Consider the following 57,671-nt stretch of genomic DNA (forward strand, 5'->3'; position numbering starts at 1 on the left):
GTAATAGTTGCTTTACCAGTGTTATCAGCTGTAGCTTCACCAATCTTGTGGCCATCTTTATCGTAGAGGGCTACTGTAGATCCTGGTTCTGCTGTCACTTCAACTGGTGTCTTAGTGCCGGCTTTACCTGTAAGATCAGTATCGACAACTGGTTTGCTTGGTTTCGCTGGAGCTTTAGTTACAAAATCTAATAATGGTTTTTTATCTGTAGAACCGTCAGTGTATGTTACTACAAGATTTCCAGCGTTATCTTTTTCTACTGATTTAATCTTAGTCTTAGCATCTTCAGCATCTACAGTTTTACCTTTTTTGTCTGCAAAGTTGGCATCATCATTAGTTTTAGCATACTCAATTTGCAGTTTTTCTTTGATTTTATCTAACTCAGCGTCTGTTACTTTCGTTGGATCTGCTACTTCAACTTTATCAGCTGGGGCTGGAGTTGCAATATCGTACTTATCTGTTTGAGATTTAACGATGAATTGAACATATCCTGGAGTCTGAGTTGCATTTGGATTTTTATCTAATGCATTAAAATCTGTATTTGATGGTGCATTATCATTGTCATTAGCAACAACAAAGCTTGTCCATCTGTTTGGAGCTTTAAGTGTTGTAACACCTGTCATCTTGATAGTAGCTGTAGAACCTGATACAGTACCATCACCATGAGTGACTGCTGAATTCTCGATTTTTCCAGTTGTAAAGCCGTAATTTGCCGTATTATCTGTTCCAATACCACCAGGACCACGTACATACATATCTTTAACAGCAGTATTGTCTGATGCTTTAAATGTTAGATCAGTGTTTTCACCTGTATAAACATAGATTTGTTTATTAGCTTGATTTGAGTATGGAAGTTCAACTGTTGGTGCTACGTTTACAAATTCTGACAATGGTTTCTTATCTTGAGAACCATCTGCATATGTTACTACAAGATTTCCATTGTCATCTTTTGTGACTGATTGAATCTTATTAGTTTTATCAGCTGGTGTACCTTTTTTGTCTGCTAAGTTCGCATCATCGTTGTTTTTAGAGTACTCAAGTTGTACTTTCTCTTTGATTTTAGCTAGCTCAGCTTCGGTTACGTTAGCTGGATCTGCTACAGTAACTTTTTCGGTCGGAGTAGCAACATCATATTTTTGATTTTGTGGCTTAAGCACGACACGGAATGCACCTGGGTCAGTTGCAGTTGAGCCACCTGTGGCTTTATTTTCAATAAGGGCACCATCAGTATCAGTCGCAGTGGCATAACGCCAGCCTAAAACCAAACCAGCTGGATTTTCTCCCTTAGTTGCTGCAGTTAGTCTATCTTGTGTCAAACCATCTGTCGCTGCTGGTGTACCTCTATAAGTAATAACTGCTGGTGCATCTGCTGTTGCTGGTGTTTCACTAGAGATAACATTTGCTTTAAATCCATATTGAGTGTTGATGGTATCTGCTTCGCCAGCAACAGAACCAAAGTCCTTGTTACCTCCTTGTTTTACAGTAGCACTTGCAATTTTTCCGCTATCATCTTTGAACTTGATATCGAATGAGTTTTCTTCCCCACCATATACATAAACTTCTTTAGTATCTTTATTAGAGTAAGGAATCTCTACTGTTGGAGCTACATTTACAAATTCTGATAATGGTTTTTTATCTATAGAGCCATCTGTATAAGTTACAACCAGATTTCCATTGTCATCTTTTGTGACTGATTGAATCTTATTAGTTTTATCAGCTGGTGTACCTTTTTTGTCTGCTAAGTTCGCATCATCGTTGTTTTGAGAGTACTCAAGTTGTACTTTTTCTTTGATTTTAGCTAGCTCAGCTTCTGTTACGTTAGCTGGATCTGCTACGGTAACTTTTTCGGTTGGAGTAGCAATATCATATTTTTGATTTTGTGGCTTAAGCACGACACGGAATGCACCTGGGTCAGTTGCAGTTGAGCCACCTGTGGCTTTATTCTCAATAAGGGCACCATCTGTATCAGTTGCAGTGGCATAACGCCATCCTAAAACCAAACCAGCTGGATTTTCTCCTTTAGTTGCCGCAGTTAGTCTATCTTGTGTCAAACCATCTGTCGCTGCTGGTGTACCTCTATAAGTAATGACTGCTGGTGCATCTGCTGTTGCTGGTGTTTCAGTGGAGATAACATTTGCTTTAAATCCATATTGAGTATTGATGGTATCTGCTTCACCAGTAACAGGATCAAAGTCTCTGTTACCTCCTTGTTTTACAGTAGCGCTTGCAATCTTTCCGCTATCATCTTTGAATTTGATATCGAATGAGTTTTCTTCTCCACCATATACATAAACTTCTTTAGTATCTTTATCTGAGTAAGGAATCTCTACTGTTGGTGCTACTACTGGAGCTGCTGGAGTTGTAGCTGTAACTGGATCACTTGCTACTGATGTTTGACCATCTTTAGTAGCTTTAGCTGTTACATTACCTGCTGGAATGTCAACTGTTGGTGTGATTGTTGCTTTACCATTGTTATCAGCTGTTGCTTCACCAATCTTGTTGTTGTCTTTATCGAACAACTCAACTGTAGTTCCTGGATCAGCTGTAACTTCAACTGATGTCTTAGTACCTGCTTTACCTGTTAGATCTGTGTTCACAACTGGTTTGGCTGGTGCTTCTGTATCTGCTGCTGGTGTAACTAAGTATGCAGCAGCAATCTTATCTGTAGATTTATCAGCATAAGTAATGACAAGGTTTCCTTTTTCGTCAACACTATATGTTGCACTTGATGGTAAAGATTTATTTGCAGCCTTAACAGCATCAATAATCTTTTCTTTTTCTGCTCCACTAACGTTGTTAGGATCTGCAACATCTACTTTTGTACCTGCAACTGGTTCATACTTCTTAGCTGACTCAAGAACAGTAACTTTAAGAGAGCGTGTTACAGTGACGTTTTTCTTACTCTTAACAGCGAAAGTAACAACAGTATCACCTGCTGCTTGTGTCTCAGCAACAGTACCCTGATATGCAGCATCACGTTGTCTATAGGTACTTGAACCAGCCGTCGTCAAGAAAGCACCTACTGGAAGGACGCCCGAAACAGCTGTTGGATTTCCAGGAACCCAGAATTTTTCGATAGCTGTAGCGGCAGCTGTAACACCAACGTTAACTGGATCTCCTGGGTAGACTGTGATGTGTGAATTGTTAACGCGAAGTTGAGTGTTATCACTACCTCTTGAAATACCACCACCTTCATTAGTCAATGGTGTTTTCGTAACCGTAATCGGTGCACTCTTAGCTGACTCTGTTCCACCTGCTGGTGTCGAAGTAGCTGTAATTTCTCCTTCTGGAAGGCTGTTTGTTGGAGTGATTGTAGCGACACCTTGGTCGTTAGCCACAGCTTCACCAATCACAACGCCATCTTTATTGTAAAGTTTGACAGTTGAACCTGCTGGTGCTTTAACTGTCACATCAGCTGGTGTACTTGCTTTACCTGCCAAGTTTGAAGTAATTTCTGGTGCTGGTGTTGCTTCCTCTTGAACTTCAAATGTAATCGTCACTTCTTGTGGAGCTTGGTTATAATGAGCTGGGTAAGTAACCACTACGGTTTTAGTATAAGTACCAGCTTGTGTAGCAGTAGGAGCTTGACCGTCTTTCCATGCAAATGTTGTTGCACCACGATAGTTATTTGGAAATTCTGGAGTTCCAGCTTTATTGGTTACATAAGTAGCTGGATCAGCATCAAAACTTCCACCAACTTTAGCAGTGTACTTTTCTTTGACTGCAACTGCTTGGAATTTTGAACTTGCATTATCAATAAAGTTATCCGCATAACCAGCCATAATATTAGTTTTTCCACCAACACCTGCTGTCCCTTGTAATCCTGCAGTGTAGTCTAAAGGCTTAGACTTATCTAAAATTGGTGTATCAAAAGTAATAGTCCAACTTGGGTTCTTAAATATTCCACCTGCTACATCAGCCGTCAACATATACAGTGCTTGTGAACGTTCTGATGCTTGTTGCGCTGCTGCCGCTTCATTTCCCTTAATGGCTGGATTACCGATTTTTTTATATAAATCTGTTAATTCCTTAGTCATTTTAGAACCGGTATAAACATTCATTTTACCAGCTCCACCCATAGGATAGGTTCCATCATTATCTTTCCAATAACGACGATCACTCATGGTGTTTCCATTTTTATCCGTTTGCAACACTCTCCAGTTAGTCGGAGCCCCCACAGAATCCTTTGGAACAGTAAAATAAGAATAACCACTAGTCTGGTTTCCCACGCGGCCACCATTTACAACAACTGTCCAGTGGATTGTATTTTTGGCATTATCCACTTCATAAGTCGCCTTGACAAAGCCTTCAGGATTTGGTTTGTTAGAATAGTCAAGGTTTTGAGCACCTTCAGATGATCGTGTTGCTGTTGCTCGCGCTGCACGATTAGTACGTGGTTTAGCTACTAAAGAGCCATCCTTGATAGTTTGAGCTGCTGTCAAGTTTGCTCTTGAACCATCTGCAAAAGTCACAACTGCTGATCCGTCTGCTTGGACTTGAACATCAGTCGCTGTAGGGTTTGCCGCCTTAACAGCTGCTACAACTTTTGCTTTTTCTTCATCAGTAAGTGCTGATGGATCGTATACCACAGTCACTTCTGGAGCTTGGATGCTGTCTGCTTCCTTAGCTTTTTCAACTTTATCAGTTGTTGCTACTGCTTCGTCCTTAGAATTTTCAGTAGTTGTTGCTGGTTTTTCAGCTTTTTCCTCAGCCACTACTGTAGCTGGAGCTACTGGTGTTGATGGAACTACTTCGGCAGCTGGTGCTCCATAAGTACCATCTTCTCCACCTGTAGTTGACTTAGTTGCTTCCGTAGTAGAACCTGCTTCTGGCTTAGTTTCTACTGTGTCTGCTTTGACTGATGGAGCTACCAATGCTGCCCCAACCGCAAAGACAAGCGAACAACCAAACAAGAAATGTTTTCCTTTTTTGATCATTCGCCAGTTCTTCTGTTCTGCATTTTTACGATTAAAATACATGACATATCTCCTTTTTATAAATAAAAGCATGTTTTTTACATACAATTATATTATATAACGTCTTTGACAAATAGTCAAATAAAGTTTCTTAATTTTTTTAAGATATTTTTGGTGTATTGTTTACATATTTCTTCTATATACCTATTAATCTTTCGATTGTTCTTGTTGACATTATGCTAAACTTGCTACTCATCACAACGGTATAAAAACGAATTTTGTAAATCTTGAAACAGGATTCCACTAGTAGAGTCTTCAATCGGCATTGATGTAAAGAAGATATTTTTTTATAGTAGTTTTTTATGATGCAAGGATAATTTGTTCCTAAGCAATAATTTTTATGAATATTTTAAAGGAACATATCACATCAATTCTTAAAAGCAAATCCAAATGCAGTATTGTTTCTCTACATTGATAGTAGATAGTAATCTGTCTATAAATTCTTAGATCAAAATATCATAGTGCTTAGTCTATGTTACAAGACTTACATACCGCTAATCATATTGCAACTTAGGAACTCTTTCGAGTACTTTAAAACTACCTACTACGATTTTCAGAAGTTTAAAATTTATGACAAAGTTTTCATTGATAACATGACAAATAGTTACAATCGCAAAATAATAGCCCTGCTCCTTTTGAAAATAAGGAACAAGGCTATTGCTTAATCTTTTATGATCTACTTTTTACAGGAATGACTTCTGTTTTCACGATGTTAACTCTTTTTATTGGTCCAACTTTCCTCCACCATAGGAAGGAGATTTTTTAATACCTCTGGAACACCTTCCAGAGAAACATATCTAAACTTACCATCATCGGATTTAAAAACCCAGATAATTAAATATTTACCATTCTTAGCAATACAGTTTACTACGTAAGCCTCATAGCCACCGATAGTTGATTTTGATCCCCATACCTTGGAGAAGTCTTGACTTTTCTGTTTAGATTCATAAATGCTAGTTGAAATTTGAACAGTTTCAAGCGCGGCGTACTCACTTTCACTAATACCAAACTGCTCAGGTTTAAAGGTATTGAGAGTTACAATATTGACATCCGTCCCATCACAGTACTGAATGTCATCTCCACCTTCAATTTCTTTGAAATGAACCCATGATTTTGGAATTTTTACATAACCATAATCATCTGAACCTACTATCTGAGTTTCTTCTGTCTGTTTTTGCGATGAACTAGACTCTTGACTTGAAGCTTCCTGAACACTAGAAGATGCTTCTGTCTTTACCTCATTTGTCTTCTCTGAATTGCTACAAGCAATTAAACTAAGACTACAAAGTAAAAGTGTAGATAAAGTTATTATTTTTTTCATGATAACTCTCCTTTCACTTCTATTTTAAAGTATGAAGGGAAAAGTGTCAAAAAAATACTGTATTTTGACACTTTACAAAAGTAACCGTGTGATTCAAACCAAAGAAAAAGATTGAAGAAAATTGTCCAAAATGGACTTTTCTTCAATCTAAACCAACTGATCGATTTCTTAAAATCAATGCTATTTTCACATAGCGACTATTCTTCATCCATACTCAAGACACTGAGGAAGGCTTCTTGTGGTACTTCTACAGAACCGATAGCTTTCATACGTTTCTTACCAGCTTTTTGTTTTTCAAGGAGTTTACGTTTACGAGAAACGTCACCACCATAACACTTGGCAAGCACGTTCTTACGAAGGGCTTTAATATCTGTACGCGCGACAATCTTGTGCCCAATAGCTGCTTGGATGGGAACTTCAAATTGTTGACGAGGAATGATTTTCTTGAGCTTATCAACGATGAGTTTCCCACGTTCGTAGGCAAAGTCCTTGTGCACGATAAAGCTAAGAGCATCCACCTTATCACCATTAAGAAGGATATCCATTTTCACCAGCTTAGATGGACGATACTCTGACAATTCGTAATCAAAGCTTGCATAACCACGTGTCGAAGATTTTAGTTTATCGAAGAAGTCAAAGACAATCTCAGCTAGTGGAATTTGATAGATGACATTGACACGATTGTCATCTATATAATCCATGGTCACAAAGTCACCACGTTTGCGCTGAGCTAATTCCATTACTGCTCCGACGAATTCTTGCGGTACCATGATTTGTGCCTTAACATATGGTTCTTCGATAGTTGCAATCTTTGTAGGATCTGGGAACTCGGATGGATTAGACACATCCATAGACTCACCATCAGTCTGATTAACCTTGTAGATAACAGATGGTGCAGTCATAATAAGGTCGATGTTAAACTCACGTTCCAAACGTTCCTGAATAACATCCATATGAAGAAGTCCAAGGAAACCACAACGGAAACCAAATCCAAGAGCCTGGGATGTTTCTGGTTCAAACTGAAGACTAGCATCATTTAGTTGCAATTTTTCAAGAGCTTCACGAAGGTCGTTGTATTTATTTGACTCGATTGGATAGAGACCTGCGAAAACCATCGGATTCATCTGTTTGTATCCTGAAAGTGGTTCAGTCGCTGGATTTGTCGCCAAGGTTACTGTATCACCGACACGTGTGTCCTGAACAGTCTTGATAGAAGCCGCGATATAACCAACGTCACCTGTTGCAAGGAAGTCTCGTCCTACAGCTTTAGGTGTGAAGATTCCGACTTCAGTTACATCGAAGGTCTTACCATTGCTCATGAGCTGAATCTTATCACCAGGTTTGACTACTCCATCCATGACACGAACTTGGAGGATAACTCCACGATAGGCATCGTATACTGAGTCGAAAATCAAGGCTTTCAATGGTGCTGACACGTCACCAGTTGGGGCTGGTACTTTTTCGACAATTTGCTCGAGAATTTCTTCGATACCGATACCCGCCTTGGCTGAAGCCAGTACTGCTTCGCTAGCGTCTAGACCAATGACATCTTCGATTTCTGTACGCACGCGCTCTGGATCTGCTGCTGGTAGGTCAATTTTATTGATAACTGGGAGGATTTCCAAATCATTATCCAAAGCAAGATAGACGTTTGCCAGAGTTTGAGCCTCAATCCCTTGGGCAGCATCAACGACCAAAATAGCACCTTCACAGGCAGCTAGGGAACGTGAAACCTCATAGGTAAAGTCCACGTGTCCAGGTGTGTCAATCAAGTGGAAGATATAAGTCTCACCATCTTTAGCCGTATAATTAAGCTCGATAGCATTAAGCTTGATAGTAATTCCACGCTCACGCTCTAAATCCATACTATCAAGAAGTTGGGCCTGCATTTCACGACTGGAAACTGTCTCTGTCTTTTCCAAAATACGGTCTGCTAGTGTTGACTTTCCATGGTCAATATGGGCGATAATAGAGAAGTTACGAATCTTCTCCTGTCGTTTTTTCAATTCTTCTAAGTTCATCATTCTCTTCCTTTCAGGGTATCTATTAATTATAAATTGTTTTTAACATTTTGACAAGACCATACCCTGTTAGGAGTACTAATCTTCAGCAACAAAGCCGTCATTTTCGATGAAGTAATGTTCTGTCATACCTTGGTCGGTAAAGACAATACCGTGAAGGACACCGCCGTAAACAGCTCCTCCATCCATTCCAATCTTACCGTCTTCTGTCATCCAAAGTTCAGATGTACCAGGTTTTTGATCTAACAAACCATAGACTGGTGTATGTCCAAAGACAATGTTTTTTCCAGTATGATTGGCTGCTTCGTGAAATGGTTTTCTGAGCCATACCTTCTTATAATCGGTAGTATCATGCCAATCATCCAAAGTCAAATCAATACCGGCATGAACAAAAATATAGCGATCTGTTTCAATCACAAAAGGCATCTGACGGATAAACTCCACTAAGTCGGCTGCTTCCGTTTCAACACGCTTAGCATCTGCTACTCCATCTACTGGTGCATCTAGAGGACGGCCTAAAATAGAATTAATGGTTGTATCCCCACCATTACGACGATAGTGGTCATAGCTTTCTTCAGGGTTATCCAACCAAGTTAAAAACATATACTCATGGTTTCCTGATAAGCAGATAGCTCCCTGATTGTCGACCAAGTCTTTGACCATTTCTAGAACTCGGCGACTATCTTCTCCTCTGTCAATCAAATCTCCAAGAAAGAGTAATTGAGTCTTACCATCCCATGTTTTAAGTAAGTCTTCTAACATTCCAGCTTTTCCGTGGACATCACCAATTACATAATAGTCTGTCATTTATTTCTCCTTACTTTGTAATAATTCTCTCGCTTGAGTCAATGCTGCTTCTGTCACATTCTCTCCAGCCAACATCTTAGCGACTTCTTCAATCCTTTCTTCAACTGTTAACAAGCGAACTGTTGAAACGGTTGAATGTTCATTGCTAATCTTTTCGATGAAGAACTGATAATCTGCAATCGCGATGACTTGAGGAAGGTGAGAAATAGCTAATACTTGACCATGCTGCCCAATTTTATGAATTTTTTGTGCGATGGCTTGAGCTACACGCCCTGAGACTCCCGTATCCACCTCATCAAAGACGATACTGGTCTTGCCTTCCTTACGAGAAAAAGCGGACTTGATAGCCAACATCAAACGAGACAATTCTCCTCCAGAAGCTACTTTTACTAATGGTTTAAAATCTTCTCCAGGGTTGGTTGAAATGTAAAATTCAACACTCTCATTACCTTCGCGACTGAATTTTCCTTGACTAAAACGAACTTGAAATTGTGCTTTCTCCATATATAGGTCTTGCAATTCTTGCTTGATTTCAGCTTCTAAGTCCTGCGCTATTTTATGGCGAGCTTGAGCAACTTGACCTGCTAGATCCACAAGATTTTTTTCAAGTTTCTTGAGTTCGATTTCCATATCTTCAGAAGATAGATTATTTCCTGTTAGAAGATTGTATTCATCTGTAATCTTGGCAAAGTATTCAAGGACATCATCCACACTACCACCATACTTACGGGTAATGGTGTGAATTAAATCTAGTCGGCTTTCAACCTGCATCAGACGATTACCATCAAAATCTAAATCATCAATAATGGATTCCAAGCGCTTGGTTATATCTTCTAGAACATAATAGGATTCAGAAAGGGAGTTTGAAATCTCACGATACTCTGGATCGAACTCTTCAAGACTTTCCATATCATTCATGGCCGAACGAACATTTGCAAGGCTTGAAAATTCTTCATTATCAAGCATACTATAAGCATTTGTTAAAGTATCGGCGATATGTTTATGGTTAAGAAGTTTGTCTCTTTCTTGATTTAGAGCAATATCTTCACCAGCTTTCAAATTAGCTGCTTCAATCTCAGCCATCTGAAATTCCAACATTTCAATACGAGCCTTGTGTTCCTGCTGATTTTTTTTGATATCAAGCACTTGCTTACGCATACGGCGGTAGTTATCGAAGCTCGTCTGATAGGCTTCTTTTAATTCAAAGAAAGAGGCATCCCCAAACTCATCCAACATCTGGATATGTCGATGTGGGCGCATTAACTCCTCTTGGTCATGTTGACCATGGATATCAACTAGCTGTTGACCAATCGTCCTTAATACTGAAAGATTAACCATCTGTCCATTGACACGACTGATGCTCCGACCGTTTTGTAAAATTTCGCGACGAATAATGATTTCATCACTCAATTCTAATCCTTGTTCATCAAAAATTTCTTCTAGCGCGCGGTTACTTTCAATTGAAAAAAGACCTTCAATTTCCGCTTTTGGAGCCCCATGACGAATAACTTCTGTTGTAGCTCGAGCTCCTAACATCATATTCATAGCGTCAATAATGATTGATTTACCCGCACCTGTTTCACCAGTTAAAACAGTCATCCCTTGTTCAAAGTTCAAAGAAATTGATTCGATGATAGCAAAATTTTTAATCGAAATTTCCAGTAACATATAATCCTACCAATTTTTAACTTGCTCAAAAATATCCTTGGCTGTTTCTTCACTTCTCAATACCATCAAGATGGAATTATCATCAGCAATACAGCTAAAAATTTGGTCAGAAAAAACAGTCATCAACTGACTCTTGACGAAAATAGTATTTCCTGGAATGACTTGCAAATTGATCATATGCCCCATGCGTTCAGCATGAATAATATTGTTTTCTGCCAACTGCAAGCTTCTAACGATTGATTTTGGTAATTCATAGATGTAAGTATTGTCCTTCAATGGAATTTTTACAATACCTAATTCTTTAATATCTCGGGAGACTGTTGCTTGAGTAGCAGAGATCCCCGCTTCTCTCAAGTGTTCAACGATTTCTTCCTGTGTTCCGATTTGATAATCTGTAACAAATCTTCTAATCTTTTCAAGTCTCTCTTTTTTATTCATCTTTAAACTCTCTATGTGCTCTCTCCACTATTTTTTCTATTTCAGAAGTAACCTGATTGATTGCCTGATCTTCTTTTCGTAAATAGGCTAAGAATTCAATATTTCCATGACCACCTTGAATAGGAGAATAGTCCAATCCTAAAACGGAAAATCCTTCATCAACTGCCATTTTAGTAACTGCTTCTAAAACATTTTGGTGAACCTTGGCATCTCTGATAATTCCATTTTTGCCAATCTGTTCTCGACCAGCCTCAAATTGAGGCTTAACTAGAGCCACAACCTGACCTTGATCGGCTAAAACACGGTGTAAAGCTGGCAAAATAAGGCCTAAGGAAATAAAACTGACATCGATACTTGCGAAACTTGGTTCCTGATTAAAGTCGCTCTTTTTAGCATAACGGAAATTAAACTGCTCCATACTGACAACACGAGGGTCTTGGCGTAATTTCCATGCCAGTTGATTAGTACCAACATCAACTGCAAAAACTTGTTTAGCACCATTTTGCAACATGACATCCGTAAAACCTCCAGTTGAAGCTCCGATATCAATGGTCGTTTGTCCTTCAACTGATAGATCAAAAATATCTAGCGCCTTCTCAAGTTTCAAGCCACCACGACTGACATACTTAAGTTTTTCGCCCTTGAGTTTCAACTCTGTATCGTCAGGAATTTTTTCTCCTGGTTTATCAAATCGTTCGCCATTTAAAACAGCGACTACCAAACCTGCCATAACACCACGTTTGGCTTGTTCTCTCGTTTCAAATAAACCTTGTTTGTAAGCTAGTACATCTACTCTTTCCTTAGCCATTGATTCTCAAACTTTCTACTATTTTCACAATTGGCTCCTTATCAAAACTCACAACTTGACTAATCTCTTCTAGTTTCGCAGTAGCTTGATCCAAGGTTTGATTGCAAAATGCTATCGCCTGATCTAATCCTAACAAAGCAGGATAGGTTGACTTTTCGGCCTGCAAGTCTTTCTGGGGTGTTTTTCCAATTTCCTCAAAACTTGCTGTAACATCAAGCACATCATCTCTCACTTGGAAAGCCAGGCCAATCAACTCGCCAACTGTTTTAAGCTGCTTCTGAAGATTTTCATCCAATCCAGCAATGATGCCAGCCGCTTGGAAAGGAAAAGCTAAAAGTTTACCCGTTTTATTAGCATGGATAGTCTGAAGTTCCTCTAAATTCAAGTGTTTTCCTTCGCCTTCCATATCTAACACTTGACCAGCTACCATTCCCATACTTCCAGAAGCAAGGGATAAATTAGATATTAAATCTACCTTGGTTTGACTAGACAAATCAGTTTGAGCAATTAAAGCATAGGGATCCAAAAAAAGCGCATCCCCTGCTAAAATAGCTAGAGCTTCACCATACACCTTATGATTGGTCAAACGTCCTCGGCGATAATCATCATTATCCATAGCAGGTAGATCATCATGGATCAAACTTCCTGTATGAATCATTTCTAGTGCCGCTGCAACTTGAGCATGTTCCTGAGTGATAGGCACTTGCAAGGAGTCCAAAACTTCTAAAAGTAAATATGGACGAATCCGTTTTCCACCTGCATGTATGGAATAGAGAACAGCTTCTCTTAAACTGGACGCAAATTGTTGGTTTCCATAAAAGTCTTCAAGAGCTGACTCGACCAAAGCTAGTTTTTCCTGCTTGTTCATACCAGTTCACTTTCTGTTCCATCTTCTTGCATCACCTTGACCAAGGTCTTTTCAGCCTTATCAAGTGTTGCCTGCAATTCTTTGGACAAGAGCATTCCTTTTTGAAAAGCTGAAATAGCATCTTCCAAAGCAATTTCACCATTTTCTAAGCTTTGAACAATCGTTTCAAGTTCTGCTAGATTTTCCTCAAATTTCTTTTGTTTTGACATCTCTTACCTCTAATTCTACTTGACCGTCCCGCATCAACAGTGATACTTGGTCATTTTCTTTCAAATCTTTCGCAGAAGCCACTACGACTTCTCCCTTTTTGACAATTGCATAACCTCTGGCTACAATTCGACTAGTATCTAGCATAAGGAGAGCTTCTGATAGGCGTTTTACTTCTGCTACTTTTGCATCATAGGTCACAGCCATCTGGCTACGCAGCAGTTTCTTTAATTGCTGGATACGATCCTGATAACGCTGGATTTTGATGATTGGTGATAATTGTTCCAAACGGTGGATTTGTTCTTGAACCTTTTGTTGATTACGAACCAATTCAGCATTCAATCCTTGCTTCAGTCGCATCTGTAACTGATCCAAGCGTTGTAGATAACCGTCATATAAACGCTCTGGTTGTCTGAAGATGACCGATTGACTGAGGATTCTCAAAGCTTCTTGTTTCTTTGACAAGGTATGCTTAACCGCTGTAGTCATGCGTTTTTCTTGATTCTGAAGATAGGTCAAAAGATCTAACTTAGTTACTGGTGTAGCGAGTTCAGCAGCAGCTGTCGGCGTTGCCGCTCTCTTATCAGCCACAAAATCAGCCAAGGTGACATCTGTTTCATGACCTACACTCGAAATAATCGGTAAACGAGATTCAAAAATTGCTCGAACTACAATTTCTTCGTTAAAGGCCCAAAGGTCTTCAATAGAACCTCCCCCACGGCCAATAATCAGAACATCTAAGTCATCGCGTTCATTGGCTCGAGTTATATTACGAGCAATTTCCTCTGCAGCACCCTCACCTTGAACTTTAGTAGGATATAAGACAATTTCCACACCAGGGAAGCGTCTGCTAACTGTCGTAATAATATCCTGAATGACGGCTCCGCTACGGCTGGTCACCACACCTATTTTTTTTGAAAATTGTGGTAAAGGTTGTTTAAATCGCTCTTGAAACAAACCTTCTTCTGCCAGTTTCTTCTTAAGTTGTTCAAATTGGATAGCCAAGGCACCGACACCATCTGGTTCAGCTCTTTCAATGATAATCGAATAACTCCCACTTGGCTCATAGACTTGGACGCGACCAACCACATTGATCTTCATACCTTCTTCCAAATCAAATCCCAAACGTTGGTAGACCCCTGACCAAATGGTTGCCTGAATAACTGCACGATCATCCTTAAGAGAAAAATACTGATGCGTTGGACGCTTGCGGAAGTTAGAGACTTGACCAGTTAAATAGACCCGTTCCAAGTAGGGGTCTTTATCGAATTTCATTTTTAAATACTTAGTCAAAGTTGTAACCGATAAATACTTTTCCATCTCTCCCTCCTTCTTTCTCTAGTTTTTCCTGGGTATTATTATACCAAAAAAATGCTTAAAAATCTTTAATTTCCACCCAGAATAGTGAAAATACAGGGAATTTATGTGCGAAATTATTTCTTAATATTTTTGCCCCCTGAACAGAAAAAAAGCCCTTCGGATAAAATCCGAGGGGCTTAAATCTTGTCAAATCAAGAGCCGAACTTTTGAGTTTCAAGGTTCGGGATAAAATAGTTCACTGAACTATTTTATTTTTTCAAGTTGTAGAATGATTTCAATCCACGGTATTCAGCTACTTCACCAAGTTGGTCTTCGATACGAAGCAATTGGTTGTATTTAGCGATACGGTCAGTACGTGAAAGTGAACCAGTCTTGATTTGTCCTGCGTTAGTTGCAACTGCGATGTCAGCGATTGTTGAATCTTCAGTTTCACCTGAACGGTGTGATACAACGGCAGTGTAACCAGCTTCTTTAGCCATTTCGATAGCGTCGAATGTTTCAGTAAGAGTACCGATTTGGTTAACTTTGATAAGGATTGAGTTAGCAGCGCCTTCAGCGATACCTCTTTCAAGGTAAGCAGTGTTTGTTACGAAGAAGTCGTCACCAACCAATTGAACTTTACCACCAAGACGTTCAGTAAGAGCTTTCCATCCATCCCAGTCGTTTTCGTCCATACCATCTTCGATAGTGATGATTGGGTATTTGTTTACCAATTCTTCAAGGTAGTCGATTTGTTCTGCAGAAGTACGAACAGCTGCTCCTTCACCTTCGAATTTAGTGTAGTCGTAAACTTTACGTTCTTTATCGTAGAATTCTGATGATGCACAGTCAAATCCGATAAATACGTCTTTACCTGGAACATAACCAGCAGCTTCGATAGCAGCAAGGATAGTTTCAACACCGTCTTCAGTTCCTTCGAAACGAGGAGCGAATCCACCTTCGTCACCTACGGCTGTTTCAAGACCACGAGATTTAAGGATTTTCTTAAGAGCGTGGAAGATTTCAGCACCCCAACGAAGAGCTTCTTTGAATGTTGGTGCACCAGCAGGTACGATCATGAATTCTTGGAAAGCGATTGGAGCATCTGAGTGAGATCCACCGTTGATGATGTTCATCATTGGAGTTGGAAGAACTTTAGTGTTGAATCCACCAAGGTAGCTGTAAAGTGGGATTTCAAGGTAGTCAGCAGCAGCACGAGCTACAGCGATAGACACACCAAGGATTGCGTTAGCACCCAATTTACCTTTGTTAGGAGTTCCGTCAAGTGCGATCATAGCACGGTCGATAGCTTGTTGGTCACGTACATCGTAGCCGATGATTGCTTCAGCGATGATGTTGTTTACGTTGTCAACAGCTTTTTGTGTACCAAGACCACCGTAACGAGATTTGTCACCATCACGAAGTTCAACTGCTTCGTGTTCACCAGTAGAAGCTCCTGATGGAACCATACCACGTCCGAAAGCACCTGATTCAGTGTAAACTTCTACTTCAAGTGTTGGGTTACCGCGTGAGTCTAGGACTTCGCGAGCGTAAACATCAGTAATAATTGACATTTTTTACTCTCCTTATTGAGTTAAATTTTTTACACCTCTATGATACCTTAAAAAGACTCCTTTTTCAAGGAAAAACGTTATCTTTGTGCAAATTTTCCTTAAGTTTATAAAGTAATCGCTTTCTTTCATCTGTTTTCTCCTTTATTTTATGATATACTATTTTTATGACTGATGTATCAAAACAAATCCTAGAAAAAGCTCATGGTGGGCTTAAACTAAATCCAGATGAGCAGAGACGTTTTCTCGGAACTTTCGAGGAACGTGTCCTTGGCTATGCAGACCTTGAAACAGCTAATGATGATAAATTTCAAAAGGGTTATGTATCTATTTTAGAGAGTCTAAAAAAAGAGACTCAACTTCTATTTGTCAAAATTTCTCCTCAGGTAGAGTTTGATAAACAAGTTTTTTATCTAAAACAATCCAAAGATGCTGACTGCCAAGCGACTATCGTTTCTGAAGATCATAACTCTTCTCCTTTTGGCCTAGTTATCCATAGCGATACCCCTGTTCAAACAAGTGAAAAAGACCTCAGAAAGGCCTTTTCAGACTTGTGGCAGGAAAAAGAGATGAAAAAAACTCCTACTTCTCTTTGGAAAAAGTGGTTTGGTTAATTTTTTTCAAAGCTAAGACTTGACCAATGTTTTCAGCTGTATCTTCTAAATAGATAGCTGCATTTTTTAGACTGTCTTCCAGTGGTTCACTTTTTTCTAATATTGAAAAAGCAGCGATGACATTCTCAAATGGTAAAGGAGGTAAATCCTCAGCTAAACTACCACAAATAGCAATAACTGGAACACCATTTGGTGTTCTTTTTGCTACTCCGATTGGAGCCTTACCAGATAAACTTTGAGAATCTAACCTACCTTCACCAACAATAACTAGATCTGCATCTGCGACCTGTTCATCGAAGTTTATTAAATCTAAACAAGTTTGGATACCAGATACGATCTCTGCTCCAGCAAAAGCACATAAGCCAGCTGCAATACCGCCACCTGCTCCAGCACCTTCAAGACTTAGAATTTCATGGGCAACTTTACGATAGAAGTTTTCAATAGCAATATCAACGTCTTGGAATTTAGCTGGTTCCAACCCTTTTTGCTTCCCAAATGTATAGGTGGCACCGCGAATTCCACAGAGTGGATTGGTCACATCTGCTAAGATTTTGATATGCACATCAGAAGGAATAGATATAACTTTCTCCTTTGAGATATCAGTAATTTCAAACAAAGACTGACCAATAGCTAGAAGTTCATCTCCATTTTTGTCATAGAACTGGTAACCAAGTCCTGAAGCAATACCAATCCCACCATCGTTACTGGATGTCCCACCAACTCCTATATAGATTTCTTTCATTCCTTGTTCGATTAAATATAGGATCAGTTGACCAATCCCCTTTGTTTGAATCTTCAGTGGATTTCGTTTTTCAATAGGAATTTTAGCAAGCCCAACTAAATCGGCCACCTCGAACAGAGCAAGTTCTCCTTTTTGAACATAAGTCATTTGAACTTCATCTCCAAAGGGACCCGTCACTAAAGCAGTTTTTTCTACAAGACCAAGTGAATTTTTAATGGCATCTACTGTTCCTTCCCCTCCATCGCCAACAGGTAAGAGCAAACATTTCGATTCAGGTAGAGCCTTTTTAAAACCTCGTTTAATAGCTTTAGCTACTTCACTTGCAGGGAGACTCTCCTTAAAAGAGTCAGGTGCTATAACAATTTTCATACACTCATCTTTCTAATCAAAGGAAATCTATCAGATTCAATACTTTTGTTAAATCTCTATCTTCAATTTGAAGGGGAATTTCCTCTTTCACGATTTCTTTTGCACAGAAGCCAATGCCGATTCCAGCTCTCTTCAACATCGCTAAATCATTAGCTCCATCTCCAATAGCAATTGTTCTATCGATTGGTACCTCTAATTCATCAGCCCATCTTACTAGGGTTTCTTTTTTAACTTCTCTGCTTATAATAGGACCAACAAGATTTCCAGTTAAATGACCATTTCTGATTTCCAGTTGATTAGCAGCAAATAATGAAATCCCTAAATCTTTTGCTATTCTTTCAACCACAGGTGTAAATCCCCCCGAAACTAAACCCACTTCTATCTGATTTTTTTGCAGAGTGTTAATAAATTGCGCAGCATTTTTACTAAGGTGTAGTTCATGATAAATCTTATCAAAAGTATCTACAGATAGTCCTTGTAATAAAGAAACACGTTTTCTCAGGCTTTCTTCAAAATCTAGTTCTCCCCTCATAGCTTGGGCAGTCAGCAGAGCTACTTCTTCTTCACACTCTGCTTCTTTCCCCAACAAATCAATAACTTCCTCTTCTATCAGTGTCCCATCTACATCCAGTACACAGAGTCCTTTAATTTTTTTCATATAATTGCCTTACTTTCAGAATCTCAAAAAATCGTATGAAGGTATCATACGATTTTAACTATTTAGTTTGCTAAACTGTGATACAAATCAAGATATGACTTGCAGGCTGTATCCCAAGAGAAATCACATTCCATAGCTTGAACTTGCATATTTTTCCAAACATCAGGATGGTTGTGATAAACATCCAAAGCTGTTTGCAATGCCCAGTTGAGCCAGTATGGAGTTAGGTTGTTAAAGCTAAAGCCTGTACCTGTTCCTTCAATTGGATTAAAGGCTTGAACAGTATCTCTAAGTCCACCCACCTCATTTACTAAAGGAAGCGTACCATATCTCATGGCCATCATTTGTGAAAGCCCACACGGTTCAAAGCGACTTGGCATGAGGAAAATATCACATGCTGCATAAATCTCTTGAGCTAATTTCACATCGAAAGTAATATTGGCAGAAAGTTTTTCTGGGAATACTTGACTAAACCAAGAGAAGGCTTGTTCAAATCCTGGATCTCCAGTTCCCAAGAGAACAATTTGAATATCCTCTTGAAGCATACGATGCAGGCTTTCAACCACCACATCAAAGCCCTTCTGACGAGTCAAACGTGACACGATACCAATCATTGGTACATCTGAACGTACTGGAAGACCAACTCTTTCTTGAAGCTTCGCTTTATTTTGAGCCTTACCTGACAGATCAGTTTTATTAAAATGATACTCTAGTAAAGCATCCGTCTCTGGGTTGTATAGATCAGTATCAATTCCGTTTACAATACCAGAAACCTTACCAGATTCCATACGAAGAATCTGATCAATACCGCAACCAAACTGTGTAGTCATGATCTCATAAGCATAGCTAGGTGACACGGTTGATACACGATCTGCATAGAGAATACCTGCCTTCATCCAGTTAAGACAATCATTCCAACGAACTGTTCCATCAGCATAGCGCTCAAATCCAACCCTGAACAAGTCCCAAAGCATGCTTTCAGAGAATTGACCCTGAAATTCCAAGTTATGAATGGTCAAAACAGTCTTGATTCCTTGGTAAGCTTGAATCCATCTGTATTTTTCTTTTAACAAGAACGGAATCATTGCTGTATGGTAATCATGAGCATGGAGGACGTCAGGTATGAATCCAATACGCTCCATAGCTTCAAGGGCAGCAAGTTGGAAGAAGGCAAAGCGTTCACCATCATCGAAATCTCCATAAACATGTCCACGGAAGAAATAATATTGATTGTCAATGAAGTAGAAGGTAACACCATTTAGAACTGTTTTCTTAATTCCACAAAATTGTCTGCGCCAACCAACATAGACTTCGAATTGAAGGACATCTTCAATTTGATCACCAAACTTGGCTTCAACCATGTCATAGTAGGGTAAGATAACAGCAACTTCATGCCCAGCTTTTACTAATGATTTTGGAAGTGCTCCGATAACGTCTCCCAATCCACCTGTTTTTGAAAAGGGAGCGCCCTCTGCTGCTACAAATAAAATTTTCATGAAAGGACATCCTCTGTTACTTTTTCGCCTTTTTTGATGATAACAGGGTTTTCTGCTGTACCTCGAACGACAACTCCCTCAGCTATTTCAGCACCCTTATCAACAATTGCATACTCAACTTGTGCACCTTTTCCAACGACAACGCGAGGGAAGATAAGAGATTCTTTAACCAAGCTGTCTTTATTGATACGAACATTACGCGAAATAACAGATTTAATCACTTCGCCTTCAACGATACTACCAGAAGCAAATTGAGAAGTGTTTACTTTTGAACCCGGTGCATAGTAAGTAGGCTCTTCGTTTTTAACTTTAGTGTGAATCTTTTGATTTGGCGAGAACAAAGAGTAGAATTTATGCTGATCAAGCATATCTAAATTAGCTTGGTAGTATGTTTCTACTGAATGAATATTTGCTAGGTATCCTGTGTATTCATATGCAAAAGCACCTTCTTTGGCTGCTAAATCACGAAGAACATAACGTAATTTTTCTGGATATTCTTTTTGAGCTTCTTCTTCTAAACGTTTAATCAACCATTGAGTATCTACAACAAAGATATCTGTTGACATGTTGTAGTAATCTTGATTTGATTTTTTATCAAAGAGTTTGTGAGAAACCACATGGTCAGTTTCGTCGATATCAAGGATTGCATTTACTTCTGAAATGTCCTTCTTAGGCAATTTCTTATAAACAACTGTGATTGGTGATTTTGTTGTATTATGCAAATGGAAAACTTGATTGAGATCAATATTCACCAAAACATCAGAGTTCAAGGAAACTGTTTGGTCTGAACCTGAACGTTTTAAGTAAGTTAAGAGTTGTTGATAGTACTCTTTTCCAACAGTACTGCTCTCTACACGAGTATTGTAGATTCCAAGATAGTAGTGGCTAAGAAGTGTATTCAAGCCCCATTCACGTCCTGAACGAATATGGTCAAAAACTGAGCTGATGTTATCTTGTTGGAAAATTCCAAAGATACTACGAACGCCTGCATTAGCTAAACTTGAAAGCGGGAAGTCAATCAAACGATACTTTCCTCCAAATGGTAAAGTTGCCACTGGACGGTTACTTGTCAAGGTTGACATATCATGGAAACCAACGGTATTTCCTAAAATCGCTGAATATTTATCAATCTTCATCTGTTGCTACCCCCACTACTTCATTATATCCGACTACTTGTACTTCTTCTGTACCATCAATTTCTACACCATCGGCAATGACTGCTCCTTCACCGATGATTGCACGTGTAATTTTAGCACCTCTACCGATAACTGCTCCACTCATAATGACAGAATCAACGACTTCTGCTCCCTTACGAACTTGAGCAGCTGTAGAAAGAATAGAGTGTTTCACAGTACCATTTACGTAACAGCCGTCCACAACAAGAGAATCTTCTACATGAGCATGTTCTCCAAGGAAGTTTGGTGGAGCGATAAGGTTACGAGAATAAATTTTCCATTGACGGTTACGGCTATCTAGAGCATTCTCTGGAGAGATGTATTCCATATTTGCTTCCCAGAGTGATTCAATAGTACCCACGTCCTTCCAGTATCCATTGAATTCATAAGCATAGACACTTTCACCTGTTTCAAGATAGTTTGGAATAACATTTTTACCGAAGTCTGACATGTCTAGGTTGGCCTTCTCAGCTGCAACTAGCATATTGCGAAGTCGTTTCCAGTCAAAGATATAAATCCCCATTGATGCCTTAGTTGATTTTGGTTCAGCTGGTTTTTCTTCAAACTCAACAATACGATTATTAGCATCTGTATTCATGATACCAAAACGGCTAGCTTCTTTAAGTGGCACATCTAAGACAGCAACTGTCAAGCTGGCATTATTGTCCTTGTGTGATTGGAGCATATCATCATAGTCCATCTTGTAGATATGGTCACCTGAAAGGATCAAAACATACTCAGGATTGATACTGTCGATATAGTCGATGTTTTGGTAAATGGCATGACTTGTACCTTCAAACCAACGGTTTCCTTCACTTGCAGAGTAGGGTTGAAGGATAGAAACTCCGGTGTCAATACCATCTAGACCCCAACTAGAACCATTACCAATGTGGCTGTTGAGAGCTAGTGGTTGATACTGTGTAATAACCCCAACATTATGGATACCAGAGTTGGCACAGTTTGAAAGAGCGAAGTCAATGATACGGTAGCGCCCACCAAATTGCACGGCAGGTTTAGCAATGCTTTGAGTGAGTTTACCGAGACGAGTTCCTTGCCCACCAGCAAGGATTAAAGCTAGCATTTCATTCTTCATTTTCTACTCCTTTTTGAGTTTTATTAGCGACTTTTTTAGTAGGTTTTATGCGACGTTTGATTTTCCAAATACTTGCTCCCATAGCTGGCAAGGTAAATGTCAAAGTCTGCTCATAATCCTTCCACAATCCTTCTTGAGTTTGAACTGTTTGGTTATGCTCTTTCCACACACCACCCCATTGTTCTAACTCTGTATTCCAAATTTCTTCATAAATCCCTGCAACTGGAAGACCAATTGTAAAATCAGGACGTTCAACTGGTGCCATATTGAAGACACAGACTAGCATCTCGCCTTTCTTGCCCTTACGGATGAAGGAAAGAACACTCTGATCTCTATTATCCGCATCAATGATTTCAATACCATCGTAACTTGTATCAATTTCCCAAAGACAACGGTGGTCTTTATAAAGTTGATTCAACTGTGATGTAAAGTATTTCATCTTGGCATTCATTGGATCTTCTAGGTTAGACCACTCTAATTGCTCTTCAGATTTCCACTCTAAGAATTGACCAAATTCACTACCCATGAAGAGTAATTTCTTACCAGGGTGACAAATTTGATAAGTGTAAAGGTTTCTCAAACCAGCAAATTGATTGTAACGATCACCCCACATCTTATGCATCATACTCTTCTTACCGTGGACAACCTCATCATGTGAGAATGGTAGGAGATAATTTTCATTAAAGACATACATGAAGCTGAAAGTCACAAGATTAAAGTCATACTTACGGTAAATTGGATCTTCTTCGTAGAAACGTAGGATATCATTCATCCAACCCATGTTCCACTTGTAGTCAAATCCAAGTCCACCCATTTCCTTCATGCCAGTAATCTTGGTACCAGAAGAAGACTCCTCTGCAATCATCATAACATCCGGATGAGCTAGTTTAATAACATCATTCAAACGTTGTAGGAAATAATATCCTTCATAGTTGAGATTGCCACCGTCTTTATTTGGTGTCCATGGAGCATTGTCATAATCTAGATAGAGAATATTACTTACAGCATCTACACGAATCCCATCTAGGTGATAGAAATCAATCCAGAACTTAATACTAGAAATCAAGAAAGATTGGACTTCATTTTTACCAAGGTCGAAGTTGAGTGCTCCCCAACCGTAGTTGTTAGCCTTATTATGATCTTGATATTCAAAAGTTGGTGTACCGTCGTAGTATGCCAAAGCATCATCATTGATTGTAAAGTGTCCAGGTACCCAGTCCACAATTACACCGATATTGTTGATATGACATTCCTCAACAAAGTCTTGGAACTCTTCAGGACGACCATAGGCATGCTCTAAAGCGAAGTAACCCATGAGCTGATAACCCCAACTCAAACCGAGAGGGTGAGCCATCAGAGGCATAAACTCGATATGAGTATAGTTCATCTCAACGAGATAGGGAATGAGCTCTTCTTTGAGTTGAGCAAAGCTATAAGGTGTTCCATCAGGATTTCTCTTCCAAGATCCTGCATGCGCCTCATAGATATTGACCGGTCTTTCGAAAAATCCCCAACGTTTTCTGCGAGCTAACCAGAGACCGTCCTTCCATTTTTTCTCAGGAATTTCTGTTAAAACAGCTCCTGTACCCGGACGTGCTTCATAGCGAACAGCCAAGGGATCAATCTTCATAAGCTGATGACCATTAGCACGAGTAATATGATATTTATAAATATGTCCCTCTTGAGCTAAAGTTGTAAAAACTTCCCAAACTCCAGATTCATTACGAACCATGGGGATTTGATTTTCAACCCAGTTAGTAAAATCACCAACTAGATGGACAGCCTGCGCATTTGGCGCCCAGACACGGAATGTATAGCCATACTCACCGTCTCTTTCTTCACGATGCGCACCTAAATAGTGTTGAAGATGGAAATTTTCGCCACTAGTAAAAGTTCTTAAAGCCTCAAATTTATCCATTGAATCCCCCTTTTATTGTAAGCGTTTTCTATGTTCCTATTATACTATCTTTTAAGAAAACTTTCAACTAATTTCCGAATTCTACAAAAATTTTTTTCGAAAATCTTCATATATTTATCTTAACATTTCTAAAATTTTCATAAATGATGATAAGCAGTGGAATTTTCTATCAGCTACTGTTACAAGAATAACTTTCATTATCTATATATAAAATAACTCACTTAAAAACTGAACGTTTTTATTTTTTGATAATATAATATTCGTAGATAACTCTTTTAATATAATTTTACCAAATTTTCTGAAATTTTCAATCATTTTTAGTAATAGTTCCATTTTTATTTTTATGTCTAGGAATATAAAAAAACTCAAGCATAAATCTTGAGTCTTTGGTTAATTTTTAAGATAAGATATTCATAACTGCCACACTGACATCGTCAATGGCATTTTCTTGGTTAGAACGGCTATTAGTTACTAACATTTCTAGGTTTCCTGCATTTTCATAGTAATAGGAAGCCCCTTTAGCATTGAATACAACCAAGAAGTGCTCTTCAATTCCCTGAATCTCGTAGACAATCCAACCACTATTTTCAATGGCTGTATGTACAAAGACATGACGGTAGACTTCTTCATAGGTAGGGTATGAAAAGGCACTAGTTTGTGTTTTAAGACGGATAATCTGACGGACAAACTCGATACTATCTTGACGCTCATTGATCAAATCCCAGTTAACTTGGTTGACGCTATCAGGAGCATTGTAACTGTTCATTGCTCGCTCACGATCTGCGTGAGTCAACTCTCCATTTTCGCCTGTAGCTAAGAGTTTAGTACGACCAAACTCTTGCCCCAGTTCCATGAAGGCCATCCCTTGCATGAGGAGGTTCATAGCCGTTGCTGTTTCTACTTTCTTCATGATGCGTTTATCACTCTCCATCGGATGAAGAGTTTTAAGTAAATCATGCAAATTGTAGTTATCGTGAGCTTCTACATAGTTAAGAACCTGATTGGGGCTGAGGTAAGAACCCAGCTCACGACTTCCAAGAATAGCCTTTGCGAGGATCGGCTCAGTACCTGCTCCACTGATGAAGCCAGATTTGATAGAGCCATAGACTTCACAACCTTTGACCGCATCACGTTGATTATCATTAAAGAATCCAATGTTTGGCAACTGGTAGGCATTGTCTTTCTTAGCCTTGTCATAAGGAGCAAGACCTGTTCCCATATCCCAACCTTCTCCATACAGGATGATTTTCGGATCGACTTCGTCCATAGCCCAACGAATCATCTGCATGGTTTTGACGTCATGAATTCCCATCAAATCAAAGCGGAAACCGTCAATATTGTATTCTTTTACCCAGTAGAGAAGAGAATCAATCATATATTTACGGAACATTTCATGCTCACTGGCAGTTTCGTTACCGACTCCTGTTCCATTTTGGTAGGTTCCATCATGGTTCATTCGATAGTAATAATCAGGAACCGTTGTTTGGAATGGTGCATCAACGGTTGAGTAGGTATGATTATAAACAACGTCCATAATAACACCGATACCAGCATCGTGATAAGCTTGGACCATGGCTTTCAAATCACGGATAGCTTGACCTGGATCGTTTGGATTTGTAGACATGCTAGTTTCTGGAGCATTGTAGTTTTGTGGATCATATCCCCAGTTATAAGTTACATTTCCATCAGCATCGTATTCTTTATGACGGTCAGCAATTGGTTGCAACTGAACATAGTTGACACCAAGTTCTTTGATGTAATCAAACGCAGTCGATTGACCATATTGGTTAACTGTTCCAGTTTGCGCTGCACCTAAGAAGGTTCCTCTTAATTCTGGCGCAACACCAGATGTTTCAGACTTAGTCAAATCACGGATATGCATTTCATACACAACTGCCTGGCAAGGATTTTCCAAACGCCAAGTTGCTTCTGTACCATGCTTAACCTCAAAACCTTCTACCTGACGATCTTGGTTTGAGACAATGGCTGAACGTTTTCCATCAGGGCTTGTCGCTATTGTATATGGATCACGAGTTAATGACAGGTGATGAGGAAAGTCAATTTGGTAGTGGTAAGCACGACCTGCTAAGCTTTCTGGAACTGATAAACTCCAAACACCAATTGTATTATACTTGTGACTATAGGAGTAACTATTTCCTCGCTCCATTTCAAAGGTTTTAAGGATAGGTGCGTCGTTACTTGCAGATTCATAGACTACTACTTGGACAGATGTAGCGGTTGGTGCCCATAGGCTAAATCTTGTTTCAGTTTCAGAAACTTGACATCCCAACTCTCCTTGATAACCCCAGTGGTGGTCAAAACTAGCACTATTGATTGCTTTGTCGAAGGCAAAGGGATTTTGGTCTTTATAATGAGTACTTGCAATAGCTGGATTTTCAGAATAATAAACTGTATCATCTCCATCCAAAATCCAAACTTCTGTCAAAAGTGGATAGTAATTGAAGCGAATAGGATATTCTTTGCTGACACCATCTTTTTCAACACTAAAAGTCATGGTCTCAAGAGCTACTTCACTCGATTGAGTCAGTGAGAATTTTGCTCCAAAATATTCTTCTTCTTTGATAAGTTCTGCTGAATCTAGAGGCTTTTTGCTGAAACTGCAAGCCTCGTAAGCTTCATCTTTACGATGATAATGAATAAGTACAGGATAATTGTACATGGTTCTCCCTAATTTCTAAATAAATTTGATTTTATATGTGACTAATAATTTATTGATCAAGTGCCTCACGATTCACAAAAAATTCAATGTGATTATGGCACACTTCCAAATCTACTGGCGTGTCGCCACCGTATTCTCCATCAAGATTGAGCATAAAAGGCTCTTCATGATCCAAAGTTTCAATTCGGAGTTTACTCGTTTTAAGGTATTCAACATTGATATCTGAAACGTGTTGGCCTCCGTTCATGGCCTGAACTAGCAGACTCAACATATCTAGTATTTTATCCGTCTTTACTAGAATAAGCGTGAAATTGCCATCATCCAGTTTGGTATCAGGTGCAAATTGCTCAAATCCACCAATAGAATTGGTCAAGGCAACAAAGACAAGAGAAACTTCTCCTGTAAAAATTCCCCAATCATGGTAAATACGAACAGGACGGGCTTTGGATTTTGGAAACATCTCGAAGCCTTTAGCAACGTAGGCCAGATAACCCAAACGCGTCTTTAGTTCACTCGGAACACTAAAAGTTAACTCCGTAAGAGTTCCTGCCGCAGCAATATTGATGAAATACTTATCGCCAAAGGCACGACCAATATCAATTTGCTTGGTTTCATTTTTAGCAATGATCTTGGCTGCAGCAACTGGATCCCCCATAGGGATTTTCAATGCTCTTGCATAGTCATTGGTAGTTCCAGTAGGAATGATGGCGATCTTTGGACGATGTTCCAGAGGTGCAATTCCATTAACCACTTCATTGATAGTACCATCGCCACCAGCTACCAAAACCAAATCAAATCCAGCTTTTGCAGCTCTTTCTGCTTCTTTCTGGGCTGATAAGTGTTCAGGTTTGGTCTGAAAAGCACTAGTTTCATAGCCTAGTCCTTCTAACACTTCTAGAACTTCTGCGATATTTTGCTTGATAATTTCCTGGCCTGAGGTCGGATTATAAATGAGACGTGCGCGTTTTTTTACTTCTTTCATAGCTTACAAACTCTCAAGCCAAGCTTCATCACGAATCTCTATTCCCAGTTCTTGTGCTTTTTGGAGCTTGCTTCCTGCATCTGCTCCTGCTACAACAAGGTCTGTTTTTTTCGACACACTACCAGTAACCTTGGCTCCTAGACTTTCTAATTTATTTTTAGCTTCTGAGCGATTCAAACGCTCTAGCTTTCCTGTCAATACGACAGTTAGACCAGACAAGGCAGCATTTGCTGCAACTGTCTGTCCTTTGAAGTCTAGATTAACACCTGATTCTTTCAATTCCCTTAAAAGGATTTCAGAACCCTCTGTAGCAAAATAAGTCTGTAGGCTTTGAGCAATAACACTCCCCAAACTTTCAATATTTGCAATTTCTTCAGGATTAGCTTGCGCTAGCGATTCGATTGAGTGGAAGTTTTGTAAAAGCAACTGACTTGCCTTACTTCCTACATGACGAATCCCCAAACCAAACAAGAGTTTTTCAGCAGAATTTTCTTTGGATGCTTGAATAGCCTGGTAGAGCTTTTGAGCAGATTTTTCCTTGATACCATCTAGCAAGAGCAAATCTTCCACAGTCAAGCGGTAAATATCTGCAACATCCTTAACCAAATTGGCAGCAAATAATTTCTCCACGATTGATGGGCCAAGGCCAGAGATATTCATGGCGTCACGAGATGCAAAGTGAATCAACCCTTCCTTGATTTGAGCAGGGCATCGTGGATTGATACAACGAAGAGCCACCTCATCTTCAAAGTGTAACAACTTACTTTCACAACTTGGACAGTTTGTTGGGATATCTAGTTTTTCCTCCGACACACGTTTAGACTCCACCACTCGTAGAACGGCTGGTATAATATCACCCGCTTTGTAGACAATGACTGTGTCATCCTTACGGATATCCTTTTCAGCGATATAGTCGACATTATGAAGAGTTGCACGACTTACAGTTGTACCTGCAAGTTGCACTGGAGTAAGATTAGCAGTCGGAGTCACAACTCCTGTACGCCCTACTGTCCAGTCAACAGAAAGAAGTTTCGCTTCTTTTTCTTCTGCTGGAAATTTATATGCTACTGCCCATTTAGGTGCTTTGACTGTAAATCCTAGTTGCTCCTGACCAGCTAGATCATTGACCTTAATCACAACTCCATCGATATCATAAGGCAACTGATCTCTTTCTTGGCCAATTTCTTGAATAAACGCCCAAACCTCATCCATACTATAAGCTAATAGACGTCTTTGATTAACTACAAAGCCTAATTGTTCTAAATGTTTCAAAACCTTCTCTTGACTATCCCGAGTTGAAGGACTAGCTTCCTGATAAAGGAAGGTTGCAAGATTACGTTTGGCTACTACTGCTGTATCTAGCTGACGAAGTGTTCCTGCAGCAGCATTTCTTGGATTTGCAAATTCTGGCTCCCCGTTTTCTTGACGAGATTGATTGACCTGGTCAAAAGAAGCTCTCGGCATATAACATTCACCACGAACTGTTATATCTATTTTTTCAGATAATGATAAAGGAATGTCTTTCACTCGTTTAAGATTTTCCGTGATGTTTTCACCAATGGAGCCATCACCTCGAGTTGCTCCAGCAACAAAAATTCCCTGCTCATAAGTCAAGGAAATCGATAAACCATCAATCTTCAACTCACAAATATAAGTGACATCATCCAATTCTTTACGAACACGCACATCAAAGGAGTCGAGTTCTTCACGTGAAAAAGCATCCTGCAAACTATAAAGAGGATACTGATGACTATATTTCTCAAATCCATCAAGAATCTTTCCACCAACACGATGTGTCGGACTTTCTGGCAAGACTTGGTCAGGATGAGCTTTTTCTAACTCTACCAGTTCACGATAAAGACGGTCATACTCACTATCAGATACAGATGGATTATCACTTGTATAATACTCTGTCGCATAGCGATTGAGCAGTTCAACGAGCTCTTTCATTCTTTCATTCATAGAACCATTTTACCATAAAAAGGACTCTATAAACAATACTCAAGCTCTAAAAAAAGAAAATGAGAAGGATATTTCTATCACTTCTCATTTATTTTTATTTTTTACGATTCAAAATAGCATTCAAGACGATGGCTACTGTACTTGCAATGACAATACCATTTGAAAAGAACATTTGTAATTCAGTCGGTAAAGTATTGAAGAGATTGCTTCCGTTCAATCCTACCCCAGCAGAAATAGAAACTGCTGCAATGAGGAAGTTGTGTTCATTGTGCTCAAAGTCTACACGCGCCAAGATTTGCATCCCTTGAAGAGATACAAAACCAAACATGACCAGCATTGCTCCACCAAGAACAGGGCTAGGAATAATCTGAGCCAAGGCACCAAACTTAGGTAAGAGACCAAGTAAGATAAGGAAACCAGCTGCGTAGTAGATTGGCAAACGAGTACGAATACCTGAAAGTTTCACCAAACCAACGTTTTGTGAAAATCCTGTATATGGGAAGGTGTTGAAAAGTCCACCAAGCAGAACAGCGAGACCTTCTGCACGATAACCATTGCGAAGACGAGTGCTATCGATTGGATCTTTAGTAATATCAGAAAGGGCAAGATAAACACCAGTTGATTCTACCATAGATACAGTAGCGATAATACACATCATGACAATAGAAGAAATCTCAAATTGCGGAGCACCGAAGTAAAATGGAGTTGGGATATGAACGAGTGGAGCTTCTGCTACTGGTGAGAAATCAACCAAGCCCATTGTTGCAGCGATAATGGTACCTGCAATCAAACCAATCAAAATTGAAATAGATTTGATAAATCCTTTGGTAAAGATATTGACCAAAAGAATAATGAGGACTGTAATCATGGCCAAGGCTAAACTTTGTCCAGTTGGTTTTTCAACGTTATTTCCCATATTTCCGATGGCAACAGGAATCAAGGTCAAACCAATCGTCGTAATGACAGATCCAGTTACGATTGCAGGGAAAAGATTGGCAACCTTAGAGAAGATACCTGAAATCAGGATAACATAAATCCCTGAAACAATCAAAGCTCCGAACATAGCACCGCTACCATGACTCTGACCGATCATGATAAGAGGAGCAACAGACTGGAAGGCTACCCCAAGAACAATAGGTAAACCAACACCAAAATGTTTATTGAGTTGCAATTGTAAGAGAGTTGCAACCCCACACATAAAGATATCTGTTGAAATAAGGTAGGTCAACTGTTGAGCTGAATACCCTAAAGCACTTGCAATCATGATTGGTACCAGGATTGAACCTGAGTACATGGCTAGCAAGTGTTGCAAACCAAGAACGGCTGCCTGTGAGTGGTTTTCCTGTTGTTTCATTAGATGTCTGCCTCCTTGAAGATAACTTTTCCATTTTCAAAACGCTCTAATCGCGCGAGTGATACTACTTGATGGCCTGATTTTTCTAGCAGTCCACGACCATCTTGGAAAGATTTTTCAATCACAATTCCGATAGCTTCAACTGTAGCACCAGCCTGTTCAATAATCTGAATCAAACCATTAGCTGCTTGACCATTAGCCAAGAAATCATCAATAATTAATACTTTATCTTGAGGAGATAAGAATTTACCTGCAATAGATACGGTACTAGTTACTTGTTTAGTAAAAGAATAAACTTCAGCAGTCAAAATTCCTTCATTCATAGTGATATTTTTTGCCTTTTTAGCAAAAATCATGGGAACATCTAACTGTTCAGCCACATAAAGAGCTGGGGCAATTCCAGATGCCTCAATGGTTACGACTTTGGTAATACCAGCATTTTTAAAATGCTCTGCAAAAGTACGACCAACCTCGCGCATCAAGGAATAATCAACTTGGTGGGTTAAGAAGGAATCCACCTTAAGAATATTCTCACCAAGGACATTTCCGTCCTTTAAAATTCGTTCTTCTAATAATTTCACAATATCCTCCGAAATAAAAAGAGACTTACCAAGTAAGCCTCTAGGAAATAAAGAAATAGATTTAACACCTATTCTTATATCTCTGCAGCTTACTCATTGTTAGGTATTTACGGTACCTTGTAGAAACGCCACGCCAATTCGCAGCATAAATAAGTAATCATATTTTTAGTGAGCATCACCATTCCAGATAGAGTTCTTCACAATGACATAGTCAACGTGACGAAGATCAGCAACCTTACGACCTCCAGCATAAGAAATCGAACTTTGCAAATCCTGTTCCATCTCAGTTAAGGTATCCTGTAAATGCCCTTTGGCAGGAAGAAGGATTTTTTTACCTTCGACATTCTTATAGGCACCTTTTTGGTATTCTGAAGCCGAACCATAGTATTCTTTGAATTGTTTACCATCAACTTCAACTGTTTTACCAGGACTTTCGATATGACCTGCAAATAGTGAACCAATCATAACCATACTTGCACCAAAGCGGATTGATTTGGCGATATCACCGTGTGTACGGATACCACCATCGGCAATAATCGGTTTACGCGCAGCTTTAGCACACCAACGAAGGGCTGCTAACTGCCAACCACCAGTACCAAAACCAGTTTTGACCTTAGTAATACATACCTTACCTGGACCGATCCCGACCTTAGTAGCGTCTGCTCCAGCATTTTCAAGTTCACGCACGGCTTCTGGAGTTCCAACGTTTCCAGCGATGACAAAGGTATCTGGCAATTCTTTCTTGATGTGCTGAATCATTGAAATAACGCTATCAGCATGACCATGAGCAATATCAATGGTAATGTACTCTGGAGCATCTTCCTTTAATTGACTAACAAAGTCATACTCGTAATCTTTAACACCAACAGAGATAGAAGCAATCAAACCTTTCTCATGCATGCGTTTCACAAAAGGAATACGCCCAGCTTCATCAAAACGGTGCATGATGTAGAAATAGCCACCCTTGGCAAGCTGTTCAGCAACATCTTCATCCAAGATCGTCTGCATATTAGAAGGGACAACTGGCAACTTAAAGGTATGTTTCCCCAAGGTCACATGTGTATCAGCTTCTGCTCGACTTTGAAGGACACACTTATTTGGGATTAGCTGAATATCTTCATAGTCAAAGATTGGAAATTCGTTTAACATATATCTCTCATTTCTCTTCTTTAGACCTTCCTAAAGTTAGGAATAGCCTCGTCTTTTCCAGACAATTACTCTAACAAGTTTACAATAATGTCCGTTTTTTGTCAATTATTATGACTGAAAACAAATAATGTTCGTGTTTATAATTCTTGATTTAGATAATAAGTAGACATTCACCCTGTATTTGTCTTACCTTTCAAACACTTACCTAGATTTTCGATAAAGACTTTTTCAGAGGACTCAATCCTCCTGACAAAATCTTGATAACTTTCGGCTTGTCCAGGTATTTGGATAGACCATTTTTTCAACTGGGCTCCATAACCCGCTAGCTTTCCTATCTCATTATCAACAACCTTGTACTCGCTCGGGAAAACAAGACCAGCCTGCTCAGCCTCTAAAATATAAGAATAAGAAATCAGCTGGAACAAGTCCTCACGGTTAATTCCTTTTTCAGTAAATTCTAGTTTTTTATATTTAGCATCTAAAACTGTTCTTAGTTCTCTATTATAAAAATCTGGGAAAACTTTTCGTTTACGATCAGAAAATACAGAAACACCGTCCGTCTTATCCTTATTTCGTGGATGGATGAAATCTTTTGGCAATAAGGTATAAAAATACTCTTCCCAAAGCCAGGCAACATCAAAAAGAATACCATGGATTTTTTGCTCTCGGTATCCTAAACCGTGCTTTTCTCTGTTTAATATCATCAGACAAAGTTCTTGCAATTTTCTATACTCTCGAAAGTATGCATGACGAAGAGGCTTGGTTTGATTTAGTCGGATAATCTTAGCACGATCAGCTAGTTTATAAGATGGGGTTACACGAATAATTTCAGAGACATTTTCACGACTTGTTAATAAATTATCAAGAACTCCTCCCCCTATGCTTCTCTGATTCTTCATGTATTCAATTGTATGACGGATCAGCTGCATAAGAGGATTATCATAGGTAAACTCTCTAGTTGTGTAGGCAATATTTCCCGTGAAAGGAAGATTTTTCTTGAGATGATTTCCGAAATCAATCACCCCCTTGACATTGCCGTCATTATGAGAAAGTCTCTGGTATTCCTTATAAAGACCTTTTCGGAGAGCTGCTTGAAGATACTTAGGAAAAAGGTAGATTAAAAGCTGATAGAGTTTATCTTCACGCGACAAAGCAACATCTAAACTAGTCAGATTGATATGAAGAACCTTTTGTAAAAGATAATGCAAGAAATGGTCATCACCTTTACTCGAAAAGCGAGAGGAGATTGTTAATCTTTCCTGACCATAGCCCAGAAAACCAATCACATTTCCTGTCTTGATTTTCTGATTGACGGTTTCCAATATCTTTTGGTCCTTATCCAAGTCAGGAGAATACTGCAAGTCATTTGGAAAAATAAAGATATTGTCTTCTTGAGAAAGATTTCCTAATGTTCTATCTAAGAGAAGTTGGCTTAGTTTGGGAAATTCTGCGACAAAGTCTTCTTTCGCAATTTCATGCTGATTATCAGTTATCCGCATCATTATTTTCATCGCCTTCATTGTCGTCAGCTACTGCCTGATCTTTTTGTTCATTCTTTGTCAGATCGAATGCTTTTTTCAATGTTTCAAGAGTTTCAGCTTCCTCGTAAGAACCCCACAAGTAATCTTCCAAGAGTGGCTTCAGATAATCTGACCAGAGTAATTCATAATTATAATCCACTTCCTCTAACTTAAGAAAATAACTTGGTCCGATATGATAATGACTGTTTAGCTCCGGAACCTTTTCGATGGCAGTATTCAAATTTCTTAGGCGGATTTTAGCTTCTTCCGCTTTATCGCCAAGAACATCATCCAGCATTCCTAATTGGCTTTCAGCAGTAACTTCAACAAAACGGAAACGACGGCGCATTGCAAAATCAAAGGTGTCCACCGAACGGTCGATATCATTCATAGTTCCAATGATGTAAACATTCTCAGGAATATAAAATTTGTCATTAGTCTCATGTAAATTAGCATACTGGGTAGAAACACTCCCCTTCTCACCACGATAACCAGGATCGATAGAGAAAAATAGTTCGCCAAAAATCTTAGAAATCTCACCACGATTAATCTCATCGATGATGAAGACGAAGTTCTTATCTGTGTCAATATCTGTTGGGGAAACATAATCACATAATCCGTAACTTTCTTTCATGTGATCCAAAACAATGTTTTGATAAGTTTCGTACTTTAGATTAGTCTCTTCACCCTTGTATAAAAGATAAACTTTCTCTTTAGTAGCAACAGGAGAATCAAATTTCACATTTCCTTGACTGTTTAAGCTAGCTGGAACAGAACTACGAGGGAACATATAGTGCCCCTGTTTTTCATTGATAGCATTAGTTAGCTTAGTCCACGTTTCTTCAAAATTATCTTGTCCTCCAGTCTTCTGGGCTTCTTTAGCTTTCTGACAAAACTGCTTAAAAATACCATCTTGTAATTTAAAGTTAATAGCTCCGTCCCCATTTGAAACCGGTCTCAATCCCTCTACAAAATCCGTATAGTCATAAGAAGGGTGAAACTGTACAAAACCGATTTGATCTTCATTGCCACTTGTTAATTCTAAGGCAATTTCTTTAGCAAGGTAAGTTTTCCCAGTACCTGGTGCACCACGGAGAATGAGGTTTTGGGATTGTAATAAAATATTTTTATACTTGTTGATATTTTCTGACATGTTTATATCTTCCTTTTCTGCTTCTCTATAAAAACTAGTAAAATTGTCATAAAACTCTATTAAAATTTCATTAGGTTCAGCAGTTGATTCTAGCTCTAAATCTTTGACAAGGTATTTGTACCCTAAATCTTCATCTTGATTATTACTATACCATTTTACTATTTTAAATTCTGTGACTTTAAATCTATGAAAACCACACCTTATATTTATCCATGAGTTATCAATGACACTCAACCGATAACCAAAATAAGGTGATTTTATATATCCATTACCACTCCTTGGACCAAAATGACCTGTGTTAAGCATTTCAACTTTGTATGGAATACCTTCAATAGTTAGAGCAGGATAAATATGTTCAGCTCCATCTAATTTTTGAGAACGTTTCATTTCTATATCTTTCGAATTATAGATATTTGCTTGATTCACAAATTTAGACAAAAATTCTCTGAAAATTTTATAACACTCTGAGTTAATTCCACTTTTTACAAACTCATAAGATTTATTTATAAAAGGTAAAATCTCATTTAATGAATTTTCGTCCTTAATAAAATACTCAGCATCAAGTGTCCAACCAAATGAATCAGGCTTCTTATTAAAAATAAAAAAATCTGAATCACGAAGACTTTTGGAGAGAATAGCAATCTTTATTCCTTTATTCTGAAAATTAATCTCTATAAAATTTTGTAACTTTCCTTTCCTATTTTTAACCTGAAAAGAAATATAACTTTTTGTTTGATTTTCAATTGCATCTGGGAATTCTTTTTTTATCCTGTCAATGAAAGTTTGTTTTGAAACCATTGTGTTTTCCTTACTTATTAAAAATTTATTGTTAGACGTAAATTATATTTGTTTCGTTCGAAGTAAGATATTTTACTTTGAAAAAAACCACATTCTATTAATATATATTCTGCATCTAGCATATCATATCCTATAAAAAATGAAAAGAATTTCTAAAGAAAAAGCCCAGCGTTAGGAGCTTCAACTGCTCTTAACACTAGACTTCTTTTCAATCTTAATAATACTCGCCCTGACGGTAATCCCATGAGTTAAAGGTATCTGACAGGTGCATCATAATCTTATCAATGTCAAGCCCTTTACGGATCACAACTGGCGCTGGTGAAGTTGAGCGTGCTCCTCCTTGTTCTGGGATAAGCTTGCCATCTTTATCGACCATAGACACCATCACGCCCTGTTCGTAGCGTGTTTCAACTGTTTTATCTGGCTGGATAGATGCAACATAGTCGTCTGCTTCAATAACAAGATCCACTGCTCCTTCGATACGTTCACCGATTCCTTCAACCTTACCTCGATTTCCTTTTCCTGAAGGGTTTGCAGATGAAGCATATACCATTTTGCCTTCTTCCCAAAGTTTGGCAGCTAATTGTTCACCAGCTTTCCCAAACTTGATAACAAAACAGCTAGTTCCACGCACATCGGTCATGAGTTCTTCACGACCATCACCGTAAGCTTTCAATTTTTCAAAGGCTTCTGATTTCCATGGAAGGATACAACCAAGAAGAATGTCTTCGTCCCAATGTTTTTGATAGAAGGCTTCAATTTCTGGGTTGAGTTGTGCTAAAGCGCGAAGCTCGTCCATGCTTCCACAGAGAACCACACCTGGTTTGTTACGATTACGTTCTTTGGCTTCAAACTTACGTTCAAGTCCTGCCTTGTCACTAGTCATGATGATGTAACCAACTTTTGTAGGGCAAACGATACATCCGCCCTCACCTTTTAAAATGTCATAACCTTCTTGTGAAAGTGTTCCGTTCCATTGAATGTGTTTTGTCATAGTTCTATTTCCTTTTCTATTTTTTATTCTTGCCAGTAGGCTGGTCGTTGTTTTTCATAAGCAGCAATCAAGTCTTCATACTGCATGGTAATACCGATATCATCCAAACCATTTAAGAGCTTGTGTTTCCATTCGCTATCAATTTCGAAAGTGAATTCCCCGACTGGTGAAATGATTTTTTGTTGTTCCAAGTCAACCGTCACTTGGTCAGTTGGTTGGAGCTGGGCGAGTTTTTCTCTAACCTCTCTAGGCTGAACGATTGGTAACATGCCATTATTGAGTTCATTATTGTAATGAATATCTCCAAAAGATCCTGCAATCACGACCTTAAAGCCATAGTCTGCTAGTGCCCAAGCAGCGTGTTCCCTAGAGGAACCAGCCCCAAAGTTATCTCCTGTGATGAGAATACTCGCCTTGCGATATTCTGGTCGGTTAAAGACAAAGTCTGGATCCTCAGTGTACTTATCGTCCAGATAACGCCAAGCATACATGAGATATTTACCAAAACCTTTCTTGTCAATCAATTTCAGAAACTGCTTGGGTAGAATTTGGTCGGTATCAATATTATCATTCATAAGAGGAACAGTCGTTCCTGTATAAACAGTAAATTTTTCCATATCCTCTCCTTACTGGGCTTCTGGCATTTTCCGAACATCTACGAAGCGACCTGCAATTGCTGCCGCAGCAGCCATGGCTGGACTGCAAAGATGAGTTTTAGCACCAAATCCCTGGCGATCTTCAAAGTTACGATTGCTAGTTGAGGCGCAGTGAACACCATCTGGTACCTTGTCAGGATTCATTCCTAGGCACATAGAGCAACCTGGGTCTCTCCACTCAAAGCCTGCATCTTGGAAAACCTTATCCAAACCTAACTTCTCAGCAGCTCGCTTGACTGGTCGAGAACCAGGTACCACAATAGCTGTTAAGTTAGGGGCAATTTTCTTCCCTTCAACAAATCGAGCAGCCAATTGTAAATCGCTAAGTCGAGCATTGGTACAAGAACCGATAAAGACATAGCCAAGTTCGATATCTGCTGGTTTCTGACCTGGTTGTAAATCCATGTAATGATAAGCACGTTCATCATTCATATCCTTTATTTCTGGGAAGCTACTATCAAAATCAACACCCATAGCTGGATTGGTTCCCCAAGTCACCATAGGAGCCAATTCAGAGACATCCATTCGGATAACCTTGTCATAAACGGCATCGTCATCACTAACCAGTCTTTTCCAATCAGCTACTGTCGCATCAAAATCCTTAGGAACACACTCTCTTCCTTTTAGATAGTCATAGGTTGTCTGATCTGGATTCATGATTCCCATCTTGGAACCAAACTCGATAGACATATTGCAGATGGTCATTCGTTCTTCCATGCTCAAAGCATCAATAGCCTGACCTCGATACTCCACCACGTAGCCAACACCACAAGCAACACCGTACTTGGCAATCAAGGCTAAGATGAAATCCTTGGAATAGACTCCTTTTTGAGGAACTCCTGTGAATTCCACCAACATTTTCTTTGGCTTAACCTGCCAAATGGTTTGAGTTGCAAAGACGTGCTCGACCTCACTGGTTCCAATTCCAAATGCAATCGCTCCAAAAGCTCCATGGGTTGCTGTATGGCTATCACCACAGACGATGAATTTTCCTGGTTGTGTTCGTCCTGTTTCTGGACCAACCATGTGAACGATGCCCTGTTTTTCAGAACCATGGGCCGCATGTTCAATCCCGAATTCCTCAACATTTTCTGCCAACTTATCAATTTGAGCCTTGGATATCACATCTCGAATATCGTAGATATTAACTGTCGGTACATTGTGGTCAAAGGTCCCAAATGTCAAGTCTGGTCGTCTCAATCTGCGTCCTGCGTCTCGTAATCCTTGAAATGCCTGAGGACTGGTCACTTCGTGGATATAGTGTTGATCCACATACATGAGTTGTGGTTGTCCCTCTTCTCCTGTGATCACATGGAGGTCCCATAATTTATCAAAAATCGATTTTCCTGCCATTCATTACCTCCATACAAAATACAAAGCTACTAGTGTAGTTACTATTCCTAGGAACCAAACTGTTTTAAAGTACCATTTTCTAGTCTTGTGATGAAAAGTGAGTCCTGCCAACCAGGCACCAAAACCACCACAAAAAATGCAAATGATAGTAAATATTTTTCAGGTATTCGCCAAGCACCTCTTCTTGCCTTGAATTTGTCAATGCCATAGATCAAGAAAATGATGAGATTCCAAATCAGGAGGGCAAAAGTTATTCCTTCGTTTAGTTTCATAGTCTTGCGATAATGGCTTCTGTCATTTCCTTAGTTGAAGCCTGTCCTCCTATATCTCTTGTTAAAATGCCAGCCACTAAACTAGCTTCAACAGCACGTTCGATACGCTGCGCATCCTCATAACGTCCAAAGCTGTCTCTCAGCATCATGGCAACTGACAAAATCATGGAAATAGGATTTGCAATTCCTTGTCCAGCAATATCAGGTGCCGAACCATGAATGGGTTCATAGAGACTCGGACCATCTTCAGAGTGGCTGGCTGATGGCATAACCCCGAGTGTACCAGATAGAACGCTTGATTCATCAGATAAGATATCTCCGAAAAGATTCTCTGTCACGATAACATCAAACTTGGCTGGATTTGTAATCATGAGCATGGCAGCCGAGTCGACCAGCTGGTGCTCCAATGTTACATCCGGAAAATCCTGCGCAACTTCCTCAGCTACTTTCCGCCAGAGTTTTGAGGTCGCTAGAACATTTTGCTTATCGATACTGGTAACTATTTTTCTCCGACTTCTTGCAATTTCAAAAGCCTTGCGAATAATTCGTTCTACTTCCTCATAGCTATAATCGTTGATATCACGCGCTTTTTTTTCTTCAAGGATATGATCACCAAAGTAAATTCCTCCTATCAACTCACGTACTACTACAAAGTCAACACCAGTTATTCGTTCTGGCTTCAGAGGTGATAAGTGCTTGAGACTCTCAAAGATTTTAACCGGACGAATATTGGCATAGAGATTCAATTCCTTTCGAAGGGCCAGAAGCCCTTGTTCGGGTCGAACTGGAGCATCATCATACTGAGGACTACCGATTGCAGCGAGTAGAATAGCGTCCGCTTCTCTAGAAGTCTTGAGCGTTTCGTCTGGCAAGGGATGTCCTGCAGCATCAATCCCCGCCCCTCCAAAAGGTCGTCTGTCAATCTCATAGTCAAAACCTGTTTTTTCAGCTAGAGCCTTCAAAACTTCTAAACCAGCTTCCATGATTTCTGGGCCGATACCATCACCTGCTAGGGCAACTATTTTTCTTGTCATAGCTTTCTCCTTTATATGGTAGGCATGTCGCGATAGGAAACTGTTGTTCCCATCTCACCAGCATTCTCTTTTTGAACAAAGGTATTGGCATTAATGTAGGCAATAGCCGAAGCCTTCAACACATCGAAATCAAGTCCAGCTGCGTTAAAGATAGTCTCTGTATCTCTGTTTTCAACAGTTACCAATACACGTGCCTGGGCATCAATCCCATCAGTTACCGCATCAATCGTATAGGATACCAAGCGAACAGATTGATTAAAGAATTTATCAATAGCATTGAAGATAGCTTCAACAGAACCTTGACCTGCTGCATTAAATTCAACTTTCTCACCATCAAAATTAGCTAATCTAACTGTTGCTTCAATGTCATTTTCAGAATGGGTTTGAAGTTGCAAGTCATCAAAGTGGAAGCCTTCTGGATTTTCAACCATGGTGCCAGCTACCAGAGCTCGAATATCAGCATCTGTGATTTCGTGCTTCTTGTCTGCCAAGGCCTTGAACTTAGCAAAGAGTGGCTTGATATCTTCGTCTGTAAAGTCTAGAGCCAAATCTCTTAGTTTCTCAACAAAAGCATGACGACCAGACAATTTACCGAGCGGAAGACTATTACTCTTGACACCAACCAATTCAGGTGTAATGATTTCATAAGTGAGAGGATTTTTAAGAACACCGTCTTGGTGAATACCTGATTCATGAGAGAAGGCATTTCCTCCAACAACCGCCTTATTTTTTGGAACTGGAATCCCTGAGAAGCGAGAAACCATTTCGGATGTATTAATCGTTTCGTTTAGGACGATACTTGTCTCTGCTTGGTAGTAATCTTGGCGAATATTGAGAGCCACTGCTATTTCTTCTAAAGCAGCATTCCCAGCTCGTTCTCCAATACCGTTAATGGTTCCTTCAACACGCCCCGCACCATTCTTAACAGCAGCAAGGCTATTGCCAACTGCCATTCCAAGGTCATCGTGACAGTGAGGCGAATAGATAATCTGACGGTCAGTTTTAACATTGTCAATCAGATACTTGAAGATATTCCCATATTCCTCTGGTGTGGTAAAACCAACTGTATCAGGAATATTGATATAAGTCGCACCTGCGTCTACCGCTGTTTGAACGACTTGTAAGAGGAAATCCAGCTCAGTTCTAGTCGCATCTTCAGGAGAGAATTCTACCACTTCAAATTTACTCCGTGCATAGGAAACATGCTCTTTAATAGCTTCCAATATTTCCTCTTTGCTTTTATTCAACTTAAATTCACGATGAATAGGACTAGTAGCGATAAAAACATGGATTTGTGGATACTTAGCATCCTTAAGTGCTTCATAACAAGCGTCAATGTCTGATTTAACAGAGCGAGCTAAACCAGTCACCGCTGTTTTCTTCAAGACTTTTGCGATTTCCTGAACTGCAGTAAACGAGTCTGGACTAGCTGCTGGAAAACCAGCTTCAATTGCCGAAATTCCCCATTTTTCCAGTTGTCTTGCAATGGCAATCTTTTCCTTGATCGAAAAATTAACACCTGGTGTCTGCTCACCATCTCGAAGGCTAGTATCTAGAAATTCAACTGTTCTCATAAGATTTCCCCTTTTCTAAATTCGGTTTTAAAAAAACATCTCGCTCGGAGTTCCAAGCGAGATGTTGATTTACTCCCGCTTGGTAAGCCAAACAGGACTAATGCTTTTGCACTAGCCCGAGTACCTCAACAACAAAGCAAATTGATTAAACTTAGCTGTTTTCATGTTTGACTTTCTCCTTCGTTTGATATCTTGTTTAGTATTTTAGCATAGGAAAAAACACATGTCAAGAAAAAATCCAATATTTTCTGAAAATTTCTTCAGTAAAGAATATTTTGCTAATTGAAAGTATTTGAAAAATCAAGTAAATCTAATTACTTTTTCAAGGTCAAGTTCCAACTTTTTTCGATCAATTCAAGCACCTCTTCATCTGATAAACTGTCATCAAGTGGCACACTTATCCAATAGCGCTTGTTCATATGAAAGGCTGGATAAATCCCTTTTTTTACCAACAAATCAGATACTTGATCATGTTTGAGATTGACTGCTTCCACTAGTCCTTCTCTCCCCTTTTCAAGCTTATCCCAAGAGATTTTCATCAAAACAGCATACCACTTTTGATTGCCCTCATGGCGCAAAACAGCTGTATCAGGGGATTTCTCCCATAGATATTCCAATTGATTTCCATACTTTTCTTGAACGAGTGCCATGATTCTCTTGGTCTGAGGACAAATAAAATCCTGCACATCAAAACAAGACTTTCGGATTTCATAAAGAACTTCTAAACAAGCCTCTCGAACAGTTCCAACAAAAGTACCTTTCATACTTGCCATATGAACTTGAGGATAAAGATCGCCAGTTTCTTGGTCATAAACTTGAAAAGATAAGTCTCCGTCCACAACTATAACTCTCATGAGAAAATCTCCGTGCAAGATAGTCGAACTATGGTTCCATACGCCTTGATTTTCTACAAATCCATACCCTTTAGCCTTTTTACTATTAAACTGATAAGCTTTAAAAATTTCAAACATAAGCGAAAACTGCTACCAAAAGCTAGCAGTTCCTTTCTATTTATTAAAAGACGACCTTAGTTCCATGTAATTGTGTCACACCCAGTTGGTCAATAAAGGTTTGACGGTTATCCATGTCAATCCCTCCACCAGGTAAAATTTCAATTTTTCCTGCAGCGTGTTCTAGAATTCTATGATAGTGAGCAAAGCGTTTCTCTAACGAGTCGCCAGATACACCAGCACGAGTCAGGATGCGTGTCACTCCAGCTTGGCTGAGCCAATCAATGGCTTCCAACTGATCTTGGTCGCTCAATTCATCAAATGCCATATGGAAAACAATTTCCATACCTTTAGATGCAGCAATCAATTTTTCAAGATTGGCCTTGTCCAACTTCTTATCAGCAGTCAATGCACCAAAGACAACGCCTTGGCTTCCTGCTTGAGCAGTTAGAGCGATGTCCTCAAGCATGATGGCAATTTCTAGATCATTGTAAACAAAGTCACCACCACGTGGACGAATCATAGTCATAATGGTCGTATCGTAGTCGGCCGCCAGCTTCACAGCTGCCTTGGTTACTCCGTAGCTTGGAGTTGTTCCACCAACTGCTAGATTGTCACAAAGCTCGATGCGACGAGCTCCTGCCTGCATAGCTTTTTCAAGCAAGGTTACATTTTCAGCACAAAATTCGTAAATCATTTGATTCTCCTTGAAGATTACTTTAAATTTATTATATCATATTATTTCGAATATGTTTTTGTTTTTATCAAGGAAAATCGTTACTTATTAAAGTTATTCTTTATCAGGAATAACCTTGAAAAGATAGTAAGTGATAAAGATGGTTAAACATCCCAGACCGATTTTGACTGGTAAAAGAGGCGCAAAATAAATGGAAATTCCCATCAAGATATAAATCGATACAATAATTTTTTTCTTACGTTCACGCGCAATAGACTTGGTCTCACGAAAATCCGCTACGTAAGTCTGATAAAGTTTGGTATGATAAAGCCAATCTTCAAAACGCTTGGAACTTCTCGAAAAACAAGCAATAGACAACAAAAGAAAAGGAGTCGTGGGCAACAAGGGCAAGACAACTCCAACAATAGCCAGAGCTAATGACAGAAATCCAATAATCAGATAGATAATACGCATAACTTCTCCTAGTTAATACTCTTCGAAAATCTCTTCAAACCACGTCAGCGTCGCCTTACCGTATATATGTTACTGACTTCGTCAGTTCTATCTACAACCTCAAAGCAGTGCTTTGAGCAGCCTGCGGCTAGCTTCCTAGTTTGCTCTTTGATTTTCATTGAGTATAAAATAATCTTCTTCTAGTTTCGCATACAATGATGATTTTTGTCAAGCACTAATCAAAAGAGCCTGAAATTTACTTTCAGGACTCATTTTATTTGATTTTTTCTTCTTCGTAATCACCATTGCTACAAACGATCTGCTTACCGCCACCACGGACTTTTTTCTCCATGAGGAAGTTGCCACATTTTGGACAATCTCGTCCAACAGGCTTGTCCCAAGAAGTGAATTCACACTCTGGATAGCGATTGCAACCATAGAAGATACGATTACGCTTGGTTTTTCGTTCAATAATTTGACCTTGATGACAGCTTGGACACTCAACACCAATCTCTTTCACGATAGCCTGTGTATGACGGCAATCTGGGAAATTGCTACAAGCATAAAACTTACCAAAACGACCAAGTTTAATGACCATCGGACTGCCACACTCTTCACAATCAAATCCTGCTGGCTCATCCTTGATTTGGATTTTTTCCATTTCCTCTTCGGCTTTGGCAACCTCTTTAGAGAAGGGTTTATAAAATTCATCAATGACTCGTTGCCACTGCTCTTTTCCAACTTCGACATCATCCAGTTTACCTTCCATTTCAGCTGTAAAGGTTACATTGACGATATCAGGGAAATATTCAACGATGAGCTTGTTAACAATTTCTCCCAACTCTGTCGGTTCAAAACGCTTGGCTGCCAAACGCACATAATAGCGCTTTTGAATAGTTTCAATGGTAGGTGCATAAGTTGATGGACGTCCAACACCATTTTCTTCCAAAGTCTTAATCAGTGTTGCTTCCGAATATCGGGCTGGTGGTTGAGTGAAGTGCTGCTCAGGTTTACTATTGACCTGCTTGACGACATCACCAACTACCATATCCGGCAACATCTTATTCTTATCTGAATCATTGTAAATAGCCAAGTAACCATCAAATTTAACCTGACTACCATTCGCTGCAAACTGAACTCCATTTTGAGAGAGCTTCACAGCCATGGTATCAAAGATAGCACCCGTCATCTGACTCGCTACAAAGCGATTCCAGATAAGGGTATAAAGCTTAAGTTGGTCTTTATCCAAATACTTAGCAATTTTTTCTGGCGTGTTAAAGACACTTGATGGGCGGATAGCCTCATGGGCATCCTGTGCACCAGTCGCATTCTTTACCTTGCTACCATGCTTAGAATACTTACTGCCAAAACGTTCGTTAATGTAGTTTGCAGCTTCATTTTGAGCAACTGGACTGATACGAGTCGAGTCTGTACGCATATAGGTGATCAAACCTTGGACGCCCGTACCAATATTAATCCCTTCATAGAGTTGCTGGGCAACCATCATGGTCTTTCGAGTACGGAAATTGATTTTATTAGCTGCATCCATCTGCATAGTTGAGGTAGTATAAGGGAGTGGAGCGTTACGCTTGCGTTCTTTTTTATCTACCTGATCAACTGTAAAGTCTTTGCTGGATAGATGAGACAAGACTTCTTTGACCTCTTCATTGCTTGTCAATTTCATCTTCTTGCCATTCATTCCATAGAAGGATGCTTGGAATTGCTTAGTCCCCTTTTTGAAGACTCCATCAATCGTCCAATATTCTTCTGGTTGAAAAGCATTGATCTCATTTTCACGGTCAATGATTAACTTGAGCGCAACAGACTGAACACGGCCAGCTGACAAGCCCTTCTTGACCTTTTTCCATAAAATTGGTGAAATGGAATAACCTACCAAGCGGTCCAAGACACGACGGGCTTGTTGGGCATCCACCAAATCCATATCAATCTTACGAGGTTCTTTAAAGGCATTTTTTACTGCATCCTTGGTAATCTCGTTGAAAACAACACGGTTAGCATCATTTTCATCTAGATTAAGAATATGAGCTAAATGCCAAGAAATTGCTTCTCCTTCGCGGTCCGGGTCACTTGCGAGAAAGACTTTATTGGCTTTTTTAGCTTCTTTTTTCAAGTCATTGATCAGAGGACCTTTCCCACGAATATTGATATATTGGGGTTCATAATTATTTTCTACATCGACTGACATACTGGATTTTTTCAAATCACGAATATGACCAACACTGGCTAAAACCTTATAATTTCTACCCAGGTATTTTTCAATCGTTTTAGCCTTTGCAGGCGACTCCACGATTACTAGATTTTTTTTAACTGTTGATTTTTTCTTCTTTGTTGCCGTAGCCACAGTATCACACCTTTTCAAAGTAATAAACTTTATAAAGTGTAAACCATTTTTAAAAACCTGTCAAGACTTAACTCCTATATATAGAAGAAAAGTTTAACCGATAAAACCTTGCTAGTTCTTAAAATTCAAATTCTGCTAGCACATCCTGACCACTTGAAACAAGTTTTGCACCTTCCTGAACCAAGTGATGACAACCATCTGAACGACCATCTAAAATGCTCCCTGGAATAGCAAAGACATCTCTTCCTTCTTCCATAGCTCGCTCACAGGTAATCAAACTACCAGATCTCATCTTTGCCTCAGCAACGATGACACCCATACATAGGCCAGCGATAATCCGATTTCGTGCTGGAAAGTGATATTTCAAGGGTTCTTCACCCGGTCCATATTCACTCAGTAGCAAATGATATTCACCTATGTAGTCCTGCAGTCGTTTATTAGAACGTGGATAGTAAACATCCAAGCCAGTCCCAATGACTGCAATAGTTTTTCCACCACCTTGAAGAATTGACATATGCGCTGCAGTATCAATCCCTCTAGCAAGCCCACTCACAATCACCAGCTCATTCTCCAGTTCTTCAATAACCTTACGGACCGATTTTGTTCCTGTTTGACTACAAGAGCGACTGCCTACAACCGCAATCTTAGGTAACTTTAAGAGATTTAAATCGCCCTTATAAAATAACAATACTGGAGCATCATAGATTTCACTGAGAGCAAATGGATAGACATCGTCTAGGATGGAAAAAGAGGGAAATTTTTCAAAGTCACTTCTTAATCGCTCCATGCTTTCAAAGGTGAGTTTATGGTAACGTTCCATAAAAACCACTGGATTTCGACACTCAGATGCTTCTACTATCGTTTCTAGGGTTAATTCTTGATCATAGATTTCTCCATATTGAAGTACCTTTAAAACCTGTTGATTACTTAAACCTGCTTGTTTCAACTTATAAATCTCAAAATTATCAATCTTAATTTTCATGATAGACTCCTTGTTTTTCTCTCTATCTATTTATTCGTAGAAAAAGAAAAAAACTTCCCAACAATATTACTTGTTTAGAAAGTTTTTTTATATTAGTTATCTTAGTAATCAGGACGAAGGACTCCAGTGACAGTTGCCTTGGTTGCTTCGTAGTCCCCATCAATAACAACCTTGATAATGCGTTTAGCATCCTCTTCAGGTGCAGGAACCAAAGGTAGACGAGTTGGCCCTGCTTCGAATCCCATATAGTTGAGTACCGCCTTAACAGGTGCTGGACTTGGGTAAGAGAAGAGAGCATTGACTTTAGGAATAAATTTACGTTGAATAGCTGCCGCTTTCTTCATATCACTTTCTTCGATTGCAGTAAACATTTCATGCATCTCATCCCCATTTGTATGGGAAGCAACAGAGATAACTCCGTCTGCACCTAGATTCATAGCATGGAAGGCATCTCCATCTTCACCAGTATAAACCAAAAATTCATCTGGTTTATGCTCAATCAAGTAAGCCATATTGGCAAGACTGGTACATTCTTTGACACCGATAATGTTTGGATGTTCCGCCAAACGAAGTAAGGTATCTGGAGTCATTTCAACAACTACACGACCTGGAATGTTATAAATAATAATTGGCAAATCAGAGGCATCTGCAATGGCTTTAAAGTGCTGATACATACCTTCTTGGGATGGTTTATTATAGTAAGGAACAATCGCAAGACCAGCTGCAAAACCACCAAACTCTGCTACTTCTTTGACGAATTCGATAGAGTCACGTGTGTCATTGGTACCAACACCGGCAATTAAAGGAACTCGTCCGTTGACAACCTTTTGAACAGCCGCAAACAACTGCAACTCCTCATCGTGAGTTAGAGTCGGACTCTCAGCAGTTGTTCCTGCTAGGAGAATTCCGTCTGTATGATGTGCTAATAAATGTTCAATCAACTTTGGAATGGCAGCGAAATTGATAGAGCCATCTTCATGAAAAGGAGTAATAAAGGCCGTGATAATTTTACAATCTTTTAAATCTTGATAAGACATACAAAACACCTCTCTATTTTAAAGAAGGAGTTCAAAAGAACTCCTACACATTATTTCAATTCAAATTTTAATTCAGCTGTTGGGCGAACCAATCCACGTTCGTGAAGTGTTTCTGCGATTTGAACTGAGTTCCAAGCTGCACCTTTAAGAAGATTATCAGAGACTACCCACATATGGATACCTTTTTCTGCATCCAAATCTTTACGGATACGTCCAACGAAAGTATCACGTGAACCAACAGCATTAACTGCTTGAGGATAGATTTGGTGAGCAACATCATCTTCAAGAACTGCACCTGGGAATGCAGCAATAGCAGCTTTCACTTCTTCAATTGGTGCTACTTCTTTTGTTTCAATATAGACTGACTCTGAGTGAGCTGACAAGACTGGAATCCGCACACAAGTTGCTGAAACAGCAATGCTATCGTCTTCCATGATTTTCTTGGTTTCATTTGTCATCTTCATCTCTTCATAAGTGTAGTCATTATCAGTGAAAACATCAATTTGTGGAAGAGCATTAAAGGCAATTGGATAGTGTTTCTTATCGCCACCTGAAGGCAAGATTTCCGCATGCAAATCACGTGGATTTACGCCATCATTCAAGACTTCACGAAGCTCACGTTGTGTTTCAAGAATTGCTCCCATACCAGCACCTGAAACTGCTTGATAAGTTGATACGATGATACGGTCCAAGCCCCATTTTTGACGGACTGGCTCAAGAGCCACCATCATTTGAATTGTTGAACAGTTAGGACAAGAGATGATTCCGTTGTGAGCATCAAGGGCGTGAGCATTCACTTCAGGAACAACCAATGGTACATCTGGATTTTGACGGAAGTAAGAAGTGTTATCTACGACAACTGCACCTGCCTTAACAGCATAAGGTGCGTATTTTGCAGAAGTTGATCCACCAGCTGAGAAAAGAGCAATATCAACCCCTTCAAAAGCATCTTCTGTTGTTTCTTCGATGGTCACATCTTGACCTTTGAATTGCAAGACCTTACCTGCAGAACGTGCAGACGCAAGGTAACGAATCTTATCGATCGGAAGAGTTGATTCTTCCAACATTTTGATCATTTGAGCACCTACGGCACCTGTAGCGCCAACAACAGCAACTGTGTATCCCATAACAAACCTCTTTCGGAATTTTCTAAAAATTTCTATAATAGAAACATTATACTACTTTTTACCAAAATTGAAAAGTCTTTTTCCTATCTATTTTCTGAAATTGACAAGAAAAGGCGGTAGGACAGAAATCGATAGACAAAGTCTCGATTTCGTAGTCCCAGCCCTGCGAGGATGATTAGGAGCTTTTTGGAGTCTAAAAGACGAACAAAAAGTTCAATCAGCTACCGCGTCAAAGTTTGATTGCTAATAAAAAATGAGGTCGGGCTCTTTTGTCCCAACCTCTTCTACTATTCATAAAATTGTTTATAGGGTTTATTAAAGGCTTCTAAGATATCTGATGGAGTCTCTGCATAAGATTTTATCTCTGTCAAATTCCCTTTAACGATAATTCTCTCAACTGCATTAGCATCTTCACAGGTTACCAAGGTAATCTCTTTAATCCCATCACGTTCGTCAATTACATCTACGCGATCAGGAGTTACAATTTTAACCTCTTCAATCTCGTATGTATAGACTTTTTCTTTATCAGTGAGATAAATTTTCATCCCTTTTTCAGCACGAGCAAGAGGAGAGAATAATTTCTTATCAGCATTTTCACCTGCAAATATACGGTGACTTGCTAGAGAATAATTTCCTTCCCCCATTACCTGATTGGCTTTCATTGTCCCAGCACCATAAAAGAGGTTAACATTATCGAGTCCCTTAAATATTGGTAGATTCATTTCAAGCTCCGGAATGGCAATCCCTCCGATTACCGGAAGTTGCTGGGAATTCCACTGAGCTGATAGGACTGCCTCCGAGGAAAGTGATTTTACAGAGTCAAAATCGAAATTTCCTTCTGTTTCTTTGTTCTCTTCAATCTCTTCCTTGGTCACTTGACTGACCTGATACTTATTAGTGTTCCAAATCATGAACATATCACGAATATTAGCATTGAAGATTAAAGCGATAGATAGCAAGATTAGGAATCCTGCCAGTATGTTAATCAGTAGATTTTTACGTTTATTTTTTTTACTTTGATTCTTTTTTTGAGACATTATGCTTCACTTTCTGTTTCCTGTTCTGCCCCAACTTCTTCTTTTTCTGCTGCTGCAACACTTGTAAAAGTCACAATCTTAGCATCTTGATCTAGACGCATCACTTTTACTCCCATAGTTGAACGTCCCGTTTGTGAAATATTGGCAACATTTGTTCGAATCATGACACCTGTGTCAGTGATAATCATCAGATCTTCGTCCCCTTTTACTGTTAAGAGACCAGCCAGAGGACCATTTTTTTCAGTAACATTGGCTGTTTTCATTCCCTTACCGGCACGCCCTTTTGTTGGATATTCAGTCGCAACTGTGCGCTTACCATATCCTTTTTCAGTAATGATAAGGACTTCATCTTGATCAGTAATCACTCTCGCTCCCACTACAGCATCACCTTCACGAAGATTTACCCCTTTAACACCAGTGGCGATACGACTCATACTACGAACTGAAGACTGATTGAAACGAACTGCATAACCTAATCTGGTTCCGATGATGATATCTGTGTCTTTTTCAGTTAGTAAGACATTAATCAACTCATCCTCATCTTTCAGATTTAAGGCTTTGAGACCATTTTGACGAATGTTGGCAAATTCTTTGACACTGGTTCTTTTGACAATACCTGCTCGAGTTGTAAAGAAGAGATAGGCATCATCACTACGTTCTGATTCAACATTGATAATGGTTTGAATGCTTTCACCTTCATCCAGTTTCAAAAGATTGACAACTGGCAAACCTTTGGCTGTACGACCGTATTCTGGAATTTCATATCCCTTAAGACGATAAACACGTCCTTTATTAGTAAAGAATAGCAAATGATCGTGAGTGCTGGTTGAAACCAATTCACGCACAAAGTCATCGTCCTTAACTCCAGTTCCTTGAACACCACGTCCACCACGTTTTTGAGCTGTGAACTCATCTTGGTCCAAACGTTTGATGTAACCTTTATTTGATAGAGTGATGAGAACATCAGACTCTTCAATTAAGTCTTCATCTTCAAGCGTCAAGACCTCACCAACCATCAACTCAGTACGACGTGGATCACCAAACTTACGTTTGACCTCATCCAGTTCTTCCTTGATGATTTGTGCTACGCGTTCTGGTTTTGCAAGAATGTCTGCCAAGTCAGCAATCAAAGCAATAAGCTCATCATATTCTGACTGAATCTTGTCACGTTCCAAACCTGTCAAACGACGAAGACGCATATCGAGAATTGCTTGACTTTGACGTTCAGATAACTTGAACTTGCTCATCAATTCAGCTTGGGCTTCTGCATCCGTTTCACTGGCACGGATGATACGAATGACTTCGTCGATGTGGTCCAGAGCAATCAACAAACCTTCTAAGATGTGTGCACGCGCTTCAGCTTTCTCTTTGTCAAATTGAGTACGACGAGTCACCACTTCTTTTTGGTGCTCAATATAAGCATCCAAGATTTGACGAAGAGAAAGAATCTTTGGTACACCATTCTGGATAGCCAGCATGTTAAATCCAAAGCTAGTTTGCATTTGAGTCATCTTGAACAAGTTGTTCAAAATAACATTGGCTGACGCATCACGTTTCACTTCGATCACAAAGCGAACTCCCTCACGGTTTGATTCGTCACGAACAGCTGTAATACCTTCGATACGTTTTTCCTGAACCAAACGCACAATATGTTCATGGACTTTGGTTTTATTAACCATATATGGAAATTCTGTTACAACGATACGTTCGCGACCAGTCTTAGTTTCTTCGATTTCAGTACGAGAACGAAGCACAATGGAGCCTTTCCCTGTTTCATAAGCCTTATGAATACCTGATTTCCCCATAACAAGAGCACCAGTTGGGAAATCTGGACCAGGAAGAACTTCCATTAATTCCTTGGTTGTAACTTCTGGATTATCCATGACCAACTTCACTGCATCAATGGTTTCTCCCAAGTTATGAGGCGGAATATTGGTTGCCATACCAACAGCGATACCTGTAGCTCCATTGACCAAAAGGTTTGGGAAACGAGCTGGGAGAACCAGGGGTTCACGTTCATTGGCATCATAGTTATCTACAAAATCAACGGTATTTTTATTGATGTCGCGAAGCATCTCAAGAGCAATCTTACTCATACGTGCTTCAGTATAACGCTGAGCTGCGGCACCATCACCATCCATAGAACCAAAGTTCCCATGCCCATCTACAAGCATGTATCGATAACTCCACCATTGCGCCATACGAACCATAGCTTCGTAGATAGATGAGTCACCGTGTGGGTGGTATTTACCCATGACATCCCCTGTAATACGAGCAGATTTCTTATGAGGTTTATCTGGTGTCACACCCAATTCGTTCATACCGTATAGAATACGACGATGAACTGGTTTCAAACCATCTCGAACATCAGGAAGGGCCCGCGATACGATAACACTCATGGCGTAGTCGATAAAGCTGGTCTTCATCTCCTTTGTCAGATTGACATTCACTAAATTTTTATCTTGCATTAACAAATGCCTCATTTCACTATTAGTAACTAGATATATTATACCATAGTTTGTCTCTTATTTCAGTGTTACAGTATGACTAAAACGTTTACATGGCTAAGTGGATGTTATATTCGTGACAAAGCTATTTAAAAGTGATAGAATGAAACTAAACAGGGTATTACCCTTAAAAAAACAAAGGAGATGTTTAGACTAATGACAGCAACTAAACAACACAAAAAAGTTATCCTCGTTGGTGACGGTGCCGTAGGTTCATCTTACGCTTTCGCTCTTGTTAACCAAGGAATTGCCCAAGAACTTGGTATCATTGAAATTCCTCAATTGCACGAAAAAGCTGTTGGTGATGCGCTTGACCTTAGCCACGCCCTTGCTTTCACTTCACCTAAGAAGATTTATGCAGCTGAGTACGCTGACTGTGCGGATGCTGACCTTGTTGTAATTACTGCAGGTGCCCCTCAAAAACCAGGTGAAACTCGTCTTGACCTTGTTGGTAAAAACCTTGCAATCAACAAATCTATCGTAACACAAGTTGTTGAATCAGGATTTAACGGTATCTTCCTTGTAGCTGCTAACCCAGTTGACGTTTTGACATACTCTACATGGAAATTCTCAGGATTCCCTAAAGAACGCGTTATCGGTTCAGGTACTTCACTTGACTCAGCTCGTTTCCGTCAAGCCCTTGCTGAAAAATTGGATGTAGACGCTCGTTCAGTTCACGCTTACATCATGGGTGAACACGGCGACTCAGAATTTGCCGTTTGGTCACACGCTAACATCGCAGGTGTTAACCTTGAAGAATTCCTTAAAGACACTCAAAACGTTCAAGAAACTGAATTGATCGAATTGTTCGAAGGTGTTCGTGACGCTGCTTACACAATCATCAACAAGAAAGGTGCTACATACTACGGTATCGCAGTTGCCCTTGCTCGTATCACTAAAGCAATCCTTGACGATGAAAATGCAGTACTTCCACTTTCTGTATTCCAAGAAGGTCAATACGGAATCAAAGATGTCTTCATCGGTCAACCAGCTGTTGTTGGAGCACATGGTATTGTGCGTCCAGTAAACATCCCATTGAACGATGCTGAAACTCAAAAAATGCAAGCTTCAGCAAAAGAATTGCAAGCTATTATTGATGAAGCTTGGAAAAACCCTGAATTCCAAGCAGCTTCAAAAAACTAATTTAAGTTAGAAAAAATGTCTAGACAGTTTGTCTAGACATTTTTATATTTCATTACTTTATTTCATTTGAGAAAAAGCTGCTTCTGCATCTGCGTTACTAATCGCACCTAATTGAATTTTAGCAATTTTACCCTGTGAATCAATTAGATATTCTGTAGGGATGCTTCGAATTTGATAATCTTGAAAAACAGCTCCTTTTGTATCATATAAAACAGGGATGTCTTTATAACCTTGTTCCTCAAACCATTTTGGAAATTGCTCAACAGTTTTTTCACCTTGAAGGCCTGGCGCAATGACTGATAAAATTTCGAAATCACGATCTTCCTTAGCAGCAAGCTCCATCAATTCTGGCATACTCTTCTTGCATGGTCCACACCAAGATGCCCAAAATTTAAGATAAACTTTTTTACCTTTATAATCAGATAATTTGACTTCTTTTCCATTCATAGATTGAAGGGTGAAATCAGGTGCTTCTGCTCCAATTGCTACTTGCTTCACAGGAGCTTGTTGTGTCTGATTTGATTGATTTTGTGGACTTGATTTTTTCTCTTCCTTGCCACAAGCAATCAGAAGAAAGAGAGACAAGAAACTAAGTCCAAAATAGATAATTTTTTTCATAGATAACTCCTTTTATCCTAATATTCCAGATAAGACATTTAACTGTCCCAACATTAATAAAATTCCCATGAGAATGATCAATAAACCACCAATTTTCTTCAATAAAAGTATGTGAGATTTGATTCTACTAAAATAAGGCATGACAAGACCTGATGCCAAGGCCAGAACTAAAAATGGAAGCGCCATTCCGAGAGTGTAAATGAGGGTTAATAAGGCTCCCTGAAGAGCTCCATTTCCTCCTGAGGCAGCCAGTGCTAAAACAGAACTTAATACTGGGCCTATACATGGAGTCCAGCCAAAGCTGAAGCTGATCCCCAGTAAAAAGGACGAGAGATATTTACTAGACTGTTTTTGCTTAAATGTTACTGTTTTTTGTACCTCTAATTTTTGTAGATGAAGAATTTCCATCTGATACAATCCCAGTATGATAATCATGATTCCCATGACATAACGGAACCAGTCAGCATAAAGTAAATTCCCAAGGAATCCTGCTCCGAATCCAAGAATAAAGAAAATGAGAGAGATACCCGCAATAAAACAGAGGGTACGAATCAATCCTGACCAGGCAACATCTTTACCCAAAAAACGAAATGTCTTTGACTCCTCTTGATCATCTAGCAGAACACCTGCATATACTGGTAACAAGGGAAAGATACAGGGAGAAAAGAATGACAAGACTCCAGCTATAAAGACAGAAATAAAAAATAAAATACTTTCCAATTAAGAACCTACTTTCATTTAGTTATATTTTATTTTACTATAAAAGAAAACGTTTGTAAGATATCTGCTACGCAAATTTATTTTCAACTTGAAAGAATCAAAAAAAGGAGCTCAGCTCCTTTTTTGATTAATAAGTTCCCTCTTCGCCTTGACTTGTCAAGATTACAGGGCCATCTTTTGTAATAACAAACTGATGCTCGTACTGACATGATAGTCCACCATCGATTGTTTTATGTGCCCAGCCTGTTTTCATATCTGTATCGATTTCCCAATCACCTGTATTGATCATAGGTTCGATTGTCAAAACCATACCTTCACGAAGGCGGAGACCACGACCTGCGATACCATAGTTAGGCACCATTGGTTCTTCATGCATAGTTGGACCAACACCGTGTCCTACAAGATCACGAACAACTCCGTAACCACGGCTTTCAGCATATTCCTGAATAGCAGCTCCAATATCTCCAATACGATTTCCTACAACAGCCTGCTCAATTCCCTTATACATAGCTTCTTTGGTAACATCCATCAAGTTTTTAACTTCTTCTGATGGTTTTCCAACAGCGTAAGCCCAACAAGAATCTGCCAAGCCGCCCGTAAAGTTTTGAGTATATTTTTTCATCTGCTCAACGTTGTTAAAATTTAGTTTAGAAACATTGAGGTCAGACTTAGCGATTGGCCCGCCAAGAACCATATCTACCTTCAGCAAATCGCCTTCCTTCAAAATATAGTGGCGTGGAAAAGCATGGGCTACTTCGTCATTAAGCGAACAACAAGTTGCGTATGGATAATCCATCATTGCCCCATCAACACCGATTTGTAAAGGGAGGAAATTTTCTTCTTTACAACGACGACGCACATATTCTTCTACTTCCCACATATCTACACCTGGTTTGATGATGTCACGCAAACCGATGTGAATACTGGCAAGAAAATCGCCAGCCTTATCCATTGCTTCGATTTCTCTAGCTGATTTTAATGTAATCATGTTTTCTCCTAGTTTTAATTAATTTTTACAGTAACATTTGCTTTTGATACGATTTGATGATTGATATAAATGTCATAGTCAATAATGGCTGACCTTCTCGTATGATGAATAATTCTAGCCTGAATTCGCAAGATATCATCAATCTGAACAGCCTGTAAAAAGTAAATCAACATCTGTTCAATGATGAGATTACGTCCGCTATTCACGACCAGATCCTGCGTCATATGGGTCAAAATTTCTGAAAGAACTCCATTTGCAAGGACTCCATTTTTTTCCAACATAAATGGTTCAACCGTAATGACAACTTCATCATGGTGGTAAGATAACTTCTGACCAACCTGTTCTGAAAATGTTGGTAATGCTGAAACTTGAGAGCGGCTCATCTTTTCCATGACATCCCGTCTAGTAATAACACCAAGTAAGGTTTGATTGCTACGAACAACTGGTACCATTTCAAAGTCTTCAGCAATCATTCTCTGGCTAACGTTAGCGATATTCGTCGCTAAACCAGTCATGTAGACTGTCCTTGTCATGACCTTATCTATCGTTGTACCAGGTGATTTATCTCCAGCATCACGCATAGTAACTACACCAACAACAACCTGATGCTGATTGATGACAGGGAAACGGCTCGTTCTATTCTTACGAACCAAGTCTAGATAATCTTTGACAGTATCCGTTTCCTGTAGAAATCCATATTCATGACTAGTACGATATATTTTTTCAACCGTCAAAATATCTGTCTTGATCTGAACGTTGGACAAAGCTCTGTTGATCATAGTCGCAATTGTAAATGTATCATGCTTACTGCGTAATACTGGAATATTTTTCTTATTGGCAGATTCTAAAACATCTTCGTGAACTTCAAATCCACCTGTTACCAAGACAGCATTTTCATTTTCAAGTGCCAATAATTGGATTCGTGTTCGATCTCCTACGATAAGTAAGCCGCTATCATGA

The 57,671-nt window shown here is 39.4% G+C and carries 44 protein-coding genes, 2 pseudogenes and 1 riboswitch (1 of these 47 running past the window's edge); of the genes and pseudogenes, 2 read left to right on the top strand and 44 right to left on the bottom strand.

The genetic code is table 11. The annotated features are described in order from the left end of the window. From PCY08_RS02135 to eno, 11 genes and pseudogenes are all read right to left on the bottom strand, one after another. Positions 1-4,979: pseudogene (locus PCY08_RS02135) on the bottom strand (hypothetical protein); the annotation flags it as partial. A 709-nt stretch (positions 4,980-5,688) separates the two neighbouring features. Continuing rightward, positions 5,689-6,297: a hypothetical protein gene (locus PCY08_RS02140; protein ID WP_060955790.1), complete on the bottom strand. Its 609-nt coding sequence runs from the start codon at positions 6,295-6,297 to the stop codon at positions 5,689-5,691. Positions 6,298-6,494: 197 nt separating this feature from the next. Then, positions 6,495-8,318, bottom strand: coding sequence for a translation elongation factor 4 (gene lepA, locus PCY08_RS02145; RefSeq protein ID WP_049510208.1), 1,824 nt, complete (start codon positions 8,316-8,318; stop codon positions 6,495-6,497). 78 nt (positions 8,319-8,396) lie between these two features. Further along, a complete protein-coding gene (locus PCY08_RS02150) occupies positions 8,397-9,125 on the bottom strand; it encodes a metallophosphoesterase family protein (RefSeq protein ID WP_301559272.1) in 729 nt (242 codons plus the stop codon). Then, entirely contained in the window at positions 9,126-10,793 is a 1,668-nt protein-coding gene (gene recN, locus PCY08_RS02155; protein ID WP_075228559.1) for a DNA repair protein RecN, read from the bottom strand. It abuts the gene before it with no gap. Positions 10,794-10,799: 6 nt separating this feature from the next. Next, the gene (locus PCY08_RS02160; protein ID WP_049526273.1) at positions 10,800-11,231 is read right to left on the bottom strand and encodes an arginine repressor; all 432 of its coding nucleotides are present in this window, start codon (positions 11,229-11,231) and stop codon (positions 10,800-10,802) included. Next, complete coding sequence (locus tag PCY08_RS02165; protein WP_301559273.1) at positions 11,224-12,039, bottom strand: TlyA family RNA methyltransferase; 816 nt, start codon at positions 12,037-12,039, stop codon at positions 11,224-11,226. Before PCY08_RS02165 ends, PCY08_RS02160 begins: the two co-directional genes overlap by 8 nt. Then, positions 12,032-12,907 (bottom strand): polyprenyl synthetase family protein, encoded by an 876-nt coding sequence (locus tag PCY08_RS02170; RefSeq protein WP_301559274.1) that lies wholly within the window; start codon positions 12,905-12,907, stop codon positions 12,032-12,034. The genes PCY08_RS02165 and PCY08_RS02170 overlap by 8 nt, the downstream gene beginning before the upstream one ends. Beyond that, positions 12,904-13,116 (bottom strand): exodeoxyribonuclease VII small subunit, encoded by a 213-nt coding sequence (locus tag PCY08_RS02175; RefSeq protein WP_000043228.1) that lies wholly within the window; start codon positions 13,114-13,116, stop codon positions 12,904-12,906. The genes PCY08_RS02170 and PCY08_RS02175 overlap by 4 nt, the downstream gene beginning before the upstream one ends. After that, complete coding sequence (xseA, locus tag PCY08_RS02180; RefSeq protein WP_301559275.1) at positions 13,094-14,434, bottom strand: exodeoxyribonuclease VII large subunit; 1,341 nt, start codon at positions 14,432-14,434, stop codon at positions 13,094-13,096. Before xseA ends, PCY08_RS02175 begins: the two co-directional genes overlap by 23 nt. 248 nt (positions 14,435-14,682) lie before the next feature. Beyond that, positions 14,683-15,987: a surface-displayed alpha-enolase gene (gene eno / locus PCY08_RS02185; protein WP_000022825.1), complete on the bottom strand. Its 1,305-nt coding sequence runs from the start codon at positions 15,985-15,987 to the stop codon at positions 14,683-14,685. 164 nt (positions 15,988-16,151) lie between these two features. On the opposite strand from eno, the gene PCY08_RS02190 reads away from it, so the two are divergent. Then, positions 16,152-16,598, top strand: a complete 447-nt coding sequence (locus PCY08_RS02190; RefSeq protein ID WP_301559276.1) for a DUF1694 domain-containing protein — start codon at positions 16,152-16,154, stop codon at positions 16,596-16,598. On the opposite strand, the gene PCY08_RS02195 is transcribed toward PCY08_RS02190, so the two are convergent. The 29 genes and pseudogenes from PCY08_RS02195 to gyrA all read right to left on the bottom strand — a co-directional run bounded on the left by PCY08_RS02195 (position 16,567) and on the right by gyrA (position 53,203). Further along, positions 16,567-17,709, bottom strand: coding sequence for a glycerate kinase (locus PCY08_RS02195; protein ID WP_301559277.1), 1,143 nt, complete (start codon positions 17,707-17,709; stop codon positions 16,567-16,569). The genes PCY08_RS02190 and PCY08_RS02195 overlap by 32 nt on opposite strands. Before the next feature lie 16 nt (positions 17,710-17,725). Then, the gene (gene serB / locus PCY08_RS02200) at positions 17,726-18,367 is read right to left on the bottom strand and encodes a phosphoserine phosphatase SerB (RefSeq protein ID WP_301559278.1); all 642 of its coding nucleotides are present in this window, start codon (positions 18,365-18,367) and stop codon (positions 17,726-17,728) included. A gap of 62 nt (positions 18,368-18,429) precedes the next feature. After that, positions 18,430-19,863, bottom strand: a complete 1,434-nt coding sequence (glgA, locus tag PCY08_RS02205; RefSeq protein ID WP_301559279.1) for a glycogen synthase GlgA — start codon at positions 19,861-19,863, stop codon at positions 18,430-18,432. Continuing rightward, positions 19,860-20,999: a glucose-1-phosphate adenylyltransferase subunit GlgD gene (gene glgD, locus PCY08_RS02210; RefSeq protein WP_301559280.1), complete on the bottom strand. Its 1,140-nt coding sequence runs from the start codon at positions 20,997-20,999 to the stop codon at positions 19,860-19,862. The genes glgA and glgD overlap by 4 nt, the downstream gene beginning before the upstream one ends. Further along, the gene (locus tag PCY08_RS02215) at positions 20,989-22,131 is read right to left on the bottom strand and encodes a glucose-1-phosphate adenylyltransferase (RefSeq protein WP_301559281.1); all 1,143 of its coding nucleotides are present in this window, start codon (positions 22,129-22,131) and stop codon (positions 20,989-20,991) included. The genes glgD and PCY08_RS02215 overlap by 11 nt, the downstream gene beginning before the upstream one ends. Continuing rightward, positions 22,121-24,049 carry a 1,4-alpha-glucan branching protein GlgB gene (gene glgB, locus PCY08_RS02220; protein ID WP_045763413.1) on the bottom strand — a complete coding sequence of 643 codons (1,929 nt, stop codon included), beginning with the start codon at positions 24,047-24,049 and terminating at the stop codon, positions 22,121-22,123. Before glgB ends, PCY08_RS02215 begins: the two co-directional genes overlap by 11 nt. Before the next feature lie 397 nt (positions 24,050-24,446). After that, on the bottom strand, positions 24,447-26,729 hold the full coding sequence (pulA, locus tag PCY08_RS02225) for a type I pullulanase (protein WP_301559282.1): 2,283 nt from the start codon (positions 26,727-26,729) through the stop codon (positions 24,447-24,449). A gap of 49 nt (positions 26,730-26,778) precedes the next feature. Beyond that, the gene (locus PCY08_RS02230) at positions 26,779-27,711 is read right to left on the bottom strand and encodes a diacylglycerol kinase family lipid kinase (protein ID WP_301559283.1); all 933 of its coding nucleotides are present in this window, start codon (positions 27,709-27,711) and stop codon (positions 26,779-26,781) included. A gap of 3 nt (positions 27,712-27,714) precedes the next feature. Then, positions 27,715-29,673, bottom strand: a complete 1,959-nt coding sequence (gene ligA, locus PCY08_RS02235) for an NAD-dependent DNA ligase LigA (protein ID WP_301559284.1) — start codon at positions 29,671-29,673, stop codon at positions 27,715-27,717. 94 nt (positions 29,674-29,767) lie between these two features. Continuing rightward, a complete protein-coding gene (locus PCY08_RS02240) occupies positions 29,768-31,027 on the bottom strand; it encodes a nucleobase:cation symporter-2 family protein (RefSeq protein ID WP_301559285.1) in 1,260 nt (419 codons plus the stop codon). Beyond that, on the bottom strand, positions 31,027-31,608 hold the full coding sequence (locus tag PCY08_RS02245) for a xanthine phosphoribosyltransferase (RefSeq protein WP_301559286.1): 582 nt from the start codon (positions 31,606-31,608) through the stop codon (positions 31,027-31,029). The genes PCY08_RS02240 and PCY08_RS02245 overlap by 1 nt, the downstream gene beginning before the upstream one ends. A 76-nt stretch (positions 31,609-31,684) precedes the next feature. After that, positions 31,685-31,781: riboswitch (purine riboswitch) on the bottom strand. Beyond that, positions 31,774-32,757 (bottom strand): GMP reductase, encoded by a 984-nt coding sequence (gene guaC / locus PCY08_RS02250; protein ID WP_301559287.1) that lies wholly within the window; start codon positions 32,755-32,757, stop codon positions 31,774-31,776. (Overlaps the previous riboswitch by 8 nt.) Positions 32,758-32,927: 170 nt before the next feature. Beyond that, positions 32,928-34,259 carry an McrC family protein gene (locus tag PCY08_RS02255; RefSeq protein ID WP_301559288.1) on the bottom strand — a complete coding sequence of 444 codons (1,332 nt, stop codon included), beginning with the start codon at positions 34,257-34,259 and terminating at the stop codon, positions 32,928-32,930. Next, positions 34,243-36,228, bottom strand: coding sequence for an McrB family protein (locus tag PCY08_RS02260; protein WP_301559289.1), 1,986 nt, complete (start codon positions 36,226-36,228; stop codon positions 34,243-34,245). Before PCY08_RS02260 ends, PCY08_RS02255 begins: the two co-directional genes overlap by 17 nt. A gap of 214 nt (positions 36,229-36,442) precedes the next feature. Next, positions 36,443-37,222, bottom strand: coding sequence for an L-threonylcarbamoyladenylate synthase (locus tag PCY08_RS02265; RefSeq protein ID WP_301559290.1), 780 nt, complete (start codon positions 37,220-37,222; stop codon positions 36,443-36,445). 23 nt (positions 37,223-37,245) lie between these two features. After that, the gene (leuD, locus tag PCY08_RS02270; protein ID WP_301559291.1) at positions 37,246-37,839 is read right to left on the bottom strand and encodes a 3-isopropylmalate dehydratase small subunit; all 594 of its coding nucleotides are present in this window, start codon (positions 37,837-37,839) and stop codon (positions 37,246-37,248) included. A gap of 9 nt (positions 37,840-37,848) precedes the next feature. Beyond that, positions 37,849-39,231, bottom strand: coding sequence for a 3-isopropylmalate dehydratase large subunit (leuC, locus tag PCY08_RS02275; protein ID WP_301559292.1), 1,383 nt, complete (start codon positions 39,229-39,231; stop codon positions 37,849-37,851). Positions 39,232-39,234: 3 nt separating this feature from the next. Continuing rightward, positions 39,235-39,503, bottom strand: a pseudogene (locus tag PCY08_RS02280) (DUF1294 domain-containing protein). After that, on the bottom strand, positions 39,500-40,537 hold the full coding sequence (leuB, locus tag PCY08_RS02285; RefSeq protein ID WP_301559293.1) for a 3-isopropylmalate dehydrogenase: 1,038 nt from the start codon (positions 40,535-40,537) through the stop codon (positions 39,500-39,502). Before leuB ends, PCY08_RS02280 begins: the two are co-directional and overlap by 4 nt. Positions 40,538-40,548: 11 nt before the next feature. Next, on the bottom strand, positions 40,549-42,111 hold the full coding sequence (locus PCY08_RS02290; protein WP_301559294.1) for a 2-isopropylmalate synthase: 1,563 nt from the start codon (positions 42,109-42,111) through the stop codon (positions 40,549-40,551). Positions 42,112-42,425: 314 nt separating this feature from the next. Further along, positions 42,426-43,082 (bottom strand): MmcQ/YjbR family DNA-binding protein, encoded by a 657-nt coding sequence (locus tag PCY08_RS02295; RefSeq protein ID WP_301559295.1) that lies wholly within the window; start codon positions 43,080-43,082, stop codon positions 42,426-42,428. Positions 43,083-43,125: 43 nt separating this feature from the next. Then, positions 43,126-43,758 carry a copper homeostasis protein CutC gene (locus tag PCY08_RS02300; protein ID WP_301559296.1) on the bottom strand — a complete coding sequence of 211 codons (633 nt, stop codon included), beginning with the start codon at positions 43,756-43,758 and terminating at the stop codon, positions 43,126-43,128. Positions 43,759-43,851: 93 nt separating this feature from the next. Then, positions 43,852-44,211, bottom strand: a complete 360-nt coding sequence (locus tag PCY08_RS02305; RefSeq protein WP_045763427.1) for a YbaN family protein — start codon at positions 44,209-44,211, stop codon at positions 43,852-43,854. 253 nt (positions 44,212-44,464) lie between these two features. Beyond that, entirely contained in the window at positions 44,465-46,552 is a 2,088-nt protein-coding gene (gene topA / locus PCY08_RS02310; protein WP_060955815.1) for a type I DNA topoisomerase, read from the bottom strand. A gap of 118 nt (positions 46,553-46,670) precedes the next feature. Beyond that, positions 46,671-47,528, bottom strand: a complete 858-nt coding sequence (dprA, locus tag PCY08_RS02315; protein WP_367316837.1) for a DNA-processing protein DprA — start codon at positions 47,526-47,528, stop codon at positions 46,671-46,673. A 107-nt stretch (positions 47,529-47,635) separates the two neighbouring features. Continuing rightward, positions 47,636-48,571 (bottom strand): 4-hydroxy-tetrahydrodipicolinate synthase, encoded by a 936-nt coding sequence (dapA, locus tag PCY08_RS02320; protein WP_301559298.1) that lies wholly within the window; start codon positions 48,569-48,571, stop codon positions 47,636-47,638. A 50-nt stretch (positions 48,572-48,621) separates the two neighbouring features. Beyond that, positions 48,622-49,698 (bottom strand): aspartate-semialdehyde dehydrogenase, encoded by a 1,077-nt coding sequence (locus PCY08_RS02325; protein ID WP_000542499.1) that lies wholly within the window; start codon positions 49,696-49,698, stop codon positions 48,622-48,624. A 287-nt stretch (positions 49,699-49,985) separates the two neighbouring features. After that, the gene (locus PCY08_RS02330) at positions 49,986-50,735 is read right to left on the bottom strand and encodes a class A sortase (protein WP_000078698.1); all 750 of its coding nucleotides are present in this window, start codon (positions 50,733-50,735) and stop codon (positions 49,986-49,988) included. Further along, positions 50,735-53,203 carry a DNA gyrase subunit A gene (gene gyrA / locus PCY08_RS02335; RefSeq protein WP_223141089.1) on the bottom strand — a complete coding sequence of 823 codons (2,469 nt, stop codon included), beginning with the start codon at positions 53,201-53,203 and terminating at the stop codon, positions 50,735-50,737. Before gyrA ends, PCY08_RS02330 begins: the two co-directional genes overlap by 1 nt. 195 nt (positions 53,204-53,398) lie before the next feature. Here gyrA and PCY08_RS02340 point away from each other — a divergent pair, with 195 nt between their 5' ends. Further along, entirely contained in the window at positions 53,399-54,385 is a 987-nt protein-coding gene (locus PCY08_RS02340; RefSeq protein WP_045763432.1) for an L-lactate dehydrogenase, read from the top strand. A 57-nt stretch (positions 54,386-54,442) separates the two neighbouring features. On the opposite strand, the gene sdbB is transcribed toward PCY08_RS02340, so the two are convergent. The 4 genes from sdbB to spxR form a co-directional block, all read right to left on the bottom strand. Then, on the bottom strand, positions 54,443-55,003 hold the full coding sequence (gene sdbB, locus PCY08_RS02345) for a thiol-disulfide oxidoreductase-associated lipoprotein SdbB (RefSeq protein WP_223141090.1): 561 nt from the start codon (positions 55,001-55,003) through the stop codon (positions 54,443-54,445). A 12-nt stretch (positions 55,004-55,015) separates the two neighbouring features. After that, positions 55,016-55,723 (bottom strand): thiol-disulfide oxidoreductase-associated membrane protein CcdA2, encoded by a 708-nt coding sequence (ccdA2, locus tag PCY08_RS02350; RefSeq protein WP_301559299.1) that lies wholly within the window; start codon positions 55,721-55,723, stop codon positions 55,016-55,018. Positions 55,724-55,850: 127 nt separating this feature from the next. Then, positions 55,851-56,711, bottom strand: coding sequence for a methionyl aminopeptidase (locus tag PCY08_RS02355; protein ID WP_045763436.1), 861 nt, complete (start codon positions 56,709-56,711; stop codon positions 55,851-55,853). Positions 56,712-56,725: 14 nt separating this feature from the next. After that, positions 56,726-57,671 carry the 3' portion of a CBS-HotDog domain-containing transcription factor SpxR gene (spxR, locus tag PCY08_RS02360; protein WP_223141092.1) on the bottom strand. Its footprint extends 332 nt past the window's final position, so the window shows 946 of its 1,278 coding nt (coding positions 333-1,278); its start codon lies off the right edge, out of view; its stop codon occupies positions 56,726-56,728.

Origin of the sequence: Streptococcus sp. SO4 (assembly GCF_030440055.1) — a bacterium.
GTDB classification, from domain to species: domain Bacteria; phylum Bacillota; class Bacilli; order Lactobacillales; family Streptococcaceae; genus Streptococcus; species Streptococcus nidrosiense.

What these genes read in the sequence shown, in the direction of transcription:
- PCY08_RS02140 (WP_060955790.1), bottom strand. Translation starts at nt 6,297, where the DNA reads ATGAAAAAAATAATAACTTTATCTACACTTTTACTTTGTAGTCTTAGT.
- lepA (WP_049510208.1), bottom strand. Translation starts at nt 8,318, where the DNA reads ATGAACTTAGAAGAATTGAAAAAACGACAGGAGAAGATTCGTAACTTC.
- PCY08_RS02150 (WP_301559272.1), bottom strand. Translation starts at nt 9,125, where the DNA reads ATGACAGACTATTATGTAATTGGTGATGTCCACGGAAAAGCTGGAATG.
- recN (WP_075228559.1), bottom strand. Translation starts at nt 10,793, where the DNA reads ATGTTACTGGAAATTTCGATTAAAAATTTTGCTATCATCGAATCAATT.
- PCY08_RS02160 (WP_049526273.1), bottom strand. Translation starts at nt 11,231, where the DNA reads ATGAATAAAAAAGAGAGACTTGAAAAGATTAGAAGATTTGTTACAGAT.
- PCY08_RS02165 (WP_301559273.1), bottom strand. Translation starts at nt 12,039, where the DNA reads ATGGCTAAGGAAAGAGTAGATGTACTAGCTTACAAACAAGGTTTATTT.
- PCY08_RS02170 (WP_301559274.1), bottom strand. Translation starts at nt 12,907, where the DNA reads ATGAACAAGCAGGAAAAACTAGCTTTGGTCGAGTCAGCTCTTGAAGAC.
- PCY08_RS02175 (WP_000043228.1), bottom strand. Translation starts at nt 13,116, where the DNA reads ATGTCAAAACAAAAGAAATTTGAGGAAAATCTAGCAGAACTTGAAACG.
- xseA (WP_301559275.1), bottom strand. Translation starts at nt 14,434, where the DNA reads ATGGAAAAGTATTTATCGGTTACAACTTTGACTAAGTATTTAAAAATG.
- eno (WP_000022825.1), bottom strand. Translation starts at nt 15,987, where the DNA reads ATGTCAATTATTACTGATGTTTACGCTCGCGAAGTCCTAGACTCACGC.
- PCY08_RS02190 (WP_301559276.1), top strand. Translation starts at nt 16,152, where the DNA reads ATGACTGATGTATCAAAACAAATCCTAGAAAAAGCTCATGGTGGGCTT.
- PCY08_RS02195 (WP_301559277.1), bottom strand. Translation starts at nt 17,709, where the DNA reads ATGAAAATTGTTATAGCACCTGACTCTTTTAAGGAGAGTCTCCCTGCA.
- serB (WP_301559278.1), bottom strand. Translation starts at nt 18,367, where the DNA reads ATGAAAAAAATTAAAGGACTCTGTGTACTGGATGTAGATGGGACACTG.
- glgA (WP_301559279.1), bottom strand. Translation starts at nt 19,863, where the DNA reads ATGAAAATTTTATTTGTAGCAGCAGAGGGCGCTCCCTTTTCAAAAACA.
- glgD (WP_301559280.1), bottom strand. Translation starts at nt 20,999, where the DNA reads ATGAAGATTGATAAATATTCAGCGATTTTAGGAAATACCGTTGGTTTC.
- PCY08_RS02215 (WP_301559281.1), bottom strand. Translation starts at nt 22,131, where the DNA reads ATGAAGAATGAAATGCTAGCTTTAATCCTTGCTGGTGGGCAAGGAACT.
- glgB (WP_045763413.1), bottom strand. Translation starts at nt 24,049, where the DNA reads ATGGATAAATTTGAGGCTTTAAGAACTTTTACTAGTGGCGAAAATTTC.
- pulA (WP_301559282.1), bottom strand. Translation starts at nt 26,729, where the DNA reads ATGTACAATTATCCTGTACTTATTCATTATCATCGTAAAGATGAAGCT.
- PCY08_RS02230 (WP_301559283.1), bottom strand. Translation starts at nt 27,711, where the DNA reads ATGAAAGAAGTAAAAAAACGCGCACGTCTCATTTATAATCCGACCTCA.
- ligA (WP_301559284.1), bottom strand. Translation starts at nt 29,673, where the DNA reads ATGAATGAAAGAATGAAAGAGCTCGTTGAACTGCTCAATCGCTATGCG.
- PCY08_RS02240 (WP_301559285.1), bottom strand. Translation starts at nt 31,027, where the DNA reads ATGAAACAACAGGAAAACCACTCACAGGCAGCCGTTCTTGGTTTGCAA.
- guaC (WP_301559287.1), bottom strand. Translation starts at nt 32,757, where the DNA reads ATGTTAAACGAATTTCCAATCTTTGACTATGAAGATATTCAGCTAATC.
- PCY08_RS02255 (WP_301559288.1), bottom strand. Translation starts at nt 34,259, where the DNA reads ATGATGCGGATAACTGATAATCAGCATGAAATTGCGAAAGAAGACTTT.
- PCY08_RS02260 (WP_301559289.1), bottom strand. Translation starts at nt 36,228, where the DNA reads ATGGTTTCAAAACAAACTTTCATTGACAGGATAAAAAAAGAATTCCCA.
- PCY08_RS02265 (WP_301559290.1), bottom strand. Translation starts at nt 37,222, where the DNA reads ATGACAAAACACATTCAATGGAACGGAACACTTTCACAAGAAGGTTAT.
- leuD (WP_301559291.1), bottom strand. Translation starts at nt 37,839, where the DNA reads ATGGAAAAATTTACTGTTTATACAGGAACGACTGTTCCTCTTATGAAT.
- leuC (WP_301559292.1), bottom strand. Translation starts at nt 39,231, where the DNA reads ATGGCAGGAAAATCGATTTTTGATAAATTATGGGACCTCCATGTGATC.
- leuB (WP_301559293.1), bottom strand. Translation starts at nt 40,537, where the DNA reads ATGACAAGAAAAATAGTTGCCCTAGCAGGTGATGGTATCGGCCCAGAA.
- PCY08_RS02290 (WP_301559294.1), bottom strand. Translation starts at nt 42,111, where the DNA reads ATGAGAACAGTTGAATTTCTAGATACTAGCCTTCGAGATGGTGAGCAG.
- PCY08_RS02295 (WP_301559295.1), bottom strand. Translation starts at nt 43,082, where the DNA reads ATGTTTGAAATTTTTAAAGCTTATCAGTTTAATAGTAAAAAGGCTAAA.
- PCY08_RS02300 (WP_301559296.1), bottom strand. Translation starts at nt 43,758, where the DNA reads ATGATTTACGAATTTTGTGCTGAAAATGTAACCTTGCTTGAAAAAGCT.
- PCY08_RS02305 (WP_045763427.1), bottom strand. Translation starts at nt 44,211, where the DNA reads ATGCGTATTATCTATCTGATTATTGGATTTCTGTCATTAGCTCTGGCT.
- dapA (WP_301559298.1), bottom strand. Translation starts at nt 48,571, where the DNA reads ATGTCTTATCAAGATTTAAAAGATTGTAAAATTATCACGGCCTTTATT.
- PCY08_RS02325 (WP_000542499.1), bottom strand. Translation starts at nt 49,698, where the DNA reads ATGGGATACACAGTTGCTGTTGTTGGCGCTACAGGTGCCGTAGGTGCT.
- PCY08_RS02330 (WP_000078698.1), bottom strand. Translation starts at nt 50,735, where the DNA reads ATGTCTCAAAAAAAGAATCAAAGTAAAAAAAATAAACGTAAAAATCTA.
- gyrA (WP_223141089.1), bottom strand. Translation starts at nt 53,203, where the DNA reads ATGCAAGATAAAAATTTAGTGAATGTCAATCTGACAAAGGAGATGAAG.
- PCY08_RS02340 (WP_045763432.1), top strand. Translation starts at nt 53,399, where the DNA reads ATGACAGCAACTAAACAACACAAAAAAGTTATCCTCGTTGGTGACGGT.
- sdbB (WP_223141090.1), bottom strand. Translation starts at nt 55,003, where the DNA reads ATGAAAAAAATTATCTATTTTGGACTTAGTTTCTTGTCTCTCTTTCTT.
- PCY08_RS02355 (WP_045763436.1), bottom strand. Translation starts at nt 56,711, where the DNA reads ATGATTACATTAAAATCAGCTAGAGAAATCGAAGCAATGGATAAGGCT.